The 42,029-nt window shown below is 62.6% G+C and carries 42 protein-coding genes, 2 pseudogenes and 3 riboswitches; of the genes and pseudogenes, 23 read left to right on the plus strand and 21 right to left on the minus strand.

The window, feature by feature from the left end:
* Nucleotides 1–482 precede the first annotated feature (482 nt).
* Nucleotides 483–1,130 carry a TetR family transcriptional regulator gene (locus tag BHQ40_RS15165; protein ID WP_083276956.1) on the plus strand — a complete coding sequence of 216 codons (648 nt, stop codon included), beginning with the start codon at nt 483–485 and terminating at the stop codon, nt 1,128–1,130.
* A 487-nt stretch (nt 1,131–1,617) separates the two neighbouring features.
* Here the strand turns inward: BHQ40_RS15165 and BHQ40_RS15170 are convergent, their stop codons facing one another.
* The 3 genes from BHQ40_RS15170 to BHQ40_RS15180 form a co-directional block, all read right to left on the minus strand.
* Nucleotides 1,618–3,081 (minus strand): benzaldehyde dehydrogenase, encoded by a 1,464-nt coding sequence (locus BHQ40_RS15170; protein ID WP_070156702.1) that lies wholly within the window; start codon nt 3,079–3,081, stop codon nt 1,618–1,620.
* Nucleotides 3,078–3,914 carry a 3-oxoadipate enol-lactonase gene (gene pcaD, locus BHQ40_RS15175; RefSeq protein WP_253183375.1) on the minus strand — a complete coding sequence of 279 codons (837 nt, stop codon included), beginning with the start codon at nt 3,912–3,914 and terminating at the stop codon, nt 3,078–3,080. The genes BHQ40_RS15170 and pcaD overlap by 4 nt, the downstream gene beginning before the upstream one ends.
* A gap of 687 nt (nt 3,915–4,601) precedes the next feature.
* Nucleotides 4,602–5,486 (minus strand): transporter, encoded by an 885-nt coding sequence (locus BHQ40_RS15180; RefSeq protein WP_070156703.1) that lies wholly within the window; start codon nt 5,484–5,486, stop codon nt 4,602–4,604.
* A gap of 363 nt (nt 5,487–5,849) precedes the next feature.
* On the opposite strand from BHQ40_RS15180, the gene BHQ40_RS15185 reads away from it, so the two are divergent.
* Nucleotides 5,850–7,511: a GMC family oxidoreductase gene (locus BHQ40_RS15185; RefSeq protein WP_083276958.1), complete on the plus strand. Its 1,662-nt coding sequence runs from the start codon at nt 5,850–5,852 to the stop codon at nt 7,509–7,511.
* 536 nt (nt 7,512–8,047) lie between these two features.
* Here BHQ40_RS15185 and BHQ40_RS15190 read toward each other — a convergent pair.
* Nucleotides 8,048–8,824 (minus strand): alpha/beta fold hydrolase, encoded by a 777-nt coding sequence (locus tag BHQ40_RS15190; RefSeq protein ID WP_234419342.1) that lies wholly within the window; start codon nt 8,822–8,824, stop codon nt 8,048–8,050.
* 476 nt (nt 8,825–9,300) lie between these two features.
* Nucleotides 9,301–9,464 (minus strand): annotated as a pseudogene (locus BHQ40_RS25205) (transposase); the annotation flags it as partial.
* Between the two features lie 242 nt (nt 9,465–9,706).
* Nucleotides 9,707–9,782: riboswitch (Fluoride riboswitch) on the plus strand.
* A gap of 23 nt (nt 9,783–9,805) precedes the next feature.
* On the opposite strand from BHQ40_RS25205, the pseudogene BHQ40_RS15195 reads away from it, so the two are divergent.
* The 15 genes and pseudogenes from BHQ40_RS15195 to BHQ40_RS15260 form a co-directional block, all read left to right on the plus strand.
* A pseudogene (locus tag BHQ40_RS15195) lies at nt 9,806–11,158 on the plus strand (voltage-gated chloride channel family protein); the annotation flags it as partial.
* Between the two features lie 99 nt (nt 11,159–11,257).
* A complete protein-coding gene (locus BHQ40_RS26950; RefSeq protein WP_354321353.1) occupies nt 11,258–11,653 on the plus strand; it encodes a DUF190 domain-containing protein in 396 nt (131 codons plus the stop codon).
* On the plus strand, nt 11,640–12,431 hold the full coding sequence (locus BHQ40_RS15200) for an ABC transporter ATP-binding protein (protein WP_199857382.1): 792 nt from the start codon (nt 11,640–11,642) through the stop codon (nt 12,429–12,431). Before BHQ40_RS26950 ends, BHQ40_RS15200 begins: the two co-directional genes overlap by 14 nt.
* A 59-nt stretch (nt 12,432–12,490) precedes the next feature.
* A riboswitch (Fluoride riboswitch) is annotated at nt 12,491–12,552 on the plus strand.
* Nucleotides 12,553–12,607: 55 nt separating this feature from the next.
* Nucleotides 12,608–13,429 (plus strand): universal stress protein, encoded by an 822-nt coding sequence (locus tag BHQ40_RS15205; protein ID WP_083276961.1) that lies wholly within the window; start codon nt 12,608–12,610, stop codon nt 13,427–13,429.
* 15 nt (nt 13,430–13,444) lie between these two features.
* A complete protein-coding gene (locus BHQ40_RS26525) occupies nt 13,445–13,771 on the plus strand; it encodes a hypothetical protein (RefSeq protein ID WP_070156705.1) in 327 nt (108 codons plus the stop codon).
* A gap of 179 nt (nt 13,772–13,950) precedes the next feature.
* Nucleotides 13,951–14,010, plus strand: a riboswitch (Fluoride riboswitch).
* Nucleotides 14,011–14,115: 105 nt separating this feature from the next.
* Nucleotides 14,116–15,339 (plus strand): cation:proton antiporter, encoded by a 1,224-nt coding sequence (locus tag BHQ40_RS15215; RefSeq protein WP_070156706.1) that lies wholly within the window; start codon nt 14,116–14,118, stop codon nt 15,337–15,339.
* Nucleotides 15,340–15,364: 25 nt separating this feature from the next.
* Nucleotides 15,365–15,805: a universal stress protein gene (locus BHQ40_RS15220; RefSeq protein ID WP_070156707.1), complete on the plus strand. Its 441-nt coding sequence runs from the start codon at nt 15,365–15,367 to the stop codon at nt 15,803–15,805.
* Nucleotides 15,792–17,084: an SAM-dependent methyltransferase gene (locus tag BHQ40_RS15225; RefSeq protein WP_216094890.1), complete on the plus strand. Its 1,293-nt coding sequence runs from the start codon at nt 15,792–15,794 to the stop codon at nt 17,082–17,084. Before BHQ40_RS15220 ends, BHQ40_RS15225 begins: the two co-directional genes overlap by 14 nt.
* Nucleotides 17,078–17,476 (plus strand): fluoride efflux transporter CrcB, encoded by a 399-nt coding sequence (gene crcB / locus BHQ40_RS15230; RefSeq protein WP_070156709.1) that lies wholly within the window; start codon nt 17,078–17,080, stop codon nt 17,474–17,476. The genes BHQ40_RS15225 and crcB overlap by 7 nt, the downstream gene beginning before the upstream one ends.
* Nucleotides 17,477–17,481: 5 nt before the next feature.
* Nucleotides 17,482–18,291 (plus strand): universal stress protein, encoded by an 810-nt coding sequence (locus BHQ40_RS15235; RefSeq protein WP_083276962.1) that lies wholly within the window; start codon nt 17,482–17,484, stop codon nt 18,289–18,291.
* Entirely contained in the window at nt 18,291–18,914 is a 624-nt protein-coding gene (locus BHQ40_RS15240) for a 2,3-bisphosphoglycerate-dependent phosphoglycerate mutase (protein ID WP_070156710.1), read from the plus strand. The genes BHQ40_RS15235 and BHQ40_RS15240 overlap by 1 nt, the downstream gene beginning before the upstream one ends.
* A gap of 11 nt (nt 18,915–18,925) precedes the next feature.
* Nucleotides 18,926–20,221 carry a phosphopyruvate hydratase gene (eno, locus tag BHQ40_RS15245; protein WP_070156711.1) on the plus strand — a complete coding sequence of 432 codons (1,296 nt, stop codon included), beginning with the start codon at nt 18,926–18,928 and terminating at the stop codon, nt 20,219–20,221.
* 13 nt (nt 20,222–20,234) lie between these two features.
* Nucleotides 20,235–20,861: a histidine phosphatase family protein gene (locus BHQ40_RS15250; protein ID WP_070156712.1), complete on the plus strand. Its 627-nt coding sequence runs from the start codon at nt 20,235–20,237 to the stop codon at nt 20,859–20,861.
* Between the two features lie 62 nt (nt 20,862–20,923).
* A complete protein-coding gene (locus tag BHQ40_RS15255) occupies nt 20,924–21,487 on the plus strand; it encodes a cation efflux transmembrane domain-containing protein (protein WP_253183376.1) in 564 nt (187 codons plus the stop codon).
* A 233-nt stretch (nt 21,488–21,720) separates the two neighbouring features.
* Nucleotides 21,721–21,936 (plus strand): hypothetical protein, encoded by a 216-nt coding sequence (locus BHQ40_RS15260; protein WP_070156714.1) that lies wholly within the window; start codon nt 21,721–21,723, stop codon nt 21,934–21,936.
* Between the two features lie 22 nt (nt 21,937–21,958).
* Here BHQ40_RS15260 and BHQ40_RS15265 read toward each other — a convergent pair whose 3' ends face one another.
* Nucleotides 21,959–22,171 carry a hypothetical protein gene (locus BHQ40_RS15265; RefSeq protein WP_070156715.1) on the minus strand — a complete coding sequence of 71 codons (213 nt, stop codon included), beginning with the start codon at nt 22,169–22,171 and terminating at the stop codon, nt 21,959–21,961.
* A gap of 1,070 nt (nt 22,172–23,241) precedes the next feature.
* Between BHQ40_RS15265 and BHQ40_RS25210 the strand changes: the two genes are divergently transcribed.
* Entirely contained in the window at nt 23,242–23,823 is a 582-nt protein-coding gene (locus tag BHQ40_RS25210) for an RNA polymerase sigma factor (protein WP_083276964.1), read from the plus strand.
* 247 nt (nt 23,824–24,070) lie between these two features.
* Nucleotides 24,071–24,541 carry a helix-turn-helix domain-containing protein gene (locus BHQ40_RS26715; protein ID WP_253183377.1) on the plus strand — a complete coding sequence of 157 codons (471 nt, stop codon included), beginning with the start codon at nt 24,071–24,073 and terminating at the stop codon, nt 24,539–24,541.
* A gap of 222 nt (nt 24,542–24,763) precedes the next feature.
* On the opposite strand, the gene BHQ40_RS15280 is transcribed toward BHQ40_RS26715, so the two are convergent.
* The 9 genes from BHQ40_RS15280 to BHQ40_RS15320 form a co-directional block, all read right to left on the minus strand.
* Entirely contained in the window at nt 24,764–25,147 is a 384-nt protein-coding gene (locus BHQ40_RS15280; RefSeq protein WP_070156717.1) for a hypothetical protein, read from the minus strand.
* A 106-nt stretch (nt 25,148–25,253) separates the two neighbouring features.
* Nucleotides 25,254–26,594, minus strand: coding sequence for an ImmA/IrrE family metallo-endopeptidase (locus BHQ40_RS15285; RefSeq protein WP_070156718.1), 1,341 nt, complete (start codon nt 26,592–26,594; stop codon nt 25,254–25,256).
* Entirely contained in the window at nt 26,573–27,013 is a 441-nt protein-coding gene (locus tag BHQ40_RS15290; RefSeq protein ID WP_070156719.1) for a hypothetical protein, read from the minus strand. The genes BHQ40_RS15285 and BHQ40_RS15290 overlap by 22 nt, the downstream gene beginning before the upstream one ends.
* Nucleotides 27,010–27,936, minus strand: coding sequence for a HEPN domain-containing protein (locus BHQ40_RS15295; protein ID WP_070156740.1), 927 nt, complete (start codon nt 27,934–27,936; stop codon nt 27,010–27,012). The genes BHQ40_RS15290 and BHQ40_RS15295 overlap by 4 nt, the downstream gene beginning before the upstream one ends.
* A gap of 19 nt (nt 27,937–27,955) precedes the next feature.
* Nucleotides 27,956–28,408, minus strand: coding sequence for a type II toxin-antitoxin system VapC family toxin (locus BHQ40_RS15300; protein WP_070156720.1), 453 nt, complete (start codon nt 28,406–28,408; stop codon nt 27,956–27,958).
* On the minus strand, nt 28,405–28,701 hold the full coding sequence (locus tag BHQ40_RS15305) for a type II toxin-antitoxin system Phd/YefM family antitoxin (RefSeq protein WP_083276965.1): 297 nt from the start codon (nt 28,699–28,701) through the stop codon (nt 28,405–28,407). Before BHQ40_RS15305 ends, BHQ40_RS15300 begins: the two co-directional genes overlap by 4 nt.
* Nucleotides 28,702–28,876: 175 nt before the next feature.
* Nucleotides 28,877–29,266, minus strand: coding sequence for a Cu(I)-responsive transcriptional regulator (gene cueR, locus BHQ40_RS15310; RefSeq protein ID WP_070156722.1), 390 nt, complete (start codon nt 29,264–29,266; stop codon nt 28,877–28,879).
* Between the two features lie 2 nt (nt 29,267–29,268).
* Nucleotides 29,269–31,620, minus strand: a complete 2,352-nt coding sequence (locus tag BHQ40_RS15315; protein WP_083276966.1) for a heavy metal translocating P-type ATPase — start codon at nt 31,618–31,620, stop codon at nt 29,269–29,271.
* Between the two features lie 253 nt (nt 31,621–31,873).
* Nucleotides 31,874–32,392: an RES family NAD+ phosphorylase gene (locus BHQ40_RS15320; protein WP_253183379.1), complete on the minus strand. Its 519-nt coding sequence runs from the start codon at nt 32,390–32,392 to the stop codon at nt 31,874–31,876.
* On the opposite strand from BHQ40_RS15320, the gene BHQ40_RS26225 reads away from it, so the two are divergent.
* The 4 genes from BHQ40_RS26225 (at nt 32,366) to BHQ40_RS15340 (ending at nt 34,199) form a co-directional block, all read left to right on the plus strand.
* Complete coding sequence (locus BHQ40_RS26225) at nt 32,366–32,962, plus strand: hypothetical protein (protein ID WP_171905869.1); 597 nt, start codon at nt 32,366–32,368, stop codon at nt 32,960–32,962. The two genes, BHQ40_RS15320 and BHQ40_RS26225, sit on opposite strands and share 27 nt — an antisense overlap.
* A gap of 17 nt (nt 32,963–32,979) precedes the next feature.
* Nucleotides 32,980–33,357, plus strand: a complete 378-nt coding sequence (locus BHQ40_RS15330) for a type II toxin-antitoxin system RelE/ParE family toxin (protein WP_070156725.1) — start codon at nt 32,980–32,982, stop codon at nt 33,355–33,357.
* 1 nt (nt 33,358) lies between these two features.
* Nucleotides 33,359–33,682 (plus strand): helix-turn-helix domain-containing protein, encoded by a 324-nt coding sequence (locus tag BHQ40_RS15335; RefSeq protein ID WP_070156726.1) that lies wholly within the window; start codon nt 33,359–33,361, stop codon nt 33,680–33,682.
* A gap of 169 nt (nt 33,683–33,851) precedes the next feature.
* Nucleotides 33,852–34,199: a hypothetical protein gene (locus BHQ40_RS15340; protein WP_190287315.1), complete on the plus strand. Its 348-nt coding sequence runs from the start codon at nt 33,852–33,854 to the stop codon at nt 34,197–34,199.
* On the opposite strand, the gene BHQ40_RS15345 is transcribed toward BHQ40_RS15340, so the two are convergent.
* The 6 genes from BHQ40_RS15345 to BHQ40_RS15370 form a co-directional block, all read right to left on the minus strand.
* The gene (locus tag BHQ40_RS15345) at nt 34,196–37,960 is read right to left on the minus strand and encodes a conjugal transfer protein TraG N-terminal domain-containing protein (protein ID WP_070156728.1); all 3,765 of its coding nucleotides are present in this window, start codon (nt 37,958–37,960) and stop codon (nt 34,196–34,198) included. The genes BHQ40_RS15340 and BHQ40_RS15345 overlap by 4 nt on opposite strands.
* A gap of 11 nt (nt 37,961–37,971) precedes the next feature.
* Complete coding sequence (locus tag BHQ40_RS15350) at nt 37,972–39,396, minus strand: conjugal transfer protein TraH (protein ID WP_070156729.1); 1,425 nt, start codon at nt 39,394–39,396, stop codon at nt 37,972–37,974.
* Nucleotides 39,397–39,449: 53 nt separating this feature from the next.
* The gene (locus BHQ40_RS15355) at nt 39,450–40,025 is read right to left on the minus strand and encodes a hypothetical protein (protein WP_070156730.1); all 576 of its coding nucleotides are present in this window, start codon (nt 40,023–40,025) and stop codon (nt 39,450–39,452) included.
* Nucleotides 40,025–40,864 carry a conjugal transfer protein TraF gene (locus BHQ40_RS15360; RefSeq protein ID WP_070156742.1) on the minus strand — a complete coding sequence of 280 codons (840 nt, stop codon included), beginning with the start codon at nt 40,862–40,864 and terminating at the stop codon, nt 40,025–40,027. The genes BHQ40_RS15355 and BHQ40_RS15360 overlap by 1 nt, the downstream gene beginning before the upstream one ends.
* Nucleotides 40,865–40,914: 50 nt before the next feature.
* Nucleotides 40,915–41,520 (minus strand): S26 family signal peptidase, encoded by a 606-nt coding sequence (locus BHQ40_RS15365; protein WP_070156731.1) that lies wholly within the window; start codon nt 41,518–41,520, stop codon nt 40,915–40,917.
* Nucleotides 41,492–42,029 (minus strand): type-F conjugative transfer system pilin assembly protein TrbC (locus tag BHQ40_RS15370; protein WP_253183380.1); only part of this gene is annotated, 538 nt, incomplete at its 5' end. The genes BHQ40_RS15365 and BHQ40_RS15370, both read right to left, overlap by 29 nt.

Consider the following 42,029-nt stretch of genomic DNA (forward strand, 5'->3'; position numbering starts at 1 on the left):
CGTGAAATGTTGGTCGTTTCGTAAGGGATTACCGGGCAATAGCCGATGGCGTATGGCGTCATCTTTTTGGTCTAATTCCCGATGCAATGAGAGCGACGAGTTGTTGCTCCTCCAGCTTTCCGTTAAAAAGCAACGGGAGATCGCCATTAGATTTCGAGCACATCGGAGTGCTTGCAGGCGACCCGCAATCTGTCGAAACCATCGGGCTCCGCAATGTCGAATGGCTGCTCGCGACGCAGATGGGCAAAGGCCTCATCGATGGGTGCGATCTCACTAGGCTTTGGGATCGACGATCATATTGGCGATCGCCATGGGCACTCTCCTTATGATAGTTGTTGGACATTTAGCAACCTATCAGCTGATACAGGCCTCGACAGCCCGACATCAAGGGCGCCGTACAATTCCCATCGCATGAGAGGTCCAGCGCGCTTGCGCTGGATCAAAGAGCAATTCATCATGAAACGATTGATGAGGGAGTAAATATGGCTGGCGCCACGGTACCAAAGCAAGGAGCGCAAGCTTCAACCGGCTCGGATACCCGGGTTTCGCTTTTGAATTCGGTTGCCGCACTCATGACAGAGCGCGGCACGATCGACGCGACTCTCAATGAGATTGCCGAGAGAAGCGGTGTAAATTCGGCGCTAATAAAATATTATTTTGGAAATAAAGACGGCCTTTTTCTGGAGTTGTTGCGCTATTCTATTGGCAAGGCGATCCAGGATCTGGAAGCACTGGTCCATATGAATCTCAGCCCAGTCGAGAAGATGCGTATCCATTTGAGCGGGGTCGTAAATGTCTATTTCCGGCACCCCTACATTAACCGGGTAATGCATCTGCTGCTCGCGACGAATGAGAGCGTGGGAAAGATCCTCTCTGAGGAACTCGTGCAACCCCTTGTGGCGGCCCAAGGCACCATTCTTGAAGAGGGACGATCGGCCGGTCTATTTCGAGAAATTGATCCGATGCTCTTTTATTTTCATGTGATCGGGGCATGCGACCACCTATTTTTCGGTCGCTATGCGCTGAAATATGCTTTCGAAATTGATGAGATCAATGATGAAATTCGCCAGAGATTCATAACTCAACTTTGCGAGATCGTGATGGTAGGCATTTCCACTCTCCACCAATAACCTCTAAATCTCTTTTGCGTGATATTATATCATCGAAATATTTGGAAGCGTCACACAGGACATTCATATATATGCTCACCTTCTCCTTAAATTTTGGCGTTGTTGCCCCCCAGAACGCATAACGCAAAAAAAGCCGCCCGAAGGCGGCCGAAGTATTAGGAGAGGATGCCTAAAAGGCCCGGATTTCATGGCGCCTCTCTGATTGTTATGCAAGTGCGAAATATGCAACTATAACTACGGGTGGCGCACTATACCAAAATGGCAGTCTCTTCATACCAGAATATAATGTCATACAAAGGCAAGTCCATCGGGATGTAGTAGCCACTTTCTGCCGAACGTCGCCGTTTTTTATACAAATTATGTTACGGATCGCCCGATTGCGACTATATCGCTGCCGGCATCGCGGCGACTTCACTTTTGCAGTGGGACCCCGCCGCCGAACTCGACGTTGCCGCCAGAAGATCGGCGATGGTCTGATGTCCTGGGATCAGAAGGGATAGGCCGGCGGGGTGCTCTTGATCGTGACCCACTGCCAGTCCGTGAACAACTCCCAATTGGCGGGCCCGCCGATGGAGGTGCCGTTGCCCGAGGCACCAACCCCTCCGAAGGGGTTCACGACATCGTCGTTGACAGTCTGGTCGTTGATATGCAGCAAGCCCGCGTGGAGACGCTCGCCGAGTGCGAGAGCGCGACCGACATCCCGCGAAATGACCGCCGCCGACAGGCCATATTCCGTGTCATTCGCCAACGCGACCGCTTCGTCGTCGTTTTCGAACGGCACGAGGACCGCGACCGGTCCGAAGATTTCCTCGCTGAAGGCCGTCATTGTGTGGCTGACTCCCTTGAGTACGGTCGGCGCAAGGAACAGTCCTTCCGACGTGCCGCCCGCGAGAATTTCCGCCCCCTCCGCCACTGACGTCTCGAGCACCGACAACGCGTGATCGAGCTGCGGCTGGTTGATAATCGGCCCGAGCGCGACAGTTCCGCTCATCGGATCGCCGACCGGCAACGCCCGGGCTTTTTCCGCTAGCTTTGCCGCGAAATCCTCGATGATCGACTTCTGAACGAGGATACGGCCTGCCGACATGCAGATCTGGCCCTGATGGAGATAGGCGCCCCAGGCGGCATTCCTGAGCGCCAGCTCGATGTCGGCATCGTCGAGAATGATCAGCGAATTCTTGCCGCCCAGTTCGAGCGAGACCTTCTTGAGGTGCTTGCTCGCATTCTGCCCGACCATCCGGCCGGCGTTGGTCGAGCCGGTGAACTGGATCATGGCGATGTTGGGATTGCTGCAGAGGGCTTCTCCCGCATCGCCCCGGCCGGGAAGGACCTGGAGCACGCCGGCGGGCAGTCCCGCGAGCTCGAACAGGCGTGCAATCACGAAGCCGCCGCACACCGCCGTGCGTGGGTCGGGCTTGAGAACCACCGCGTTGCCGACAGCCAGCGCTGGCGCGACGGCGCGCATCGCAAGGTAGAGCGGAAAATTGAACGGCGCGATGATCCCGACGACGCCAAGCGGGCGGCGCTTGGCGAGGCTGGTGCGTCCCGCCTCGCTCGGCAGCACGAGTCCTTGCGCCTCATAAGGCATGCCGCCGGCCAGCTGGATCGCCTTCAGCGACAGACGAAGCTCGAACTCGGCCTTGGCGCGGACGGAGCCGCTCTCGCGCATGATCCATTCGACGATCTCGTCCCAGTGCGCGTGACCGGTTTCGACCGCCTTCGGGAACACCCCCGCGCGCTGGTCCGGGCTGGCCGCAGCCCACGCCTTCTGGGCCTTGCGAGCAGAAGCAGCCGCGGTCGCGATATCGGAGGGGTCGGCCATTCCGATCTTGCCGATCACCTGGCCTGTCGCGGGCTCGATCACGTCGGCCACCGCCGGTCTCGCTGTCCACTCACCGTCGAAGATGGAACCGCTCAGATGGTTTTTAGTCAGAAATTTTGTCGTCGTCATAATGCATCTCCGATTGTCGAGGAGGCAGACGGAAGGCGCTCGCTGACGGATTCCGGTGCCGTGGTGTTGCATGAATTGAGAAAGCGGATGAGCGTGGTCGCGAGCGCTTCCGGCGCTTCAAGCGGCGCGAGGTGCGCGGCGTGAAGATGGACGGTTTGCGCCCGGGGGATTGCCTCGGCGATATGTTGGCCATGTCCCTCGAACGGCGTCGACGTGTCGAGATCGCCGGCGACCACCAAAGTCGGAGCCTCGATTTCCCTGAGCCGCCAATAGATGTCCATGTCGCGGATCGCGGCCGCGCAGCCGGCATAGCCATCATTCGACATGCGGCGCAGCCCTTCGGCAATATGATCGCTGGCGTCAGGGTCGGCCTTCCGAAATTCCGGAGACAGGAAACGCCCCAGCGCCAGATCGAGGATCGCCTCGGTGCCTCCGTAGCGAACCGCCTGCACGCGGGCCGTCCAGGCGCCCGGGTCCATCGTTGCGGAGGTGCAGATCGGGATGAGGGCTTCGACCCTGTCCGGGTAATCGAGCGCCAGTCCCATAGCCATCATGCCGCCCAGCGAGACACCAGCGACCGCCGTCCGCGCTACACCCGCATCATCGAGCACCGCGATGACATCATCGACCAGCATGTCGATGCTATAGTCGCCTCGGGGCGCCTCAGAGCGGCCATGGCCACGTGTATCCATCCGCAACACATGGAAGTCGGCCAGATAGGGCATGACGCGATCCCAGAGGTGCAGATCGGTTCCGATCGAATTGAGGAGGAGAAGCGGCTGACCTTCAGTATCGCCGGCTTCCTCCCAATGGAGCCTTATGCCGGGTCTCACGCATGTCACCATGAATTCAGACCTTCCGCGCGATCTGGAAGCTGGGAATGATTGCGAGTTGATCAAGGCAGTGCTCGCCAGCCGTCGTCAGCCATGATGCGAGCGCGATCGGGAAAGATGGTACACGGTGGCGCAACGGCGCACAGGGGCGTGCGATAGGATCTTTCAGCGAAGAGCGCTTTTTGCCCTGTAAGAGCCACTTGGCGGTATGTTTCGGTCCAGTGGGAAGCGCCTCGGTGGATACGATTGTTCTCATAGATATTCCAGGCTTCAGAAGCGTGCAGCTCGCGGGCATTGGGGCCGCCACGCGAGCTGCAACGGAAGGTGAGCGAGCGATGCCGGGTTCATGGCATCGCTCCTGAGCCATTCCCAGGGGGAGGGGGATAGGAACGACTCCTTGTACCAACCTCACTTACTGGTGCCGACTGTCGCCAGCACACGGGCGCAATGCCGAATGCAGACCGTAAACGAAAAGACCTTTTCGGTAATCGGCCAAACCATTTTGATATCAACCATCCCGACAAGCGATGGGTTGGAAGCGAACTCGCCGTCCCATCATGCATCGACAAACCGGACCGGTTCCCGGTCGGGCCGGTCACGACTTCGGCTGGACCATTGTCACGCACTCCGGACGCCGCTTCGATCAAGGTTTGTGCATGTTTTCCGGCCATTCACCTCGAGCGCTGACTAAAAGATTTTAGCGATGCGGATCTGGGCCCGTATCGCCTCGCGGAACCCGCCCTCGACATGAACCATGTGGCCCGCGCTACCCTCGACTTGCAAGCCCGGCGCGACGAACGTCTGCACGGCAAAGCGGACCTGCTGATTTTCGGTCTTCGTGCCGTTGTAGAGTCCATCGACATATTGGCGGCCGCCCCAATAGCCGGCATAGCCGATCGACGCCGAAGTCTTTGGCGACAGAGTGTAGCGCCCCCAGATCTGCACGGCGTCCGTGCGATGCTGCGTCAGGGTCTGCCGATCAACGCCATAGTCGTCATTATGGCCGTACCATGTCATGTCGCCATAGGCTTCGAGCGCAAACCGTCGCGCGACACCCTGCACGACGCCGACCTGCATGTCGTATGTGTAGCGATTGCCGCCGATATTGGCGGCTTTGTTGTGGCTATAGGTCCCGGTTGGCATCGAGACGATCGGCGAGAAGCCCACATAGGTGCCATGCACTGGATCGTCATGATGCACGAGCCACAGGGTCGCGAATGGCATGATGTCGCCGATCCCGCTTGAGCTTCGTAGCCTCTGACCGGCCGCGCGGCCGCTGTAAATCGCGCCGAACGGCACGATGATCTGCGGATCCGCGATGAACGGGCCTATCTTCACGAAGTGAACGAAACGGACGAGTCCGATGCTTGACCGGAGCTCAGTGTCGCTTCCCAGCAGGCCCACCCCGGGCACCTGGATCGCATCACGATCGGTGTAGGTGCCGTAGAGCAGCAACATATTGGTGCCAGGCTTCAGCGCGACGTAGTCGCCGGGATCCACATCGACTGCCGCGGCCGGGGTGGCCAGCGCAGTGGTAAGCAAGAACAACAATGCACTATGGCGCCAGCCCATCGATCCCTCCCTGGATATTTGGTTATTCAATGACCAAGCGAAGCGATCGAGGCAAAAACCTTTATGGTCTGGCCGATATACCCTTTCGGTATCAAAATACAATGCTTTCAATGAACTGGCGCCGGCGACTTCCCGCCGTGAAGCCTCATGATACCCTGGCGATATAGCAGATTATCGATAAGGTATTTCGAATGGGGCGGCGGCGCTTTTATTGAAAAGTCCGCCTGCCGATCAGCCCGTCAACGGGTCAGACGCCATCGGCGTAGAGTTCGCGTTCGGAATGCCGGGACGCGGTCAGGCCGGCAGGCAGTCGCGCGGATTGCCCGCGGTCGCTGGGGCGACCGCGAATGAGGATGACTGAGCATGACCAAGGAAAGCTACGACTTCGTGATCGTCGGTGCTGGTGCAGCCGGCTGTGTAGTGGCGAGCTATCTGGCCGAGCACACCGACGCGTCGATCGCACTCATCGAGGCGGGCGAGACCGATCGCGATCCGTTCATCCATATCCCCGCGGGATTCGCCAACATCCTCATCCATGACCGGCACGTGTGGAAGTATGAAACGGTACCGCAGCATGGGACCGTCCGCGCCTATCGCGCGGGCAGGGTGCTCGGCGGCGGATCGTCGATCAACGCGATGTGCTATGTTCGCGGCCAGGAGCGCGATTATGCCGCCTGGCAGAACGCCGTCGGCGACACCGGCCGCTGGTCCTATGCGGACCTCCTCCCCGTCTTCATGGCGCAGGAGGACAATGACACCTTCCACGACGACTATCATGGCGTCAACGGCGGACTGTCAGTCCAATTGCCCAAGGGCATCAACAAGCTGAATCAATATTGTTTGAAGGCATTCCAGGAATATGGCCTTCCCTACAATCCCGATTACAATGGCGAGAGCCAGATCGGAGTCTCGCCGGTCCAGTCTACGGTCGGCAACCAGCGCCGCTGCAGCGCGGCCGATGCCTATCTGCGGCCGCACCTCGCTTCGGGCCGGGTAACGCTCCTCACCGACAAGACCGTCACGCGCATCCTGATCGAGAACAAGCGTGCCGTTGGTGTTGAACTGCATGGTACGACTCCGGAACTCATCCTGGCGGGCGAGGTGATTCTATCGGCTGGAGCGATCCAAAGTCCGAAGATCCTGATGCATTCCGGCGTCGGGCCGGCCGAGCAGCTGCTACAGCATGGTCTTCCGGTCATCGTCGACTCTCCGGAAGTCGGCGAGAATCTCCAGGATCATCCGATCGTCCCCGTGCGCGCCTATGTGAAGGGCGATCTCGGCTACCAGATGGCGGCGCAAGGCCTTGGAAGCATGAAGGCCGGTCTGCGCTACCTCGTCACCAAGGACGGCCCGGCGTCGGGCAATGGCATCGAGACGGTGTCCTACTGGAATCCTTCCGACTTCACCGCCGATCCCACCATCCAGTGCTATCATGTTCCGATCATCTCGGCAGACGGCTTGAGTCCGACAGGCGATCGCTCCGGCATCACCTTCGAGCTTGTCGTCCTCCAGCCGAAAAGCCGCGGCTGGATCCGCCTGGCGGATGGCGATCCGACCTCGATGCCGCTCATCAATCCGAACTTCATCGGCGAGGAGGAGGATCTGAAGGCCGCCGTCGCATCCGTCCGCGCAATTCGTGAAGTGATGCGCCAGGAGTCGCTCGCGCCCGTGATCGAGGACGAGATTGAACCTGGCCCGCAAGCGCAGACGGACGCCGAGATCGGCGAGTGGGTCAAGCGCGTCGCCACGACGATGTGGCATCCGGTCGGCACCTGCCGGATGGGGGCGGACGAGCGCGCTGTCGTCGATGCACGTCTACGGGTACGCGGAGTTGAAGGCCTGCGGGTGATCGACGCGTCCATCATGCCGAACATCACGAGTGGCAACACCAACGCACCCACCCAGGCCCTCGCGCGTCACGCTTCTGCCATGCTGGTGGACGACGTCTTGCACCGGTCTACCGGACGGGCTCCCGGCTCGCCGCAGCCTGCGATCGTTCCTCCCGCCCAGACGCTGCCTGCCTGAAAGTCCAACATCGACTTGGCGCCGGCGATCCGCTTCCTCCGACCGATCGCAAACCATGGCAGTACACGAAATCAGGCCGTCCCCCTTGGTGGGCGCTGTCGACGTGACAAATGACAAAGGGAAGCGTCATCACCGTCCGCAAAAACCGCGCAGGAACGGTCGATCATCAGGAGGTGTCATTGCGTGATGAGAAAAAATCGCAGGGTTAGTGGAGGATATCGAAGGTCTATTCTCTTCAAGGGTTTCGGTGGTATCCGTTTTGATCCGGGAACAGCTCCGAGCGCCATGGAGGCGCATGAGGTGGTCGTCGATAAGTCTATGACCTCGTCGGAATTGCTTTGTTCCGCGCCGAAGAGCGAGCGCGATGAGTGACTTAAGGTCACTCATTGGCTCCTCGCCGATGGTCTCGGTGAGGCGAAGACATCTTCCCAGTACGCCCCCGATAACCCGAACAGCTTACGCGCCGCCAATCTTTTCAGACATGCACGTCTGGCCAGATAAATTCGAAGAGAAATGCTTTGCCTCTCGGGCGATGATCAATCGGCCTCCGTTGCCAACCATTCCCTGAGAAGGGTTGTCGTCTCTCCGGGATGCTCGAGAGCTGCCATATGGCCGCAGTCTCGAATGATATGCAATACTGACCCCACAACGCGATCGTGGATTTCTTCCGCGTGTGCGGGCGGCGTGATCCGGTCGCCGTCTCCAACGACGATCATCGTGGGCACCGCGATGGTGCTGAGGAGACCGGTCGAGTCGGGGCGGCTCATGATTGCCTGTTGCTGCCGAAGAAAAGCGTCTCCGCCAACGCGTTGGGCCATTGCGCGCATTTCGTCCGCCACGGTCCCTTCGACATGACTTGGATGCACTAGACTGTTCAGCAAGCGGCGGGTGACGCCCAGAAACTTGCCCCGCTGAAGGGATTCGATACCGGCGTGGCGCTGGGCAATCCGCTCCGGTGTGTCGGCGCGCGCGCTTGAATTGAAAAGGGCTAGGCGACGAACCCGGTGAGGCGCTCTGCGCATGATATCGAGCGCTACATAGCCGCCCATTGAGAGACCGACGAGGGAGAAGCGGGCAGGGGCTGCTGCAAGCGTCCGTCGCGCCATGTCACCGATATTGTCGTCCAGGGTGAGGTCAGCGATCATCGGCGCGACGTCGTCAGCGAGCGCGCCGACCTGATGGCGCCAGAGCGACTGGTCGCACAACAGGCCGGGCAGAAAGACGATAGGCTCGAATGATGCCGGATGCGTCGATCGGGAAGAGGAGGGCGACGGTCGCTCGAAACTTTGCGCGTGAACTACGGTACGTGCCATATTGACGACCTCCTGCATCTGCCGGTGGGCCTGTGGTCATCATATGTCCAATACATGATGGGTGTGATCCCAATAGCCTTAGAGCATGATGTGGAGTTGTGGCATATCTGTTCTTTCCTGACCGTTTTGGAGGAAAGGCATTTTGCCCGGACAGCATAGAAGCTTGGAAATGTGCAGCCGCCTCTCAGCCATGAGATCAGGGACCTTGAACAGAGATCGGTAGCCGTCCGTTGCATCCATCCCTCGCGGCGCTGCGCTGCCCAAGTCGGCAAGGCTTTCGGAAAAGGTTCGGGTGTGGAGATTATCGATGTGGCTGTCGCAGCTGCGCCGTAATGGCCACAGCGAAATCGAGTGACCCTACCCCGGAATTGCCACCGGCCAGAACGAGAGATCCGGCTTTTCATGGGCCGGGGTTAACCCCGGCCCATGAAGCGAATTCGGCCGGTGTCGAGAACCCCAGGGATGTGGAAGGTGCATCTTGCGCAGCTCTGAAGGCCCAAGCCGCCGTATAACTGCTTCCAGCGGTAATACGTCGCCTCCGAGAGGCCCATCTTCCGGCACACTCCGGCACCTGCGTGCCGACCTCGGCCTGACGCAGCGCAAACGCAATTTGCTCGCCAGTGAACTTCGACTTCTTCATGCAAAATCTCCAACTCAAATCAGCTTCGATTTTGACAGATTTCTCCCATTCCCGCTGGAGGCATTTTCCGGGACGGGGTCGAGCCCCCGCTGTCTCAATTGGCTTGCAGGGTGCAAGCCTAGTCGATCCCGGCCTTCTCCTTCCCTGAACTTGGCAGGCCACCGCCGTGCGGGAGTGGATACGGGTTATCTGGAGATTGAGCACGTCATAAGGATTGACGCTGCAGTGCAGCGTCAGGCATAGCCGATCACGGCAATGGATTCCTGCCGGGCTCGTCCGAGCCGAACCGCCCGCAAGGCTGATGATTCCTACCTGTCGCCGTCAGGCAACAAGGAGGAATTGTGCGCGCTACGTTTCGGAATCTCTTTCATACCCTAAACGTCGCTGCGTTCGTCCGCACGCGCCACGGCCACGCCATCTCGGTGCTTCGCTGGGGATTGATTCTCGTGCCGATGGCGCTGGCGGTCGGAAGTCTCTGCGCTGCCTTCCTGTGGAGTCTCGACGTCGCGACACGGACGCGCTTCGCGCATCCCTGGCTGCTGTTCCTGCTGCCGGCGGGCGGCTTCGCGATCGGGCTGCTCTACCAGTGGACGGGCAGGAGCGTCGAAGGCGGCAACAACCTGATCGTCGAGCAAATCCACGAGCCCGGTGGCGGCGTGCCGCTGCGCATGGCGCCACTGATCTTCATCGGAACCGTGGCGACGCACCTGTTCGGCGGCTCCGCAGGGCGCGAGGGGACAGCCGTGCAGCTCGGGGGAAGCCTCGCGAGTGCGGTCGCGCGTCTGGTCGGGCTCGATCCATCCGGCGTCCGCGTTCTGCTGATGGCCGGTATTGCCGCCGGCTTCGGGGCGGTGTTCGGCACGCCGCTCGCCGGCGCCGTGTTCGCGCTGGAAGTGCTCGCGATCGGTCGCGTCGAATATTCGGCGCTGGTGCCATGCCTGATCGCCGGTGTCGTCGGTGACTGGACCTGCCATATGTGGGGCATCCATCACGGCGCCTATCACATCGACTATGTTGCCGGCGTCGGTGGTGCGCTGACCGCGGAACCGCTGTTGCTGGGCAAGGCAGCGATCGCCGGCGTGGTGTTCGGGCTTGCCGGCCTCGTCTTCGCGGAGGCCAATCACAGCCTGGGCGGCCTGTTCAAGCGCCTCATTCCCTATGGTCCGGTTCGGCCAGTGGTCGGCGGGTTGATGGTCATCGCCTTGGTCTATCTGCTCGGCACCCGTGATTATCTCGGGCTAGGAGTTTGGTCCGCCGATCCCAACGCTCCCACCATCGCCGGCTTCTTCGGGCCGCCCGTCGACCATTGGAGCTGGCTGCTCAAGATCCTCTTCACCGTCGTGACCCTAAGCGCCGGCTTCAAGGGCGGCGAGGTCACGCCCTTGTTCTTCATCGGGGCCGCACTCGGCAACGCGCTCGGCGGGCTCCTGGGCGCGCCTGTCGATCTGTTCGCGGGGCTCGGCTTCGTGGCGGTGTTCGCGGGGGCGGCCAACACGCCGCTCGCCTGCACGATCATGGGCGTCGAGCTGTTCGGGGCGACCCACATCGTGCCGATCGCGATCGCGTGCTTCCTGGCCTATCTCTGCTCGGGTCACAGCGGCATCTATCTGTCGCAGCGGATCGCCGTCCCCAAGACGGGCGGCGGCCTGCTCCCGCCCGATACCACGCTGCGGGATGCCCGCGCGATCCGCCCGCAGCATTCACTCACCGATCTTTTCCCCTTCTCCCCATCCATCACCAGCGAAGGCGATCCCATGCCCCACACACATCAGGTCAATGCCAGCGAGATCGGCATGATCCGTATCTACCTCAAGCCCAGCGACAAGGCCGCCAAGGGCTCCGTGAAGACGCTTTGGGCCTCCAAGCCGCTCTACCGCGCCCTGGTCGCGCAGGCGAAAGCGGAAGGCGTCATGAACGCCGTCGCGCATCACACCCATTACGGCTTCTCAAACCACGGCCCGGTGCGCGAGCATGGCGCCGAGATCAGCGATCCGCATCTGACCATGTGCGTCGAGCTGATCGACCATCGCGACAAGCTCGAAGCCTTCTGCGCGGCACATGGCGATCTGCTGGCGAGCAAGGTGATCGTTTACAAGCATCTCGAGCATTGGAGCATCGGCCCCAGGGGTGTCGATCATGAGGATGCGACGCCCGAAGAGCTGTCGGCCGAGCCGGATGCCGCCGTCTGATGGGGCACCGCCGCTCGAGGTGAAGGGGCTCAGGACCGAAATCGGCGAGCAGGTCATCCATAAGGGCCTCGACCTGACCGTTAAACGCGGCGAGATCCTCGGCCTCGTCGGCGGCTCAGGTTCGGGAAAGTCCGTGCTGCTGAAATCTATCATCGGCTTGCTTCCGCCCGCTAGCGGCTCGATCCAGGTGTTCGGGACCGACATTCATGAGGGGCCGGAGGCGGAAATCGAAGCCGTCAAACGCCGGTGGGGCGTGCTGTTTCAGGCCAATGCCCTGTTTTCAACGCTAACGGTGCGGGAAAACATCGAAGTCCCGCTGCGCGAACACGCCCGGCTTCCGGACCAAATGCTTTGTGAAATCGCCCAGCTCAAGGCGATCCTGTCGGGTCTCCCAGCGGACTCGATCGACAAATTTCCCAATGAGCTGTCGGGCGGGATGCAGAAGCGGGCCGGCGTAGCTCGCGCGATTGCGCTTGATCCCGAACTGTTGCTGCTTGACGAGCCGACATCGGGCCTCGACCCGGTGATGGCCGATCAGATCGACCGTCTGATCCGCGATCTGGCGCATAGTCTCGGTCTGACGGTCGTGCTGGTGACGCACGACATCGACACGCTCTACACGATCACCGATCGGGTAGCGGCGCTTGCGGACAAGAAGATCGTAGCCATCGCGCCGGTCCGCGAGCTGGAAAAGTCCGATCATCCCTGGGTGCGCGAATACCTGCTGGGGAAGCGCTCGCGCGCCGGCACGCCGCTTGGCGTTGGCGACCATCGCTGAGCCGAGGGCTTGCACGGTGCAAGCCTCCGCCCTTGCCGATCGACGAGGCGAATATCTATATAGGGTTCGGGGATGGAGTTCCCCATCAACCGCCGCAAAGGCTGATAACTCCTACCAGAACGCCATTTCGCGGGCGTCGGTAGGTCTTGCCGCACTCCCGCAGAAGGGAGAGGGTCATGACCACTAAGCTGTTGGCGGTGATCGCCGAGGCCGCGACGACGCCGGCCTGTCTGGACGCGGCCGAGGCCGCAGCCCATGTGCTGAAGGATGCCACGATCGAGGCGCTGCATGTCGTCGTCGATCCCGAGCATATTGTCTGCGCGAGCGAGGAGCTGGCCTTCCAGCAATTGCGTGTCCGCTATGAAGGCACCGCCCAGGAGCGCGAGGCGGCGACACACGCGACCTATGAAGCCTGGATCGCCGAGCATCCGGACGCGGACATTCCGCTGCGCTGGAAGGAACGCATCGGCGCCGAGGAGGAAAATGTCGAGCAGGAAGCGCGTATCTTCGATGTGCTGGTCCTGGCGCGCCCGACCAACATGGACGGCGGCGACGCGCTCCACGCCGCCTTCAACCGCGTCAAGCATCCCTTCTTTCTGGTGCCCGCGAAATGGCGTCTTCAACCTGGTGATACTTTCGCTGAGCATATCGTCATCGCCTGGAACGACACATCGGCTTGTCTGCGGTCGCTCGAAGGCGCCTTGCCGTGGTTGCGCGTGGCGAGTGAGGTGACGCTGCTGCTGGTCGCCGAAAGCCGCGAGATTGCCCGTTCGGCCGAAGAGCTGCTCGGACTCGAAGGCATAGCTTTCCACGTCCGCCAAGTGCCGCGCGATAGCGAGACGCTCGGCGACCAGCTCGTTACCGAAGCGCACCAGCTCGGTGCCGATCTGCTGGTGATGGGCGCCTATCGGCACAATCAGTTCATCGAATGGCTGCTTGGCGGAACCACCCGCCATGTGCTCGCGCGCTTCGATCTGCCCCTGTTTCTCGCTCACTGACGAAGGATGGAGAAGATGCCCGAAGATCATGCCTATTTCGTGCGCCGAGCACAGGAGGAGCAGCGCTTGGCCGCAGAGGCCGATACGGCCGAGGCTAAAGCGTCGCACCTGAAGCTCGCCGAAGAATATACCGCCAGAGCGGCCGAGGTGGGCGAGCGGGCCGTAGGGAAGGCAGAGGGTGCCGCCCTGCAGCCCGACGAAACCGATCCCGCCAATATCGACCAGACCCGCACCGCCGGTCCAGCCAGTATCCGCGACCGCGACCCCCGACGAGGCTGGGATGAGGTCGATGAACAATCTGACGAGAGCTTTCCGGCAAGCGACCCGCCAAGTATCCCATGAAGGTCGATATGCCCGTAGCCCCTTTCGACCTGATTCTGGTGCTGGCAGTCATCCTCGCAATCGTTGGCGTCCTCGTCAGTGTGACAAAATCCAAGGGGTGACTGGATTAGCCTTGAGCGGAACGATCAATTCACTTTAAGGTTATCCGGAAGGGAAGGGCTCTTGCCCTGCCTTCGACATCGCTGGATGGGGATGGAGTCCCCCATAACCGCCGACAGGCTGATGACCCCTACTGCGTCAAACGCGGTGGGAGTGTGTCTTCGCCGCGCGGGCCGTCGGTAACGGCCCGATCCTGACACACGCCGGAACGGGCATAGCCCGAGCGGGTGCGGAGACGGTGAAGAATGACCCATGTGTGGGCGATTGCCGCGCTTTGGCTGGGGCTGGCGCTGGTCGCGACCCTTATGTCGATCTGGTTCAAGATCGCTACGGCGCTGTCGGAAATCGTGGTGGGCACCATCGCCCAGCTCATTATCGGCGCGGCCGTGGGCTCGGCAGTGCTCGGCACCCAGGAAAGCTGGGTGACATTCCTATCGGGGGCGGGCGCGATCGTCCTCACCTTCCTCGCCGGCGCCGAGCTGGACCCGAGCGTTTTCCGCACCAAATGGAAGGAGGCGACCGCAGTCGGTCTGGCGGGGTTCACGCTGCCGTTCGTCGGCTGCACGCTACTCGCCGTCCTCGGGCTGGGCTGGACGATGAAGGCCGCCCTGCTCGCCGGCGTCGCCATGTCCACAACTTCGGTCGCGGTCGTCTATGCAGTCATGCTCGAGTTCGGGCTCAATCGCACCGATTATGGCAAGACGCTGCTTGCCGCCTGCTTCATCAACGACCTGGTGACGGTGCTGGCGCTGGGCGTGATCTTCGCGCCATTCACCGTCAAGACGGCGATTTTCGCTGGGATCGCTGTCGTCGTGTTCGTGATCCTGCCGTGGCTGACGCCCCGCTTCTTCAAACTCTATGGCGATCGCCCCTCCGAGCTGGAAGCCAAGTTTCTGTTGCTCGCGCTGTTCGGCCTCGGCGCGCTTGCGACCTGGGCGGACAGCGAAGCGGTGCTGCCGGCCTATCTGGTCGGCATGGTGCTAGCTGGCACCGTAGGCAAGGATCACGCGCTCATTCGGCGGCTGCGCACGCTGACCTTCGGCCTGCTGACGCCCTTCTACTTCATTCGCGCCGGCTCGTTCGTCTCACTGTCGGCGCTATGGGCTGCGCCGATTGGCTTTCTCGTGCTCTTGATCGGCAAGATGGCCTCGAAGGTGGTCGGCGTCTATCCGTTGACGCGCTGGTTCGCGTCTCCGCGCAAGGAAGCGGCCTACACGACCCTGCTTATGTCGACGGGCCTTACCTTCGGAACGATTTCAGCGCTGTTCGGCCTCTCGCACCACGTCATCGACCAGAGCCAATATTCGATCCTCGTCGCGACCGTGATCGGCTCGGCGATCGTCCCGACATTGATCGCCAATGCCTTCTACCTGCCGCGACACCTGATCCCGCCTGAAGAGCCGCTTCCCGACGCGCAAAAGCCCGAAGCGGCGCCGCAGGTCGCGGCCGCCGTAGCAGGCCGCTCATGACGTCGCCGGCAAGGAGGTAAGTTCGATGTTCCACCATATCGTTCACGCCAATGATGGCTCCGAGAACTCCCTGACCGCGCTACGCACCGCGATTGAGCTGGCAGCGGTCGCGGACACCGGCCTCGACGTGCTGTTCGTCGAAGACATTGCGCCTCGAACCGGCATGATCGCGGACGTAACCGCGCATGAAACGGAGGAACGCCGCCATATCGGCAGGCACAAGGCGCTCGCCGAGCGGATCGCGGCGCGATCGGGTGTCACGCTGAAGACCCACGTCTTCACCGGCCATCCGGTCGGGCACATCGTCGCGTTCACACGCGAGGCCAAGGCCGATCTGCTGGTGATCGGCGCGACCGAACATGCCGATCTGTGGGAGCACCTGTTCGGCCGCCGCTCGGACCGCATGACGCACAAGGTGGATTGCTCGGTGCTCATCGTCCGCGAGGGAGGACATGATGCTGCGTGAGCTGCTCGCCCGCATGATCGAGGTCGGCCGGCTGTCCGTTGCGATCCGTTCCGAGCCCTCCTTCACCATCGGCGCGGTGCCGATCGACATGCCGCAGCTCGATGTCGCGATCCGGCTGAAGGATCGCTGGGCTGCCAATCTGCTCGCGCTCGACCCCGAATATCAGCTCGGGCAATGCTATATGGCGGGCTCGCTGGTTATCGAACGCGGCACGCTCGACAGCCTCATGGAGCTGATCGGGCGCAATTTGAAACGCCGTCCCGGCGCGGGTATCCTGGGCCGCGCCCGTGAGCTGACGGCCGCGCTGCGCGCCCGCACCAATTCCCTCGGGCGATCGCGCCGCAACGTCGCGCACCATTATGACCTGTCGGAAGCCTTCTACCGCCTCTTCCTTGACGAAGATCTCCAATATAGCTGCGCCTACTTCACCGATCCGGGCATGTCGCTCGAAGCGGCGCAGGCCGCGAAGAAAGCGCACATCGCGGCGAAGCTGGATCTGCAGCCTGGCGCGCATATTCTCGACATCGGCTGCGGATGGGGAGGCCTGGCGCTGATGCTCGCGCGCAGCGCCGACGTTTATGTCACGGGAATCACCCTCTCGACCGAACAGCTTCGGGTCGCACGAGACCGCGCCTCGGCCGCTGGCGTTTCCGACCGCGTGCGGTTCGCGCTCGCTGACTATCGCCAGGTGGCGGGCCGGTTCGATCGCATTGTGTCGGTCGGCATGTTCGAGCATGTCGGTGCCAAGCATTATCGGGACTATTTCGGCGCGATCGACCGGCTCCTGACCGATGATGGCGTGGCGCTCGTCCATTCGATCGGCCGCAAGGATCGGGGGCCGGGTTTCGACCGCTGGACGCAGGAGCACATCTTCCCTGGCGGTTATATTCCGGCCGTTAGCGAAGCCTTGGCGGCGCTCGAGGAAACCGGGCTGTGGTTGACCGATCTCGAAGTGCTGCGGCTCCATTATGCCGAGACACTGCGCCACTGGCGCCTGCGCGCCGCCGCCAACCGCCCTGCGATCGAGGCGATCTACGATGCCCGTTTTTATCGCATGTGGGAGTTCTATCTGGCGTCCTGCGAGATGGGCTTCCGCTTCAATGGGCTGATGGTGTTTCAGGCCCAGATTGCCCGCGACGTCGCCAGCCTGCCGATCACGCGCACCTACATCACCGAAGCCGAGCAAGGCTTGCATGGTGCAAGACCCCGACCGCAGCCGAAGCGGGCGCACGCCCGTCGCAAGGCGACCGCTCCTGAAACGGAGGCGGCGCAATGCTGACCTACGCATGGATCGCCGTCGGCGGTCTGATCGGCACGCTCGGCCGCTACTGGATCAACCTCGTCTTCACGGCACGCTTCGGCGAGGCGATGCCGTGGGGAACGATCTTCATCAACATAACGGGCTCGTTCGTGATCGGCCTGTTCGCCGCCCTCACCGAAACGGGCGGCCGCTGGCCGGTGCCGCCGGAAATCCGCGCCTTCATGCTGGTGGGGCTCTGCGGCGGCTATACCACCTTTTCCTCGTTCAGCCTGCAAACGCTCGCCCTCATCCAGACCGGCGAGCTGGGCCGAGCCCTCGCCAACATCCTCCTGTCCGTCACCGCCGGCGTGCTCGCGGTCTGGATAGGCTTCTCCGCGCCCGAAGCTCTGGCGCGGCTATTTCGGAGCTAAGCCCCATGAAGATTCTCGCCATCGTCACCGAAGCCGCCACCGCTCGCTCCTGCCTCGACGCCGCCGTTGTTGCGGCGAAGGTCGACAAGTTCGCCCGGATCGAGGCGCTGCATGTCGTCGTCGATCCCGACCAGCTCGTCTCCTCGACCGAGGAAGTCCAGATCCAGCGCCTCCGGGAGACGGCCGAGGGCACCGCCAGCGACAAGGCGATGGCCGCGCAGGCAGCATTCGTTGCATGGAACGCCGGCACCGCCGACGACACGCCCCGCGTCGAATGGAAAGCGCCGGCAGGAGCCGAGGAGGCGACGATCGTCGAAGCAGCCGGCGACGCCGACCTCCTTGTGCTGGTGCAGAGCCAAGATCTCGACAGCGGCGACGCGCAGCACGCCGCGATCCGCGAGACGGGCAAGCCGCTCTTGCTGGTGCCGGCGGATTGGACGCCCCGACCGCCCGCCTTCGCGCACATCGCCGTGGCGCTGAGCGACACGCCGGTCACGGACGATGCTATTCAGGGCGCGATGCCGTGGCTGCGCGCCGCCGACACGGTGACGGCGATCCGAATCGACGCCGAACAGGATCATGCCCTCACCTTGGCCGACAGGCTGCAGGAAATGGGCATAGACGCGCAATTGCGCGTGGTCGCGCCTTCAGGGCATGATCGGGGCGCGCAGATCGTCAAGGAGGCAGAGGCGATCGGGGCCGACATGCTGGTGGCGGGTGCCTATCGGCACAGCCAGCTCGTCGAATGGCTCCTGGGCAGCACCACGCGGCAAATGCTGCGCAACACCGCTCTGCCGCTGTTCCTGGCGCACTGATGGGGGCGCCCATCAGCCTCGTCGTCGTGCGTCATGGCGAGAGCGCGACCAATGCGGCCAATGTCTTCACGGGCTGGAGCAATCCGCCGCTGACAGCGATCGGCCGAGACGAGGCAGCGCGGGTCGCCCATCGGATTCGGGAGGCGAGGCTGGCGCCCTCGCGCATCTTCAGCTCGCCGGCGTCTCGCGCGACGGAGACGGTCGCGATCATCAAGGAAGTGCTGGAAGCAACCGAAACGCCCTTGACGCATCTGCCGGCGCTCAACGAGCGCGATTACGGCACGCTGACGGGCCGCAACAAGGATGAGGCCGTAGCCGAGGTCGGCGCCGCTCAGATACGGCTCTGGCGGCGTTCCTACGCCGAGGCGCCGCCGGAAGGGGAGAGCCTGCGCGGTACCGCCGCGCGCGTGCTTGCGGCTTATGTCCACGTCCTCTTGCCCGCCGCGATGGCTGGCGGAACCACGCTTGTCGTCTCCCAAGGCAATACGCTGCGAGCGCTGTGCATGGCGCTCGACGGCCTCGACGCCGCCGCGATCGAGAGTTTCGACCTCTCGACCGGGGCTACCATCCACTATGCGATCGGCGAGACGACGGCGATCGTCCGCCGCGCGCTCCTCGCCTGATCGGAACCGCCATGATCCCCAGCACCCGCATTGCCAGTCTTCACGGCCGCGAGATCCTCGACTCGCGCGGCAACCCGACGCTCGCCGTCACTGTTATTCTCGAAAGCGGCATCGAAGCGACCGCAGCGGTGCCGTCCGGTGCCTCGACCGGCGCCAACGAGGCTGTGGAACTGCGCGACGGCGACAGCGCCCGTTTCGGCGGCAAAGGCGTCTTGCAGGCCATAGGCCGCGTCGAAGGGCCACTTGCCGCCGCCCTGCAGGGCTATGACGTCTGCGATCAGGCCACGCTCGATCGCGCCATGATCGCGCTCGATGGCACGCCCGACAAGGCCCGGCTCGGGGCGAATGCCATCCTTGGCGTCTCGATGGCGGCCGCCCGCGCCGCGTCGGCGGTGCAGGGGGTGCCGCTCTACGAGCAGCTTGGCGGCGGTTCGGCGGCGCAAATCCTGCCCGTGCCGGCGTTCAACGTCATGAACGGCGGCAAGCACGCCGAAAGCGGCATCGACTTCCAGGAGTTCATGATCGTGCCGGCGGGCGCGCCGAGCTTCGCCGAGGCGCTGCGCTATGGCGCTGAAACCTACGCGGCGCTCCGCGAGATCCTCCATCAGGAGAAGCTGCGCACAAGCGTGGGCGACGAGGGCGGTTTCGCGCCGGGGTTCGATGCGCAGGCAATTCACGCTTCGCTGAGCCTCATCGTCAAGGCGATCGAGAAAGCCGGTTATCAGCCGGGAGAGGACATCGCGATCGCGCTTGACCCTGCCGCCTCATCATTCCGATCCGGCGACTGTTACGATGTCAGACCCTCCAGCGGCGGGCCCTTCGATCGTGCTGGCCTGCTCGCATTCTACGAGAAGCTCATCGGCGAGTTTCCGATCGTCTCGATCGAAGACGGCTTCGCCGACGACGACTGGCAGGGCTTCGTCGACCAGATGGCCGCGCAAGGTGGCCGGATTCAGGTCATGGGCGACGACATCACCGTCACAAACGCAAAGTTCATCAGGCAAGCGATCGACCGCAAGGCGATGAACGCGGTCCTCATCAAGCTCAACCAGATCGGCACTGTCACCGAGACGGTCGACGCGGCGAAGCTCTGCCACCAGGCTGGTTGGTGCACGATGGTCTCCCATCGCTCCGGCGAGACCAATGACGACTTCATCGCCGATTTCGCGGTGGCAATCGGCGCGGGGCAGATCAAGTCCGGCGCACCCTGCCGGGGCGAACGTCTCGCAAAATACAACCGGCTTCTCGAAATCGAACGCGCGCTTGGCGGCCGAGCCGTCTTCATCAATCCGTTCACCCGCAAATGAAAGGCGGCTACCCATGAAACTCATTCTCGTGCGCCACGGTCATGTCGAAGGCATCAAACCCGAGCGCTTTCGGGGCCGCAAGGAAGTCCCTTTGACGGAGCTGGGCCGGCGACAGGCGGCCGCTACTGCAGAACGGATCGCGGCCGAATGGAGGGTCGATGCCGTGTTCACCAGCCCGATGGGTCGATCCGCGGACACAGCGCGGGCCATCGCCGATCGCTACAGCCTGGTCCCGCAGCCGCTCCCGGAGCTGCTCGACTTCGATTATGGTGAGTGGAGCTGGAAGACGCATGAAGAGGTCCAGCAGACGTCTCAGGCTCTCTACGATCTGTGGTTCAGCGCGCCGCATCTGGCCCGCATACCCGGCGGTGACACGCTTCAGGCGCTTGCGCTGAGAACCGCCGATTCCCTCCGGCTCATGCTGGAAGCCCATCCCGGCGAGACGGTGGTGGCGGTCGGCCACGACAGCGTAAATCGTGCCCTGCTGCTGCAACTGCTTGACCTGCCGCTATCGGGCTATTGGCGTCTGCAGCAACATCCGGCCTGCATCAACGAAATCGACATCGACACCAAGGTAGCGGTCCAGCGGATCAACGAGCATGTCCACCTGCTCGGTCTGTCGGAGGAAGAACCGGCATGAGCGGGGAACGATCTTCGACCGAGCCTCTCAACAGTTCTCTGCTGTCCGCCCTTCGGCGGGCGGTGCTCATCGTCGCGCTGCTTAATCTGGCGTATTTCGGCGTCGAGTTCGCGGTCGCGCTCCGCATCGGATCGGTGTCGCTCTTCGCAGACAGCGCCGACTTCTTCGAGGACGCCGCCGTCAATTTCCTTATCGTGGCGGCCCTGGGATGGAGTGCCGCGCGGCGCGCGCGCGTGGGCATGTTGCTTTCGGCAATCCTGCTGGCGCCTGCAATCGCCTTCTTGTGGACGCTGTGGCACAAGCTCAGCGCTCCTCTTCCACCCGACGCCATAGCCCTTTCTGCCACCGGCCTCGGCGCCCTGCTGGTGAACCTGATCGCGGCCTTCCTGCTCGCCCGCCATCGGCGGCGGGGCGGCAGTCTTGCCAAGGCAGCCTGGCTGTCAGCACGGAACGATGCCCTTGCAAACGTCGCGATCATTGTCGCTGGCCTCGTGACACTGAGAGTTCATTCGCCCTGGCCGGACATCATTGTCGGCATCGGCATCGCGATCATGAATCTCGACGCGGCCCGCGAAGTCTGGATGGCGGCGCGGGAGGAGCATCTGCTTTCCCAAGCCGAGCCGTGATACGCGACCGTCGCATCGCTTTATGGGCACCTTGAAGCTCTGGCTCGCGATAGGCTGTTGTTCGCGCCGATCGGCGCGCTCATGGCGACGATCATCCCATATCGCGAATATAGCCAACATCAGCTTCCCAAGGGCTGCGTCGTTCGCGAGGTGGCCGGCGCGGTTGCCGCGCACGGTCGGGGAAGCCGAAGCAATGCGGGACACGCCCAAGGCGCGGGCGCTGACCGCGCCTGATGGGGTCGAAGCCGTCAGAGGCCAAGGAACGGGCCGGGACGTCATCGCCTGCGGCGGTCGAGCGCGCCGACGCGTTGGTGAAGGTCCACTCCGAAAAGGTTCTCGGTCGGGCGCGGATGCAGCTCTATGAGCCGATTGGCCGTCCCGATGCGCAGGAAGTCGAACAGCTCTCCGTCGTCTGCGGCGTACTCATGCAGTGCGGCTACCGTTCGTGAGGGGCTGCGATGGAATGGGACGTTAGTTCAAGGGCTCACCATCCGGGCCGCGGCCGGTCATCATATACCATTGCTCGAGCGTCGTCGGCGCGCCGATCAGGCGCTCGATGGCTTCGCAAGTCGAATAGGCCGCGTCATATTCCTGGTGCTCGTCGAGAATGTTCAGCGCGCGCTCAAGCAACTCTTTGGCTTCCGCCAGTTTTTCGGTCAGCACGCGCTCCGCAAGATAGGTCATATGTCACCCCTGCTCTTAATCTACCGCAAGTGGTTGTGCTGGGCACGAGGAGAAGTTCCCATTTTGGGAGGATCATGCGCGCGATGTCTGCAGTCTCAAGGTCGGCCTCCTCACGGCCTCGGCCGATCCCCTAGTGTGACGCAGTTTTAGTGCCTTGCCAGCAAAGAGCCGGGCCATCTTGCTATGGGCCAGGATCGCTTCGGTGCACGTCGCGCGCACCGCAGCGCCGCAGCGCCGGATGTCGCGGTCGAACTGTGACCTGCAAAAGGAGTTTGAAATGTTGTGCCGCGACTCCTGCGGATCGCCGAGATAGGGGCAACGTGGGAGGGCGCATATTCGCATAAGGTTGCCAGGAGAGGTGATGTCCTCCGCTCAACCCAAGAGGACGCGTAGGGTCGGACCAATGTCGCGACCCCGTCCTGCGTCACTCGTCAAACGCGATCATTGTCCGCGGAGCCCTGCTCGCGACCACTACGGGCGCCGCGGCCTGTCTAGCCGCTCGCCGCAATCTGCTAGCTGGCCGTGGACATCGCACCCGCCGGCGGATGACTAAGTGGCCGGGGCATGGATGGGTAGAATTTTCCGTCACGCTCGCCCAGTCTTCGCCGTGCCGCGCGCTGCACGGTTCTCACCGATTCGCGCGCGGAGGCGATGTTGCTTTGGGTCTGGAGGCCGGCAGATGGCGCAACGTGCGATGTGGTCACACAGGCGATCCCGCCGCGATCCGCCAAATCATGTTAACCAAAATACTTCGGATTGTGTGAACTATGCATAAGATAACTATCCCATTTTTTATTTGATAATTGTAAATATATCTTAAACTGGAATTGTATATGTTTAGATATGTAAATATCATTTAATCGCATCTTCTTTTGTGTTCCTGACGAGGAGGGCTGCTATTATCTGGCCGGGAAGGGTGACATTCCGTGATCCACTCGTGGCGGAAATGGCGAGATACTGGCAAAAATGGGCGATCGAACACCGATCATTTACTTCGTTGCTGCACAGCTTCTCAATGAATTCACGTCGGATCCCTGGACGAGCGGGCTACCGCTAGAGCCCTGACGGCAATGACTGACGAAACAGAATCATCTCGACCTCAACAGGCAAGCGAATTTGACGCTTCCCTCGAGACCGATAGTGAAGGCCCGGCTCACAGGCTACTAGCCCTGCTTGAGAGCGAGTATGACTCGCTGCTGAGGCGTCTCTCAGCGCATCTGCGCTCTCCGGAGGCGGCCGCGGAAGCGCTCCACGATGTCTACGTTAAACTGAGGTCTGAGCCCAGCATCGGCGATCTGCGCAGCCCGCGCTCGTATCTCTACCGGATGGCCGTAAATCTCGCGATCAACCGGCGTCGTAGCGAGTGGCGCACCGTGAACTTGGATGTGGCCGAGCTTTCCGAATTTCCCGATAGCACACCGGACCAGGAAGCTGCTGTCCTTGCTGCAGATGAGATGGACCGGGCTCTCGAGGCGCTTCACTCTCTTCCCCTTAAGCGGCAGGCGATTTTTTTGGCCCGATGGCGTGACGAAAAGCAGCAGAACGAGATCGCCGCTGATTTCGGTTTGCACAAGCGCTCTGTTCAAAAGGAGCTGGTTCGCGCCGAAACCTATCTTCGCAAGATCCTGCGTCGGCCCAAGGGGCAATCTTAACAGCGCCGTATCCCAATCCTGGTCCTGGTCCTGCTCCTGCTCGATCATGGGGCGTCTGCAATTTGGGTCGGAAGAAAGTTGGCCGCCTTTGGTTCCCCTCATGTGTCCCATCAAATGGGAATAGTAGGGCCTCCCCCTTCGAGAACCCGACGGCTCGGTCCGTCGTGCCTCGCGGTGGCGGCCGATAGGGTAGGGCGCTGAAGTTCCCGGCGTCAGAAGTCTACCCTGCAACCCATTGGGGGTCGCGATGGCGGCTTTTGGAAGTGCGGGCGCCGGGCCGATGCCCTGCGCAGGACAGGTGCAGACCCGGGCGCATGCTGGACCGGCTAAACGGCCGGGATATAATGACGGACGGGGCTTTGGCTCAATCAGTAGCCAGCCGAGCCTGGCACCATGGCAGGTTGGTCTCGCCATGCGGGCTATGTGCGAAGACATCAGTAACCCGATTTCCATCTCCGAGGTCGCGTCACGTTGCAGATTATCGCTCTACTACTTCGTGCGCGCGTTCACAAATACAGTGGGGATAGCGCCCTATGCATGGTTCGTACAGCAGCGTATCGTCTGCGCAAAGCACCTCCTGGCCAATACCGCGCTGCCGCTGGCGCAGGTCGCTCTCGAATGCGGATTCTCCGACCAGGCTCACTTCACCAAGGCGTTTGCCAAGGCGTCCGGCCTCACGCCTGCAAAGTGGCGTCGTTGTCAAATCTGCGCAACCTGACATCACGCCGGGTTCGCATGAATTGTTGAGCACCTGCGACACGAAAAATAAAGGAGTTGATCGCCCGGTGTCCTGATGCCCGGCCTCCGCATCCGTTCTCTGACTAGCCATCGAGATCGGGACCTTGGATTAGTCACCGGACCATATTCGTGAATGCGCGGAAGGTGATGATCCTATAGATGTCGACGTCCATTCCTATCTTTGGATGTCGGATGATATTGCCTATTCCCTTTGTTCACCGTCCGCTTGCCGGGCAGCGGCACGGCGCTTTACGAAGGCGAGCAGGGCGGGGTCGTGCTCAGGCCGGTTCCAGCGCGCAGAATCGCGCAGAACAATCACATCTTCAAGATGCGTGAGGAACGTGTAGACCTTGTTGACGACCTCGATCATCAGGGCTTTCATCTCTGCGTCTGATATTCTCGACACCTCCGGCCAGGGAATTTCGCCGTAAGGCGTGACTACCATCACGTCGCTATAGTCTTCGGTAACACTCTCCGGCACCTTTCCGGCATGAAACTCCTCGAGACATGTGTTGCGGACGCATTGCTCGACAAGGGCGAGTGCGATACGTCGGGCGGCCGCATCCGGTATTGCATCCTCATTCATGAAGCCTCCTCGCCAAGGCATACTGTTAAGCGGTATTTCCGGCGCCACACAACCGAACTGATCTCCTCGACACCCGTTCGACCCGGATTAATGAAGCTCCGAGGCTTCAGACAATCGCCGTCATGAAATCCTCTTCGGGCCAGTCCCGCTCGATCCGGCCGTGATTCTTGAGGAGCGTGTTCACGACCATCGGTGACACCTGGAAATGCTCCGCCACGTCCTGCTGATTTTCGTCCGAATAGTCGCCGCGCAGCATCTCCTCGACGACGTCGAAGGGCGCGAGGAATTCGGCTGCGAACGATCGCTGGGCCTTTTGCCGATAGGTGTAGGCATGCGTTGCTGCATGCAGTGCGCCCTCGCGGTTCATCAGCCTATCCCCGAGCACGCGCGCCAGAGCGAAGCGCCGACCGACCTCCCGCTTTCCCGGCAGAACGATGAGCGATTTGTCTCCTGCGGCGTCGTCGAGAGCATAGGGGAGGGCGGCAGGCCCGCGCGGATGCTCGGTCAAGGCGTCAGGGGTCGTGCCGGCAAGTGCCGCCAGCAGCCGATCATCAATGATATCGGCCCCGAGCCGTTCCTGCTGGCGGAGCGCATCAGCGACGTTTGTCCCGAGCTTCCAGGCGGGCACTTCCGGGTCCTTGACAACGCGATACTGGGCGTCGAGCACCACCGCGTCCCTGGCAGAACCACGATGACCGAGGGTCTGGGCAATTTCTTCCAGCCGGCGCGCGGTTAGGAGATCCTCGCTCTCGTGCGGCAACCGGGCACGCTCAGCCGCGACTTCCCGGACAGCATCTTCACCCAGACGTTCGGCATCGCCGATCAGCACCTCCACCGCGTCGTCGTCGAACGCGTCGGGATCGCGTCCCATCAGCGCCTCGAGACGTCGGCGCCTGGCAATCTCCGGGTCCGCCCGCTCCGCAATGACATCCCGCCAGAGCCGGTCGAGATTGGTTTCCCCAACGCCTTGCTCGTGCAAGCGACCAATGATCCTTGGCAGAAATTCGTCGAGGGCTGCCTCGAAAAGTGTCGAGGGGACGATTGTCGGAAATGCGCCCACATATCGGAATGGCTTCGCGTCAGGCTCCGCGGAGGCGTGGGAAATTAACATGGTGCGCACGCCATCCGACCAGATCTCGATGTTCGGCCAGAGATACCCTTCGCCGATCGAGTTCATCTTGTGGGCGAGCGACCAGTCCGGTGATGCCGAGCGGGGTTCCCAGCGCAGGCGCCACCAATTCCATGCCAGCCATTCCGCCACATGATAACCGGAGACCAGCGGTCCCTGCCGGAAGCCGTTCAGGAAAGAGTCGAAGCCCTCCGTCAGCGACTGGCGAGCCGTGCGCATGGTAAACAGGCCGAAGGCAGCCCGCTCTTCGCGGCTTCCCTCGTCGAGGCGCTCAGGCGCAAGTCCAAATTCCAATCCTACCGGCACCGCCGCTTCCATTCCTTCAAAATGTAGGCGCGCATGTCGCGCTCGTCATCGCCAAGCCTGTATCCGTGATAGTCCGTCTCTAGCTCCGGTCGTGTTTTAGCTTCGTAAACCTCATTAGCCTCATCGACGGCCCAAATATACTTTGGAACGCTGCCGTCGCCGAATTGACTGACCATGCCGAGCATGATCCCCTGCTGCATCAGGGACGAGGCTTCCGCCAGAAGAACCGCTCGCAGCGCGTCGCAGGGCGATTTGGAGGGGCGGGGATTGTGCGACGGATGAAAACCATAATCCCCGGGTCGCAGCTTATGATTTGCCGATCCGACATAACGGAGGCGTGCACACAGAGCCTTGCGGTCTTCCACTTTCAGAAATTCTTCGTCGGCAAACCGTCGATCAGGACGGTTTCCCTCGCGCTTCCGGATGCTCATGGTTGGGATCCTAACGCCGCGTGGAGTTCCGCGAGTTTCTCCTGGCAGAGTTCGTTGACGATCGTGCCAAGGATCTCGACGCGCTCGGAGAGATAGGCGAACTCCTCGTCAGTCATCCTGAAATGGTCGGAATGCCGGGCCTTCACATAGGCGTCCTTGAGTTTGAGAAAACGCGCCTCGAGCTTGCGCTTGTCGCGCGGCCACGCCTCGACAAGGCGAGGCGACAGCCGCTCCGCCTGCTGCCGCAGGAATTTCAGGTTGTGACTGTATGGGGTGTAAAATGTGAAGACGAGAAGGACGCAATAATAGAGCCGCTCGCAGGCCTGCTGGAGATTGTAGGCCGCGTCGGGAAATTGCTTTGTGTCGTAACAGAACTGGAAAATTCTACGAGACGACACGGCTAACTCGAACCACTGGTCGTAATAGCCTTTGGCCATGTCATAGGCTTGCTGCGGCGTCTTGGGCTTGGGTTTGTGCAGTTCGCTATCGTCGGCCTGGTAGAGCGCGATGCCGTCGCGGGCGATGTCCATGAAGAAATAGCGGCCGTGCGCCAGCCCGTCATTCACTTCCTGCAGTGTGTGAATGATGAAATTGACCGGCGTCCGCAGCCGGTTGAGGATCATGGTCTCGATGTTGAGACGTTCTTCAGCCTTGTCCCAATATTCGAGCCGGTCGGTCAGTTCCTTCTGGTTGACGATGATAAGCAGATCGAAATCCGATCGGTAGCCGCGCTCGGTGTGGGGTTCATGCACCCAGCGGCCCGTTGCATAGGAACCGTAAAGAATGATCTTGAGGATGCGGCCGAGCTTGCGAGCACCGGTTGGGTTGCCATGGGCATCGTCGAACTCCTCGAACAGGATCTGAATGACCCGATCAAGCTCGTGTCGCTTGCTGGCCGGAAGATGGTCGATGTCCGTTTTCATTGCCTCGGTGCCATTCAACTTATGTGACGGAGAAATCAGCGGGCCCGTCTTCCCAGGGGTTGAAGAGCGCCGCTCCGCTGTTTCGTGTGTCCTTGACGTTACGGGTGACCAGAAAAAGGTCGTTTTCGATCGCGGTCGCGGCGAGCAGCGTGTCCACGACGGGAGGCGATTGACCAACGCGGCGCTTCACCTCGCCGGAAATGACGCCCCACCGAAAGACCACAGCATCCTCGACGGACAACAACCGGCCGCTGAACCGATCGGCGAGGGCGGCGCGCGCGGCGAGATAGCGGGAACGGTCCGGACTTTCCGGGTCCAGATTGTGGATGCCCTTGTCGATCTCCGCGAGAGTGAGCACGCTCAGATACATGCTATGCTCGGTCTGGCTCGCTGCCCAGGCCTTCACACTCGGAGCCCCATTCGGACTGGCCAGGGCCGACACGACATGGGTATCCAACAGCCAGCCCTTCACAGAAGAATATCCCGTCCCCGGTCCATTTCGCGCTCCAGATCGAGACCGTCGAGCCCGAGGCCTTCGAGGAAGGGTACGAAGGCGGGCTTGCTGCCGTCCGTGGGCAGGAGCCGTTCGAGCTCTTCCACGCTGATGACCGCAACAGTCTCGCGCCCTCGCACGGTGACTCGCTGGGGGCCTTCGCTTTGAGCGCGTCGGACAACCTCGCTGAAGCGCGCCTTGGCGTCCTCGAGTTTCCAGGTGCCGCCTTGTCCGTCCTTGGCTTCCGGGTCCTTTCGGATTGCCGTGCCCATTCGCATTCTCCTGACTAGCTAGTCAGATATAGGACTTGGGACGGAGTTTGGCAACGCGAAACTGAGCGCGTGACGCAAATTGAAGCGCCAGTCCACGGTCGGCCTGGGCGTGCCGCCGTGAGCGTGCTTCTGAGCGAGCCGCGCGTGTCGGCTTCAGGCCGCGTCAACTCCCGGGCTATGTGCGGGCGAGACGCTCGATGATCGGGCATTCCGGTCGAACATCGCCATGACAGGCCTCAGCCAGCGTCACCAACGCCGTCCTCATTGCCTGAAGCTTTGCGGCCTTTCGGCCCAGCTCCTCGGCGCGCGCCATGGCCAGTGCCTTGACGTCGCCGCTCGATCGCCCACGATCCTGCCACAAGCCGAGGAGCGAGCGGATCTCCTCGATCGGGAAGCCAAGGTCGCGGGCATTGGCAATGAAGCGGAGGCGATGCACGTCCGCGTCCGAATAGTCGCGATAACCGCTGCGCCGCCGGGCCGGCGGCGGGACGAGACCGATCTTCTCATAATGCCGGATCATTCGCTGCGACACCCCGCTCGCCTGTGACGCCTGGCCGATGTTCATGGCTAGCTCCCGTCGAGCCTCACGGCACTCAGCCGCAGCGCATTGGCGACCAAGGTGAAAGAGGACAGGGCCATGGCGGCGCCAGCGAACATCGGCGAGAGCAGGATGCCGGCGACCGGGTAGAGCACGCCCGCCGCGACCGGAACGCCGATGCCGTTGAAGAGGAAGGAGAAGAAAAGGTTCTGGCGGATATTGGACATGGTCGCCCGGGCGAGCCGGCGCGCCCGTACCATCGCCGCCAGATCGCCCGCGGTCAGGGTCAGTCGGGCGCTTTCGATGGCGACGTCGGTGCCCGTTCCCATCGCGATCCCCACATCTGCGGCGGCCAGCGCCGGCGCGTCGTTGATGCCGTCACCCGCCATGGCGACGCGCGCGCCTTTTGTCTTCAGTTCGGTGATGATCCGCGCCTTGTCGTCGGGCCTGAGATCGGCATGAACCTCGTCGATGCCGCCAATTGCGTTCGCGACCGCCTCGGCCGTGCCGCGACTGTCGCCGGTCAGCATGACGATGTGCAGTCCTTCGGCTTGAAGCGCGGCGAGGGCCTCGCGCGTCGAGGCCTTGATCGGATCGGCGACCGCGATCAGGCCTGCGGCACGCCCGCCGACGGCAACGAACATCACGCCGGCTGCATTGGCCCGATGGCGTTCGGCGGCTGGGGCGAGCAATGTGCTGTCGGCACCGATCCGCTCCATCTGCGCGGCATTGCCGACGGCGATCGTGCGGCCTCCGACAGTCCCGCTGATCCCCATCCCGGTTTGCGATTCGAAATTGCGGACCTCGCTGAGCGTGAGCCCCCGATCGCTCGCGCCCGCGATGATCGCGAGAGCCAGCGGATGCTCGGACCGTTCCTCCAGCGCGGCGGTCAGTGCCAGCAGCTCGTCCGCCGTGAACCCCTGGGTCGGTTCGACTGCCATCAGCTTCGGCTTGCCCTCGGTCAGCGTGCCGGTCTTGTCGATCACCAGCGTATCGACGCCATCGAGCGCCTGCAGAGCCTCGGCGTTCTTGACCAACACCCCGGCTTGCGCTCCGCGTCCGGTGCCAACCATGATCGACATCGGCGTGGCGAGTCCCAGCGCGCAGGGACAGGCGATGATGAGGACGGCGATGGCGTTGAGCAGCGCGTGGCCGAAGCGCGGCTCCGGCCCGACCAGATTCCAGATGATGAAGGTCGCGATCGCCACCAGCACCACCGCCGGCACGAACCAGCCGGCTATGCGGTCGGCGACTGCCTGAATCGGCGCGCGGCTGCGTTGCGCCTCTGCCACCATCGCGACGATGCGGGCCAACATGGTGTCCGAGCCGATCGCTTGTGCTTCCATGACCAGGCTGCCGGTGCCGTTGACTGTGCCGCCCGTGACCGCCGCGCCGGGAAACTTGAACACCGGCGCCGGCTCGCCGGTGAGCATCGATTCATCGACCGGCGAGTGGCCGTCGCTCACGACGCCGTCGACCGGGATCGCCTCGCCGGGGCGCACGCGCAGGCGGTCGCCTCTCGCAATGTCTGCCAACGGCACTTCGCTTTCGGCGCCGTCGGGGCTGATGCGCCGTGCCGTCTTGGGCGCGAGTTTGAGCAATGCACGGATGGCGCGTCCCGTGGAGGCCCGTGCGCGCAACTCCAGCACCTGGCCGAGCAGGACGAGCGCAACGACGACGCCCGCAGCCTCATAATAGACTGGAACCATATCGCCATGCGTGCGGAGAGCGGCCGGGAAGAGGCCGGGGGCGACTGTAGCGATCAGACTGTAGAGGAACGCTGCCCCCACGCCGATCGCGATCAGCGTGAACATATTATAGTGGCGGCTCTTCAGCGAGGCCCATCCGCGTTCGAAAAACGGCCATCCGGCCCACAGCACGATCGGCGCGGTGAGGGCGAGCTGCACCCAGGGGGACCAACGCATGGGCACGAGGTGCAACCCCACCATCTCGCCACCCATGGAAAGCAGCAGCAGCGGCACCGCGAGGATCCCACTCACCCAGAGGCGGCGGGTAAAGTCGACCAGTTCGGGGTTCGGCCCCTCGTCGGCGCCAGGCTCAGCGGGCTCCAGCGCCATGCCGCAGATCGGGCAGGAGCCGGGGGCATCGCGACGGATCTCCGGATGCATCGGGCAGGTCCAGATCCTGGATGCCGATGCCACAGGAGCGGATGCCGATTGCGGCGCCAGATATTTTGCGGGATCGGCGATGAACTTCGCCCGGCAGTTGGCGCTGCAGAAGTGATAGGAAGCGCCATTGTGCTCGGCATGTTGGTGCGTCTTCCCAGGATCGACGCTCATTCCGCAGACGGGATCCTTGGTTTCGCCCGCGGGTTTGCCGTGCGAGAAGCTATGGCCGCTATGGCCATGATGATCATGCATCGCCTTGCTCCTTTACGGCTGTAGATAAGGTCTGACATCATGTCACGGTCAAGTCCCTGGATATCGCGATGGAGTTGCGCTTTCAGGACAGGGCGGGGAGGCTGTGCATAATGTCGCGGCATCTCGCCCGCGAGATTGAGCGTTTTGTCCGCAATTTTCGCGGATTGAGTTATTGGCCCGGTCGGAGACGGCCAGACATCGGCCTTCGACAGTCCGCTGCGCTATTCAGAACCGCTGAAAAACATCGAGTGATCTACGGTTCCACATAGTCCTTCCCAAAGTGCGCGGCGAGTGATGTCGCCTCGGACGGCGAGATGCTGACGTTGCTGACCTCCGAGATGGCGATGGCGGTTGCGGCACGCTCGAACAGGGCAACGCAAGGCTGATTGTCGAGCCGGGATGTATAAAGAATCCCGTCCGCCGTGGTCGTTTGATGGATGTGCCGGCTGGCAGCCCAGGTCTTGCCATAGGCGTCGCCGTGCAGGTCGGTGAAGGACAGGCCATGAACCGATATGCCGCCATCGAGGAGTGGATAGAGCCTGAGCGCTCGTGTGGTGACGATTTCACTGCGAGCGCGAGCCTGGACCGCACTGGACAGGATGTAGGGTATCGCAGGCCGTCGGACGAGCGTTTCGCCAAAAGCCGTTACCAGCGTGCGGGCGGTGTGGAGTACCTTGTAGCTGCCATCGGGGGCGTCGAAGCGGCCTTCGGGTTTAGGCCCGAACGGCCCGAAGAAAAGCGGATCATGGGCAGCACGATGAATCCGGTGCATATGCACGCCCGCACCGACGCGTCGCAACATGGTGGCGGCCATTCCTGGTCAGACCGCCCAACTCGCGACAAGTGCGACGAGCTGACGCAAGGTTTCCTGATCCGGGCGACGCCCCAGGATCGCCAGCGGTGTTTCCTCGTGGGCGCTGAAGCCTTCAACCGGCGTCGTCAGGAGCATCAATTGCTCCCAGGGATGAGTGTCGCCGAAGGCCTCGAGCAATCGCTTGAGATTGGGAAGCGCCTCGCCATTGACGAGCTGGGCAGCCGGATATGGGATTTCAGCGCCATAGGGGACGCCGAGCATCTGCCGCCGCTGCCGTTGCTTCTTGATGGCGACCGCAGTCACGCCAAGCATCTCGGTAACATCAGTGCGATCAAACATCCTACTGGCGCGCTGAGCCATATCGTCGCGGAAGCGCGCGGTCTTCTCGCGCGCAGCCCTGATCGCCTCGAAATCAGCTGGCGATTCTGGCGCGACGTCGCCCGGAGCGATTGCAAGTGCCTGGCGCATCTGAACAAAGCAGACCGGCTATTGACGCTATACCCATTTAGGTATAAATGGGTGTTGTAAGATGATGTGGTCCGGGAATGAGTGAGTCAGACAAGGAAATAAGATGGCTGGGGAGCACGCTCAAGGATTTGTCGGCCATGCCCGACGAGGTGAAGCGGCCACTGGGTTACGGTCTCCGCTTGGCCCAGAAGGGGGAGCGTGCGCCGGATGCGAAGACGCTGAAAGGTTATGATGGAGCAGTTGAACTGATCGAGGACCATGATGGCGATTCCTATCGGGCGGTCTACACCACTAGAATCGATTCCGCTGTCTATGTGCTGCATTGCTTCCAGAAGAAGTCAACGAACGGGATCGCTATCCCGAAACACGACAAGACGACGATTGAGAGCAGATTGAAAGATGCCAGGCGGGACGCGGAAGATCAGCGTAGCGCGAGTAAGAGCAAAGGACATTGATATGGCTGTCGAACATGTAACTTCCGGCGGAGGCAACGTCTTTGCCGATCTCGGCTTGGCCGATGCCGATGATCTCAAGGTCAAATCCGACCTGGCGGCACTGATGCTCCGGTCCATCCATGAGCTCAAACTGAGCCAGACTGTCGCGAGCCGAATGATCGGCATTCCGCAGCCCAAGCTGTCGAAGATCCTGAACGGCAGGTTGGACGGCATCAGCGAAGCCTATATCGCGACGGCTCTCAGGAAGCTCGGGCATGATGTCGCCTATCAGGTCAGCCCTCGGCATGAGGGCGTCGGGCAGGCTCACGTCATCGAGCTGGTCTGATCTCCTTTCGGTCAGAACGGGCGTGCACATGCCACATGATTCTGTCGCCGATCAGCCTCCACCACTTACGCCTGCTACCGGGGGGCAAACGCTGCGCGCCCGACACTTTTTCTGGCGTCCATGGTACGCGAAGCTCTGGTGGGCGACCATTCCGGTCTGGTGGGGAGGGATGGCCCTCTCCACCCGCATCGACACGCTGGAAGCCTTCTATCGTGGGGGGATCGCGGGCTATCTCGACATCCTGTTCTTTCCGATGACTGCGGTCATGGTGCTGGGCGTCGGTTATGTTCGCGAACGCCTGGATAGTTTCATCGGGCAAGGCGATGGTGTGCCGCTGTCCGATGAGGAGGGTGACGCCGAGAGACAGCGTGTTTGGGAAGAGCATGAGCGGATGGTGGAGAGATCGCGCGCTTTCGCCGATCCATTCGACCCCCGATCTGGACCGCTCTGGATCGGCAACCCTTCGAACCCACTGAATCCAGACTACATTGATCCCCACACCGGAAGGCATCGTTAGCGCTTCTTGAATTTACTGTCTCCGTCGCCAGGACTGCCGGCGATGTCGGTCGAGAAACTGCCCTTCGAGAGGACTGAGTTCTGCTCGAGCGAGGTTAATGGGCCGGTGATATCAAAGGTGGCGCGTCCATTGTCCGCATCCTGAAGGTAGCGATTGCGCATGCCTTCGTTCCCAAGGACGCGGTTCGAAAGTTCGCGGGAGAAGGTTGCTGCCGGATCGCTGGAGCGCGCTGCGGCACGCTCAGCGGCAGCAATGGATTCCCGGACATCATAGTTCATAACGTCCATCGTGGATTGCGCGGTTTCGGTAGTGGATCCCTGATCCGTGCTTCGAAAACCTATATTACCACCAAACCGACCGGCTGTCGTTCTCCCTTTGCTAGTTGTCTGGGTAGGTCCTCGTTGCCGTCCTTTGCCAGACCGCGCGCTGTCGCTCGTGGTTTCACTATCGGAGGTAGATATCGTTCTCCCGATTTCGAGGCCGAAAGTGGTTCCCATTGTTGTCTGATCCGCGGCGGAACGGGAGAGAGTTCTCTGCCATCCTGTTTGCGCCATGATCGCCTGGACGTCGCGCTGGAGCGTGTCGGCGACCTGTGGCTTCAATCTCCATTCGCCTTTGCGGTCCATCTCGAATCCGCCGCGCAGCCAGTTGGCGAGCATAGCCTGCCCCTCGGCGCCACCGCCCATGAAATGCTCGATCGTGTCAGGCCCTGCCTGCTTGCCAGCCTCGAACCGGGTACTGGTGTCGCTGCGTGCCGAGCGGCTGAAATCCGTGCCGCTGGAAACCAGAAGATCATTGTGCGCGAAACTGAACCGTGCGTGCCCGCCATTGGCGATCGCGCCAAGCTGGCTCTCGTTGATAAGCCCGGCCTTCCACATCGCAGCAGCGGTCTCCGGGGTGAGATTGAGGCCGAGGTCACCATTCTGGTCCATGGCGATCTGGCGCTTCGTGAGGTTGATGCCGTTCTCGGCAAGGAGACCCTGCATACGGGTCAAGCGCTCCCGATCGACGATCGAGGTGATGCGCTCGTTGCGCGCGCGATCAGCGATGCCCCCGGCGCCGCCTTCGGCCATATCGACCTGGTTCCCCGCTGTGCGGCTCAGCGCCTGGATGAAGCTGTCGAGCCGTGCTGCCTCCCGCGTCGAGACGCCCGCCGCAGCTGCGCCCTCTGCGAACCCGAAATTTTCCGATTGGCGCCGCTGCTCGCCGATGCGCGCCGCGCTTCGCGTGCCCGTTGTTCCAACCTCTCGCTGCGCGTCAAGCTTGCCGGACCGTTCGGCGAAATCGTAGCCCGACGCCTCGCGCGTGCGTCCATAGATGCTGGTCCCTTCGCGGCCGGCCTCGGCCGTCGCGCCATCGGCTGTCCCGACCTGGACGGCCGCATTATAGCGTTCGAGCGCGGCCTCGATTTGCGCCTCATTGCGCCCCGTCGCGCGGGACAGTTGAGTTATGGCGGAACTGCGCGCTTCGCCCGACAGCGCATTGATGAAGCCGATCCGGCGCGAAGTTTCATCGACTGACAGGCCGAGCATCGCCGCCGCTTCGCGCTGGCCCTGATTGCTGCCGCTTCGCCAGCCCTGCTCGGTCGCGACATTGGCACGCTCGACGCCTGCAACATTGTCGCCGGCATAGTCGCGGCGTCCCTCCATCGCGCCGACCTGGACCTGCGCGGACGTGAGGTCGTTGCGCAGCATCTGCTCCTGATCATAAGTGTTGGCGATCAGCTTGGCGAATGTCGGATCAGCCTGGGCGTCGCCGATCACGCCTGATGCCTTGAGCTGGGCATCAGCCGGCGAATAACCGGCGCGTTCAAAATGCCGGGCCGCCCCCTGCATCATCATGCTGTAAGCGCGCTGGTCGCCGAAGGCGCGCCACTGGACGAGGTTCTGGCTGAAGGCCGCGAACGCCTTCTCGCCGGCCTCGTCCTGACCAAAATAGCTCGTGCCCAGACCCCTCAGGGCATCCTTCTCCGCGAACTGATGGATCGCTGTAGTGGCCGCATTGGCCTGGACGGCGCGCGCGACCCCGGGATCGGCAAGGTCCCGGCCACCCAGCGCGGGAGCGAGGCTCCCCATCTGGCGCGAGCCTTCGATGCCGCCGAGTGCGAACGCCGTTCCGCCCGGCGTGCCAGGACGCTCGCCAAGGATATGTCCCGCCTCGCCATAGCTTCGGTTCGCATTGAAGGTCGAACGCTCCCCAAAATCGCCAAAGCTCGAAGCGGCGGCCGCGCGGGTACGCGTTCCCATGGCTGAAGCCTGGGCCTCGAGCGCGGATGCCTGTCCCTCGGCGGTGCCCATCGGCGCGGCGGCGGCCGTGCCCTGGCTCGCTATCCCGAGCGACCCTGAGGTGAAGGAGGTGAACACATTGCCGCTGAAGCGGAAGACTGTGAAAACGAACGCGCCGGCGAGGCCAGCGGCGGCGGTCCGGAAGCTGCCGAAGATCGCCAGCGCCTTCATCGCCGCCGATGGCGCCAATAGCCAGGCATTGGCGGCGAGCGCGTTCGAGCGCAGTTCGGCGAGCGTCGCGGTCGCGCGCCCGAGGGTCAACTGATAGATCCCCGCGTCGATCACGCCCCAGAGCGCCACGAACACGAACATACCGAGGGCAAAGCTCGCCACGCGCAGGTTGATGGGCGTCAGGATGAACAGCAGCGCGATCGGGATCATGAACAACATGATGCCGAACACCGTGGCGCGGATCGTCGGCATCCATTCGTTCGCGACCGACATGGTGGCGAGACCATTGGAGATGACCGCCCGGTTGGCCATCACCCTGGCGGCGCTCGCCGGGGAATCCTCGAACAGGACGTCGCCTACGGTGTTGCCCAGCAGGATGTGGGTCAGAAAGGCTTGCGCGCTGAGCGGCCGGCCAAGCATCATCTGCCCCATCTCCCCAAGCTGCTGGCGGCAACGCGTCATCTGCTGTGCATTGCCAGTATCATAGCCCGTTCGGGTGCAGATCTGGTTGGTGTAGCTTTCGAACAGGACGGGATCGGACAGGCGATCGGAGATGTGCGTCCAGGCGTCGCTGCAGCTGACCGTCGTTCCACCCTTGTCGGATTGCGTGTAGACCGTGGAGAAGGTGGATGGCCCGGCCATCGCCGCGAACGAAGCAGGCAGATCGGTCGAGGTCCGGAACAGCTGGTCATCGTCCACGCCATAAGCCGCCGACACACGGGCGACCGGATAGCATTGGCGGACATAGTCCTTGATCGTCGCGTCGAGGAACACGTCGGTCATCGGACCGCGCGGCGAAACGGCGTTTAGGAAAAGGTCGAAGCTGTGCCCGCCGGCACCGAACTCGATCTTCGCATTGGGGTCCAGCGTGTTGTCGTCGATCGTCTCGACCATCGCGCGTTCCATCATGTTGGTCGCTCCGGCGACGAGTACGAGGAGGTTGGGGACGCCGCCGACAGGCTGATAGGCATTGCGCACGCGGTCATAGACATGGACCGTCCCGGTCGTGGCGATGAGGCCGACAAACAGGCCGATACCGATCAGGATCTGGAAGCCGAAGGCGACTAGGCCCATGCCGGTCCCGCGCACGCTGGCGATGATTGCACCGAGACCGATGCCGACCGTCGCGACGATCATCACCAGCGTCTCGTAGCGCGGATCGCTGAAGATCATCGAGACTAGGCGAAAGGCATCGACCGTCTCGGCGAAGCCGTCATAGGTGTGGAAGCTCGTATCGACCGCCAGGGCGGGCGTGGCGAGAAGCAGGGCGGGAAGGGCGGCAAAGAGCCTCGCAAGCCGGCGCATGATGGTGTGTCCTATTGATTGCGGGCAGCGGCGCCGGCGGCATCGCGCGCGTCGCGGTCGCGCTCCCGCAGGAGTCCGGCATAATTGGTGGAGAGGTTGGCCTGATTGAGAGCTGCCATGTAGCTTTGGCGCATCTGCGCGCGTTGGCGCAGCACTTCGTCTCTCAGGTCACGCAGCTGCTCGATCCCCTTGGACAGGATGCGCGTCTGACAGACATTCTTGTTGTTGCCGTCTGCCGATCCCGCGACGGTCGCGCCGCGCTCGGCATTGGTCACGGTGAAATCGATCGTGCGGGTCAGGTCATTGAGCATCTGGTAGGCGAGGGTGAGCGCGACCAGTTCGTCGGTATCTGCAATCACGGAATCGACGACGCCCTGGCGCACGCCCCATTCGAGCATCCGGTAGACCGGCAGCGTTCGGACGTTGGCGACGAACTGTCGTTCCTCGGCCGAGAGCGCCGCCCGCGTGCGGATCTTGGTGGCGATCGACTGCATGCGCTCGCGGGCGAGCACGAGGGCACCCCGTCCCGAGCCGTCCTGTGCGCAATCCGCACCCGTCGGCGGGAAATTGAGCGTCCTGCGTTGGACCCGGCCGGTCAGGAAGTCCTGCGCGCTTTCCGTATCCTGCGCGGGACATTGGGGAATGGCTGTGAACAGCGGTACCCGGTCGCCATCGTCCCAGCGCATATAGACGTCACCGACCCGGGCCCGCATGACGCTTGCCCAGTCGCCAGCGCCGACGCGCGAGGCGGCATGGGACAACAGCGAGCCGGTACGGAAGATGTCGGTCACCTCCGCTGGGCAGTTGGCGAGCGCGTCCTTCAGATCCTCGGTGGGGTTGTTGTTGTTCGCCTCGATCTTCTCGCGGCTCTGCTGATAGCTCTTGGCGAAGCCCTGCTTGACCGAGCGATAGCCGGTCATCTCCTCGATGATACCCGACATGTTGTCGTCGCCCTTGGCTATCTGCACCATGCGATTGGCGAGCCGGCAATCATTGACCTGGATCGAGTTCAGGAAATTGGTCGCTGCTTCCATCTTCGAGATGATGTTGCCCATCTTCTCGTCCAGCGTTTCGAGCAGATACTGGAACGCCACCGCAGGCGCGGCCTGCAGAATGCTCTCGAGCTTCTGGACCAGATAGTCGGGATCAAGGAATGACATGCCGCCCAGGAACATGTCGATACCGCCGCAGCCGGCTTTCACCTTTGGCAGGCTGACGGACATGAGATAATCATTATGGACGTCGACACGGCCCGACATGCCGCCGGCCGTCACATAGCCGCGCGTCTGGTCCTCGAACGAACCGGGAGAGGTATAGGTGACATTGTCGAACCAGCTTTCCGCCCAGCTCTGCGCATGGGCAGGCGCGGTCGAGACGAATGTGGCAAGGACAAGCGCGATCAGCGCGCGCGCAGCGGTGCGATACCGACCGAACATGGCGGACTCCGGACAATCTGGGTTGGGGGCGGAAGGACTGAGGCCGCCATTGCTCAGTGCCTTCCGTTGCGGGTCGCCGGCAGCCCCACGATGCCGGTGAATTTGGACATGGCGCGGACGCCGACCGCGGGTCTCACGCCCGTCAGCATCTTTGCGGCAAGATAGAGATTGCGCGCGAGGTTGGGCGCGTGGTCGGTGCCAATCGCCACCGGCACGACGCGGATGTCGTCCGCGATCGGCCGCACCCAGGCGACCGGATGTCCGACCCAGGGGAGACCAAGGCGCCCCGACCGGATCATCGCCTCCTGGGCGCCAATCGTGCGAACCTGCCAGCCATAGCGCGTGCCGAGGGCCGTCAGCTTGCTCCAGAGATCGCCGCAGGGCACGCATCCGGGCGCCGTGGTCATCTCGATCACGAACGCGGCCCCGTGGCCGCGCAGCGTCGCGGTGAAATCGTCCGGGAAGTCGCGCGTTACGGGCACTCGTGACAGCCATGCCTGCATCGTCTTTGCATCGCCAACCGGATGGATCGCGGCCCGCATCGCGTCATCGGGCGTCACGGTCTGTGCGGACGCAGACCCCATGCCGATCACCAGGCCTGGGATGCCGAGGAGGATGAGCGCGCGCATCACGGCTTCTGTCCGGTCGAGGCGTCGACAAGATCGCCGCCGAGTGCGCGGGGGTCGGTGGCGGAGACCGGGCCGTTGCCGAGCGCGTCGAAGAAGCCGGCATCCTCGCCCGGACCCGTCATGAACTGTTCGGGCCGGATATCGCCGCGCAGCAGGCGCACCGCCTGATACGCCATCTGCGCGAGATTGGGATAAGCCTCCACGCCGGACGCAATGACCATGCGCTGCTGGCTTCCACGGCGAATGATCATCGTCGTGGGCGTGATCTCTACCCCGAACCGCTGGCTGACATCCGGCCGCTTGTCGACATCCATGAGCGTGACCTGCCAGCCCATCTCTTCCTGGAAACGCTGGATGATCGGCCACTGGACGCGGCAATAGCCGCAGGTCGAACGCGAGAACATGACGAGCGCGAACTCGCCCGCATGGGCGCGCAGGTAGGACCGACGGATGGCGTCCTTCTGCGCGCCAAGCTCCGAGCGGGCATCGCCGACCATGGGGTTTGCGGACTTCGAGTTGAGCTCGGGATGTTGCAGCATTGCGATCTGCGTCACGCCGGCGAACGCGCGCGCCTTGCGCCGCGCGAAGTCCTGAAGCCGCCAAAAATCGGCGACGGCATCGACCGTCAGCACGGTCGCGGCATAATCGCGCTGCTCTTCGATGAGCTTGCGGATCTTCGGCGGGGTCCAGGTAGCCAGTTCCGCCATCGGTGGTATGACGGGTTTGACCAATCCGTCCGGCTCGGCTCTTTCCTCAGGCTTTGGCCGGGGCGCTTCATACCACCAATAGCCTTGGCGCTGTCCTTGAGCCTGCCCTTCTGTCTGGGCGTTCGCCGGCATCGAGGCAAGAACGATAGATGTCGCTGCCGCGACGATCAGCCGCCGCGCGCTCACAGGATGCGCTCCATCCTGGTAAGGTTTGCGATCGGCAGCAGCCCGAAATAGCGGCTGTCGAACCCGCGCGGGTGCGTCGAGCCGACATAGGCCATCCCGGCGGGGATGAGGCCGCTCCACTTCATATGGTCAAGCTTCAGCCCGTTATGGGCTTGGGGCAGGCTGACGCCGAGCAACTGGCCGTTGCAATAATAATGGCCGTCCCAGCCGTTTTGGGTCAGCGGTGAGGGCGTTTCGAACATGGTGAGCCGATCACCGGGGAGGCACAGCGCATGCTTGGTAACGGAGACTGGCTTCGGCCCGGCGATCGGGTGATGCAGGGTGAACATCACATAGTCGCCGCGCAGGATCGGCCCCGGGCTCTTGCGCACGGCAAAGGCCTCGATCGACGGGGTCATGACCAGGGTCACTTGCGGCATCACCAGCGCTGCGCAGAGGGCGAGCGGCAACACGACCAGCATCGCGCGCCATAGGCGGTCGGGGCGCGCAGGCTGATCCGGGCCGGGAGCGCCGAGCGCGACCGCGGCCTTGCGGGGAAGACGCCGCAGGCGTGGCCATAAGCCGGCCGTCCACCTAGCGAGCAACCAGAAGAGCCTGAGCATGGCTGACCTCCTCTTTTCCGCCGAGGCGGGCATATTCTTCGAGCATTCCGGAAAGAGCGCTGTCGCCGAACACGACATGGCTGGCGCGGGGACTGTCGTCGTCGCGCTCGCAATAGGCCTGGGTCGGATCGCCCGGGATCATCGCGAGTGCGGGGACCTGGGCGATGCCATGTTGGCGAAACACGATCGGATCGATGATCAGCTGCACATCGCGCATCACGCAGTTCGGACCTTCGCAGCCGGGATCGAGCCTGAGGATCTGCGCGGTCAGCTTCGCCATCGGGCCCATTTTCCGGAGCCCCCCGGGTACGCCGCGGAACGCCATGACGCCGTGAACCTTCGCCAACTGAGCGGCGTAGTTGCGCAGTGTCGAGATCGGCATGGAGGAAGACACGAACAGGACCGGCACCCAGCCCCTGGCGGCAACGGCCGGCGCGGCCTTGGCGAGCGCCTGTTCCTCGGCGGGCTCGAGCCCCAGCGCCTGACGGAGCGCTTTGGCCTGTCGCTCT

This window comes from Sphingobium phenoxybenzoativorans, from assembly GCF_001757355.1.
Classification (GTDB): Bacteria; Pseudomonadota; Alphaproteobacteria; order Sphingomonadales; family Sphingomonadaceae; genus Sphingobium; species Sphingobium phenoxybenzoativorans.

Bases quoted from the DNA above. Each gene is read 5' to 3' on its own strand.
- BHQ40_RS15165 (WP_083276956.1), top strand. From the start codon at position 483: ATGGCTGGCGCCACGGTACCAAAGCAAGGAGCGCAAGCTTCAACCGGC.
- BHQ40_RS15200 (WP_199857382.1), top strand. From the start codon at position 11,640: ATGCCGCCGTCTGATGGGGCACCGCCGCTCGAGGTGAAGGGGCTCAGG.
- BHQ40_RS15185 (WP_083276958.1), top strand. From the start codon at position 5,850: ATGACCAAGGAAAGCTACGACTTCGTGATCGTCGGTGCTGGTGCAGCC.
- BHQ40_RS15285 (WP_070156718.1), bottom strand. From the start codon at position 26,594: ATGGAAGCGGCGGTGCCGGTAGGATTGGAATTTGGACTTGCGCCTGAG.
- BHQ40_RS15350 (WP_070156729.1), bottom strand. From the start codon at position 39,396: ATGTTCGGTCGGTATCGCACCGCTGCGCGCGCGCTGATCGCGCTTGTC.
- BHQ40_RS15320 (WP_253183379.1), bottom strand. From the start codon at position 32,392: ATGCACCGGATTCATCGTGCTGCCCATGATCCGCTTTTCTTCGGGCCG.
- BHQ40_RS15335 (WP_070156726.1), top strand. From the start codon at position 33,359: ATGGCTGTCGAACATGTAACTTCCGGCGGAGGCAACGTCTTTGCCGAT.
- BHQ40_RS15205 (WP_083276961.1), top strand. From the start codon at position 12,608: ATGACCACTAAGCTGTTGGCGGTGATCGCCGAGGCCGCGACGACGCCG.
- cueR (WP_070156722.1), bottom strand. From the start codon at position 29,266: ATGAACATCGGCCAGGCGTCACAGGCGAGCGGGGTGTCGCAGCGAATG.
- BHQ40_RS15190 (WP_234419342.1), bottom strand. From the start codon at position 8,824: ATGGCACGTACCGTAGTTCACGCGCAAAGTTTCGAGCGACCGTCGCCC.
- BHQ40_RS26715 (WP_253183377.1), top strand. From the start codon at position 24,071: ATGGCGGCTTTTGGAAGTGCGGGCGCCGGGCCGATGCCCTGCGCAGGA.
- BHQ40_RS15235 (WP_083276962.1), top strand. From the start codon at position 17,482: ATGAAGATTCTCGCCATCGTCACCGAAGCCGCCACCGCTCGCTCCTGC.
- BHQ40_RS15225 (WP_216094890.1), top strand. From the start codon at position 15,792: ATGATGCTGCGTGAGCTGCTCGCCCGCATGATCGAGGTCGGCCGGCTG.
- BHQ40_RS15240 (WP_070156710.1), top strand. From the start codon at position 18,291: ATGGGGGCGCCCATCAGCCTCGTCGTCGTGCGTCATGGCGAGAGCGCG.
- BHQ40_RS15315 (WP_083276966.1), bottom strand. From the start codon at position 31,620: ATGCATGATCATCATGGCCATAGCGGCCATAGCTTCTCGCACGGCAAA.
- BHQ40_RS26950 (WP_354321353.1), top strand. From the start codon at position 11,258: ATGATCCGTATCTACCTCAAGCCCAGCGACAAGGCCGCCAAGGGCTCC.
- BHQ40_RS15280 (WP_070156717.1), bottom strand. From the start codon at position 25,147: ATGAATGAGGATGCAATACCGGATGCGGCCGCCCGACGTATCGCACTC.
- BHQ40_RS15215 (WP_070156706.1), top strand. From the start codon at position 14,116: ATGACCCATGTGTGGGCGATTGCCGCGCTTTGGCTGGGGCTGGCGCTG.
- BHQ40_RS15290 (WP_070156719.1), bottom strand. From the start codon at position 27,013: ATGAGCATCCGGAAGCGCGAGGGAAACCGTCCTGATCGACGGTTTGCC.
- BHQ40_RS15345 (WP_070156728.1), bottom strand. From the start codon at position 37,960: ATGCGCCGGCTTGCGAGGCTCTTTGCCGCCCTTCCCGCCCTGCTTCTC.
- BHQ40_RS15295 (WP_070156740.1), bottom strand. From the start codon at position 27,936: ATGAAAACGGACATCGACCATCTTCCGGCCAGCAAGCGACACGAGCTT.
- BHQ40_RS15355 (WP_070156730.1), bottom strand. From the start codon at position 40,025: ATGCGCGCGCTCATCCTCCTCGGCATCCCAGGCCTGGTGATCGGCATG.
- BHQ40_RS15220 (WP_070156707.1), top strand. From the start codon at position 15,365: ATGTTCCACCATATCGTTCACGCCAATGATGGCTCCGAGAACTCCCTG.
- BHQ40_RS15365 (WP_070156731.1), bottom strand. From the start codon at position 41,520: ATGCTCAGGCTCTTCTGGTTGCTCGCTAGGTGGACGGCCGGCTTATGG.
- crcB (WP_070156709.1), top strand. From the start codon at position 17,078: ATGCTGACCTACGCATGGATCGCCGTCGGCGGTCTGATCGGCACGCTC.
- BHQ40_RS15250 (WP_070156712.1), top strand. From the start codon at position 20,235: ATGAAACTCATTCTCGTGCGCCACGGTCATGTCGAAGGCATCAAACCC.
- BHQ40_RS26525 (WP_070156705.1), top strand. From the start codon at position 13,445: ATGCCCGAAGATCATGCCTATTTCGTGCGCCGAGCACAGGAGGAGCAG.
- BHQ40_RS25210 (WP_083276964.1), top strand. From the start codon at position 23,242: ATGACTGACGAAACAGAATCATCTCGACCTCAACAGGCAAGCGAATTT.
- BHQ40_RS15360 (WP_070156742.1), bottom strand. From the start codon at position 40,864: ATGCCGGCGAACGCCCAGACAGAAGGGCAGGCTCAAGGACAGCGCCAA.
- BHQ40_RS15260 (WP_070156714.1), top strand. From the start codon at position 21,721: ATGGGGTCGAAGCCGTCAGAGGCCAAGGAACGGGCCGGGACGTCATCG.
- BHQ40_RS15180 (WP_070156703.1), bottom strand. From the start codon at position 5,486: ATGGGCTGGCGCCATAGTGCATTGTTGTTCTTGCTTACCACTGCGCTG.
- BHQ40_RS15170 (WP_070156702.1), bottom strand. From the start codon at position 3,081: ATGACGACGACAAAATTTCTGACTAAAAACCATCTGAGCGGTTCCATC.
- BHQ40_RS15330 (WP_070156725.1), top strand. From the start codon at position 32,980: ATGAGTGAGTCAGACAAGGAAATAAGATGGCTGGGGAGCACGCTCAAG.
- BHQ40_RS15340 (WP_190287315.1), top strand. From the start codon at position 33,852: ATGGCCCTCTCCACCCGCATCGACACGCTGGAAGCCTTCTATCGTGGG.
- BHQ40_RS15265 (WP_070156715.1), bottom strand. From the start codon at position 22,171: ATGACCTATCTTGCGGAGCGCGTGCTGACCGAAAAACTGGCGGAAGCC.
- BHQ40_RS26225 (WP_171905869.1), top strand. From the start codon at position 32,366: ATGGGCAGCACGATGAATCCGGTGCATATGCACGCCCGCACCGACGCG.
- eno (WP_070156711.1), top strand. From the start codon at position 18,926: ATGATCCCCAGCACCCGCATTGCCAGTCTTCACGGCCGCGAGATCCTC.
- BHQ40_RS15305 (WP_083276965.1), bottom strand. From the start codon at position 28,701: ATGGGCACGGCAATCCGAAAGGACCCGGAAGCCAAGGACGGACAAGGC.